Raw genomic sequence first — 40,582 nt, forward strand, 5'->3', positions numbered from 1 at the left:
AATCGTATGTTGAGCGCGTCGTGCCGCCGCGTCGGGGCTTGAAAGCCCCGCCTACGATCCTGCAGTCGCTGCGCGACGCGCCAGTCGCACCAGTGCCTGCCGTTCCCGACGGCCGTCGCGCAGCGACTGCATGCGTGTAGGCGGAGACTTCAGTCCCCGACCGCTCGCTTGACGGCGTTTCGGGAACACCGCCGGCGACTGACAAACAGGCCGCCCGATACGCCGCCCAACAGGCCGCCGCTACCGCCCCCCGATGGTCACGTCGTCCACGACGACGGTCGGCGCACCCACGTACCCGCCTGCGCCGCTGATCCAGCGCAGGTCCGAGCCGCATTCGCGGAGGTTCTCCAGCACCTGGAGCATCGGCGCTGCGAGTGTCACGCCGCTGACCGGCTCGGCAAGCTCGCCGTTGGAGATCCGCCGCCCAGACGCCCCGACCGAGTAGTCACCGCTGACGGGGTTGATGCCGCCGACATTCCTGGACGAGACGACGTACAGTCCCTCGTCCACGCCGGCGATCAGCTCCTCAGGTGAGCGCGTCCCCGGACTGAGGATCAGGTTGGTCCCGCCGACCTCCGGCAGGAACTTGAACTGCGAGCGCGTGCCGTTCCCCGTCGAGCCTGCGCCGGCCTGCCGCCCCGACTCGACGTTGTGCAGGAAGCCGCGCAGCACGCCCTGCTCGATCAGCGGCGTGCGCTGACTGGGAACGCCCTCACCGTCGAAGGGGAGGGTGGCGGGCGCACCGGAGACCGTCCCATCGTCCACGAAGGTGACCGTTGCCGCACCGATTCGCCGCCCGATCCACGGCTCGTCGCCGTTGCGCGCCGCGAAGAGGGAGCGCCCCTTGACCACGGCATCGCCGAAGAGCGCCTGTGAGACCCCACGCAGCAGGTCCGCGATGATGTCTGGCTCGAAGACAACGGTGGCGCGACGGGTGGTCAGCGGCGCGCCGCCCATCGGGGTGACGGCTCGCAGGGCCGCCCGCCGGCCGATCTCCTCCGGCACGAGGCCGCCGGGGCCACGGGCGACCACGCCAGCGTAGCCGCGTTCGGCGAGGCCGTCCTGGCGCGCGATGATGCTCAGCGAGATGTAGCAGGATGTGGCCGCCGTCGTCAGCGCGATCCCACGGCTGTTTGCGACGGCGATGCGCTCGACGGTCTGGCCGAAGCGCTCGATGTGCGGCGCGTCGATGCGGGTATCCGCCGCGAAGGCGGCCTGCTCCGTGCGGGTCAGGAGGCTGACGATCTCCTGGACCGACAGTTCGGGGACGGCTGGATCGAAGATGCCAAGGTCGGCCGCCGAGATCGGGGCCGGATCGGGGAGGACACGGGAGGGGTCGGGAGCGCTGGCACGGGCCAGCCAGACGGCCTGCTCCGCGAGGTCGGCCCGGCCGGCCGGGTCCAGGTCCGAGCCGCTTGCGAACCCGAGCGCGCCGTTGACCAGCACCCGCACGCCGACGCCGCGCGTCCCGGCCGTCGTCAGCGACTCGATGCTGCCGCCCCGCGCATCCACCACGCGGTTGGTCGCGGCCTCGAAGTACGCTTCGGCCTCGTCGGCGCCCGCCGCACGGGCACGCTCGACGATGTCCGCGCAGATGTCCAGTCCGTCAGTGGCCGAGAGTGGGGCGCTCATGCGCCGCCCCCCGCCGTCCCGCCGACGATCATCTCGCTGACTCGCAGCGTCGGCTGGCCGACGCCGACGGGCACGTGTTGTCCCTGTTTGCCACAGGTGCCCAGCCCCGGGTCGAGCGCGAAATCGTTGGCCACGGCGTCCACGCGCGCCAGCACCGAGAACGAGTCACCGGCCAGCGTCGCGCCGCGCACGGGCACGGTCAGGCGTCCGTTCTCTATCAGGTAGCCCTCGGTGACCGAGAACACGAACTGCCCGCTGGTGGTGTCCACCTGCCCGCCTCCCAGGCTGACCACGAAGAGGCCGCGCGGCGTGTCGGCCAGCACCTCTTCGGGCGTGCTCGGCCCGGGCTGCACGATCAGGTTGGTCATGCGCGGAATCGGCAGCTTCTGAAACGACTGCCGCCGTCCGTTTCCTGACGTGGGCAGGCCCAGCGCGCGGGCGTGTTTGCGGTCCGTCAGGTACCCTTCCAGCACGCCGTCCACCACGCACATCGTCCGCTGCCCGGCCACACCCTCGTCGTCCACGCGGTACGAGCCACGATGGTTGGGGATCGTCGCGTCGTCGATCAGGGTGACGATGGGGTTGGCGACCCGCTGGCCGAGCTTGCCGGCGTAGACCGAGCTGTTCCGCTCGATGTGGTCGGCCTCAAGTCCGTGGCCGACCGCCTCGTGAAAGAGGACGCCGCCCCAGCCGTTGCTGATCACGACCGGCATCGTGCCGGCCGGCGCGGGGATCGCGTCGAGCATGCGGATGGCCCCGTCCGCCGTCTCGCGCCCCAGGATCTCCGGGGCGTGGCGGTCGTACAACTCCAGGCCAAGCTGCCCACCGCGCGCCCGCCGCCCGACCTGCCGAACGCCGTTCCGCTCGGCGGTGACCGCCGTCATCATCTGCACGACCCGCCGCTCGTCCTCGGCCAGCGTGCCGTCTGAGCTGGCGATCAGCACCCGCTGCACCACGTCGGCGAATCGAACGGTGACCTGGACGACCTCGGGGCCGGCCTCGCGGGCGGCAGCATTGGCCCGTTCGAGCAGCGCCGCCCGCTCGTCGATGGTGGCCCACTCGGCTGGCCGGGCCGGCCGCGGGGCGTGTCCAGCTTCGACGGGGATCAGCCGGGAGACCTGGGCGCTGGGCGCAGGCGCGTGCGCCACATCACGGGCCGCGCGCGCCGCGGAGAGCAGCCCCGCCTCGTCCCACCCATCGGCGTAGGCGTAGCCCGTGACCCCGTTCGCGACGACGCGCACCCCGACCCCTCGCTCCTGGGTCAGTTGCAGCCGGTCGAGACGGTCGTCCTCCATCGTGAAGGTGGTCGCCCGCCGGTCCTCCGCGAACAGGTCCGCGAACTCGCCCCCCGTTGCCAGCGCTTCGGCCAGGACGCGCTCGATCAGCGCTGGATCGAGACTCAGGGTTGGGCGGTCGGTCACGGACGAACGCCCAGTCCGCCACGGGCGTACTTGTTCGACGGATCCCACATCATCCAGCCGTTCGCTCCCGCCGCCATCGCACCGGTCCGCTGGGCGTCGATCTCGGCCGTCCGATACGCGCGGCCCGTCTGCCAGGAGTAGTCGTCGAAGTATTGCAGCCAGGGCCGCACGACCGCGCCCTGCTCCAGCGTTCGCGCTCGCGCCCGCCGGACGCTCTCGAAGGCGACATCGTGCGGGCGCTGGATCACCTGCGGGTAGTTGATGAAGCCCGGCACGCCGGCCCTGAACGACGATGGGTAGAACGTCGGGCAGAGGTAGTCAACCAGGCTGGCGAGCGTCGTCAACTCGTGGCCGACGCCGTTGTCGCCGTCGTTCCAGGCGACGTACCCCATCACGGTGGCCGACACGAACGCGCCCGAGACGCGGACCTCGTCGTGCGCCCGCCGCAGGAAGTCGCTGACGGCGTCCACCCGATCCCGTGCAGTGTGCCAGGGCCGCGAATAGCGGGCCTGATTGGCGAGCATCCCGCCGCCGGCCTGCTCGACAGGGAAGCGCACGTCGTCAAACTGGACCTCGTCGAAGCCCTTGAGGGCCGCCTCGCGCGCAAGCTGGACGTTGTACTCCCAGACCTCGGGGCGGAACGGATCGACCCAGAAGCGGCCCTCGGCATCGGTCCAGGGCTTGTCGGTCAGTCGTTCCCGGACGGCCACGTCCACGCCGGCCGGCTCGCCGTTCTTCGCCAGCAGCTCGTCGCGGAACACGACGATCCGCGCGATGGTGTAGACGTTTCGCTGCTTCAGTTGCTGGAGCAGTTCGTCGATGTTCGGGACAGTGGTCTCGGCGTTCGCGCCGATGGCTTCCGCGAGCGGCACGCTGCTGCGGTACGACAACCGGCCACGGTCGCCCTTGACGTCGATGACGACGGCGTTGACCTCGGTCTTTTCGGTGAGCGCCAGTACGTTCTCGCGCAGGGCACGGTCGCCAACGCCGAAGTAGGTCAGATAGACGGCGCGCGCCGTGAACGGTTCGAGGCTGGCGACCACGAGCCGGCTCTGGCTGGCGTCAAGGTCGAGCCGCTTGAAGCCGGGCGCGAGCACCCGCAATGGACCCCGCGGCCGGCGCTCGAGCTCGAACCGGCCGTTTGTGTCGGTCGTCATGGCAAGGTCGCCGTCGGAGACGAACGCCCCTTGAATCGGGCGGCCGGTGGTGCCGTCGATGACCGCGCCAAGGATCCGTGGCTGCAGGTGAACGCGCAAGCTCGGCTCGCCACGGAAGGTGACCAGCGCGTCCCGGTAGTTGGGAGACGAGACGGTCACCTGAAGTGATTCACGGGCTGGCTCGATGCGGAACTGGCCCGTGGTGACCGAGTGCGCCCGTGCGCCAGCCGCCTGCACGATGACGTCGGCAACTGGTTCGTCGGTCTCGGCGTCGCGGGCGTCGATGGCGAACGCGCGCGGCGCCAGCTCGACGTCCACCTGTCGCCGCGCCAGGATGCTCGCCTGGGCCGACTGGTAGCCGTCAGCCTCGACCTGCAGGCGGTCGGTCGGGCTGACGCGATCCACGGCGAAGCGGCCGTCGGCGCCGGTCTGGGTCGCCGACCGCCCGACGCCGATGCGTGCGCCGGCAATCGGCTCGCCGGAGGCGGCGTCGCGGATCCGGCCAGCCAGCGGGGCCTTCGGCAGCAGCAGGTCGAGCGGCGCGAGGGCCAGGGCGAGGATCGCCAGGACGAGGGCGCCGATCCAGAGCGTCGAGCGCTCAGGCCGTGCGACAGAAGATGCGGCTTCACGGCGCAGGAACCGCCGGATGGGCACCAGCGGCTGCCGGGTGCGCCCGTGGGACACGCGATCTCGGATCAGCGGCTCAGGAGCGGACACACCGGGACTCAATCCCCATGCCGTCGCAAGAGACAACCCCGCTGGTCGTCACGTTCGGGCAGGTATTGGGCGATTGTAGTCCGGATCGCGAGTTGTGGCAACGGTATGGGTGTTTCGTCGCCTTCAGGAGACAGAAGAGGGATGAGCACCGGGCGCGCGCAGGGATCGCGGGGCGAAGCGGGCCGGCGAACGGGTCGGGCTGCCGTCTGGAGAGCGTGCCACGAAATGTCCTCGTCGGCCACCCCTCGACGTTTGAATGTGTGAAAGACCATGTGTATGGTGCGAATCCGCGCCAACATGGCCGTGCCTTCGCGAGGATTGTCAGCCTGATGCGTTCTCATTCCCTGATGCGGCGCGCCTTCTGGATGAGCGTGACAGCCTGCCTCCTGGCGCTCGTCACCACTGGCTGCGCCTTGCTGGACACCGGCCTGTCGTCGGCTGGCACGCTCACGCGCTCGGGCGATGGCGGCGCGCCGTACCTCGTCGTCACGGTCGGCGGCTCGCCGGCCACCACCCCGACGCTGACCGTCGCCGAGACGATCCCGGACTCGACGCCGTTGCCGACACGGGCGCTCCCGACGCCCGACCCGAACGCGACGGCCCGGCCAGTCGCTTCGCCGAGCCTGGCTCAGCGGACCGTCTCCAACGGCGCGCGTGCGTCGCGGCCGCCAGACAACCTGGTGCCGCAGGGCTCGCCAGCCGCCCGGGCTCCGTAGCCGCTGCCGACGCGCCGTCAGGCTCGCGCTCACCATCCTGGCGGCCGCGACCTGTCGGCCCTGTCACGACCGGCAGAAACGTCTCCCTTCGATTCGGGCAGATGCTAGAATCCGGTCACTGCCGGAGCCGGCGGACGCTCCAGCGCATTGGGGCGCGGAGGGTGACATGCCAGTGGTGACCATTGCGCGTCTGTTGGGGAGTCGGGGTGACGAGATCGGCCGGGCGCTGGCCGAGCGTCTGAACTACCGATACCTCGATCATCGCCTGCTGCTTGACTACGTGCGCGAGTTTGGCGAGGTCGAGGCCAATGCGCCCGAGATCGCCGAGACGCGCCCGTCCTTCTGGGAGCGTCTGAACGAGGAACGCCGCCGTCACGCCATCGTGGTGCGGTGTGGGGTCTACGGGTTCGCCAAGGACGACGATGCCGTCATCGTCGGGCTGGGCGGCAACTACCTGATGCGCGGCATGAGCCATGCGCTCCGGACCATCACGCTCGCGCCGACCAACGTGCGCGTGCAGCGCGTGATCGAGCGCCACGCCGGCAACCTGGACCCGAACACGGCGGCCGAGGTCGTGCGGCGGAGCGACCGCGAGCGCGGCGGGTTCATCCGCTACATGTACAACGCCGACTGGCTCGACGTGCACGCCTACGACATGGTGCTGAACACGGCCAACCTGGAGATCAACCAGGCGGTCGAGTTGCTCGCCTACTCGCTGGAGCGCGCCGAGATCACCCCGACGGCCTCCTCGCTCCAGGCCATCGACGACCTGGCGCTCGCCTCGCGGGTCGAAGCAGTGCTGATCTCGAACGCCGGCATCTGGATTCACGGGCTCAAGGCGACCGCCGAGCGGGGCGTGGTGACGATCTCCGGCGAGGTCATCACCGACGAGGACCGTGAGTACGCCGAGGAAGTGGCCGGCGGCGTCCAGGGCGTGCGCGCCATCGCCAACGACCTTCGGATCCAGCCGCCGCCGCTCACGGGCATGTAGGCGGCGTGTCCACCGAGCATCCCTGGGGGATCGTCGGCCACGAGCGGGCCGTCGATCTCCTGCGCCGGTCGATTCAGCACCGGCGCATCGGCCACGCCTACCTGATCAGCGGCCCGCTCGGCGTCGGGAAGCGGACGCTGGCCGTGCGGCTGGCCCAGGCGCTGAACTGCGAGCGTCTCGGCCCGGGCGTCGAGCACGGCCCGCTGTTCGCGGACGAGGCCGCCGCCGGCGATCCGCCCTGCGGCGCGTGCCGCCGCTGCCGCCTGATCGAGAGCGGCGGGCACCCCGAGGTTCGGGTTGTCGGCGTGCAGGCGCCACACCGCGTGATCCGGGTGGCGGACGTGGAGTCGATCCAGGCCGACGCGTCGTTGCGGGCCGCCGACGTCTACCGCAAGGTCTACATCCTGGAGCAGGCCGAGCTTCTGCACCCAGATGCTGCCAACCGCCTGCTCAAGACCATCGAGGAGCCGCCGCCGTCCGTCGTCATGGTCCTGACGACCGTCGATCCTGAGGCGACGCTCGAAACGATTGTGTCGCGCTGCCAGCACCTGCGCCTGAAGCCCCTCGAACGGGAGCGGCTGACCGGCTATCTCGCCCAGCAGAGCAACGTCGAGCCTGAGCGGGCCGAGCTGATCGCCGCGCTGGCCGACGGCTGCGTCGGGCGGGCGCTCGACCTTGCCGGGGACAGCCGGGCGCTCGAACGGCGCGCGAAGCACCTGGACGAGCTGACGGCGCTGCTCTCGGCGGACCGGGTGGGGCGGCTCCAGTTCTCGCGGACCCTCGGGGACCGCTGGTCGAAGGATCAGGACAGCGTGCGCGAGACGCTCCAGGTCTGGCTGCGCTGGTGGCGCGACGTGCTGCTGCTCCAGGGCGGGCTGGCCCATCGGATCGTGAACCTGGACCGGCGAGGGCAACTTGAGCGGCTGGCCAGGACGCTCGACGCCCGACAGGCCGGCGCAGCCGTGGAGAGCGTCCGCGACATCCTCCAGATGCTGGATCAGAACGTCAACGCACGGCTCGCACTCGACGTTGTGGCGCTCGATCTGCCGCGCACGGACCGGGTGGCCTGAGCGTGGCTGGCGAGCGCCCGGTCGGCGTCCGAGCCGTGACCGGCTGGCTACGGCATCGGTTGGTGTGGGCGTCGCCCAACGGGGTGACGCTCCGCCACGGCGACCGTGTCCTGGTCGAGGACGGCGCAACGTCCTGGTTGGCCGAGGTGGTCGTGATGCCCGACCAGATCGTCGAAGCGGTGTCGCTGGACGTGTTGCCCCGGGTGGCGCGGCAGGCCAGCCATGCCGACGGCTGGCCCACACCGCCGGAGCGGGCAGGGGCACGCCTGCTGGCGACGCTCGGGCCAGCAGGAGCAGGCCAGCCACTCTCAGGTTGACGGGTTCAGCGCACGACGCGCCCGACATGCAATCACCCTGAGAAGACAGTAGCTGGAGTTTTGACAGAAGCCCGAGGTCTGTGTAGACTTGCGCGTTGTCGAAGGGTGATTGCGTTCCATGCTCAACCGACTCACTGCCATGGCGCTGCTGGCGCTCCTGACTGGCGTGATGGTGCTCCAGCCTGCGACGTCCACGGTCCAGGCCAGCTTCACGCTGGTCGGGCTGGCGGACGGTGGCAAGCCGAGCGGCTCGTCGCTCTCGCCGGCCGGCAGCCTGACCATCGTCTCGGATGACAGCGGCGCGCCCGTCCGCTACACGATCAGCCTGGCCTGGGTCCGCGGCCGGCTGCCGGAGATCGCCCAGGACGACCTGCTGAGCGTCGAGGTGGAGGTGCTGCCGGACGGGACGCTCGTCGCGAGCAGCGTGACCAACCAGACCGACCGCCAGGGCACGGCCAACCAGGGCCGCTCGACCGGCTCGGTCCAGATACGCGAGCAGCCCCGCCAGCCTTCCACCACGGACAAGTCCAACGAAGGTCCCCCGACCTCCACGGGTACACCAACGCCCGCATCGACAAACGTTATCCGCATCCTCGATACAGCGGGCAACGTCGGCTGGTACACCTCGCTGCAGCTGAACGCCAGCGGCAAGCCGGTCGTGAGCTACTACGACGAGGGCAATGGCGACTTGAAGCTGCTCGTCTGCGGAGACGCCACCTGCTCGGCCGGCACGACGATCCGCACGCTTGACTCTGGCGGGGATGTCGGCCTGAACACCTCGCTGCAGTTGAACGCCAGCGGCCACCCGGTCGTGAGCTACGGGTCGGCCATCATCAACGACTTGAAGCTGATCGTCTGCGGAGACGCCACCTGCTCGGCCCCCACCATCCGTACCCTCGATACAGCGTTCGACGTCGGCCGGTACCCCTCGCTGCAGTTGAGCGCCAGTGGCCACCCGGTCGTGAGCTACTACGACGAGGGCAATGGCGACTTGAAGCTGCTCGTCTGCGGAGACGCCACCTGCTCGGCCTCCACCATCCGCACCCTTGATGTAGGGGGCATCGTCGGCCGGGACAACTCGCTGCAGCTGCACGCCAGCGGCAAGCTGGTCGTGAGCTACTACGACAGCACCAACGGCGACTTGAAGCTGATGGTCTGCGGAGACGCCACCTGCCTGGCCGGCACGACGATCCGCACCCTTGACACAGCGGGCAATGTCGGCCGGTACACCTCGCTGCAGCTGAACGCCAGCGGCTACCCGGTCGTGAGCTACTACGACAGCACCAACGGCGACTTGAAGCTGCTCGTCTGCGATGACGACACCTGCTCGGCCCCCACCATCCGCATCCTCGATACAGCGGGCAACGTCGGCTGGTACACTTCGCTGCAGCTGAACGTCAGCGGCAAGCCGGTCGTGAGCTACTACGACGAGGGCAATGGCGACTTGAAGCTGCTCGTCTGCGGAGACGCCACCTGCTCGGCCCCCACCATCCGCACGCTTGACTCTGGCGGGGATGTCGGCCAGTACACCTCGCTGCAGCTGAACGCCAGCGGCCACCCGGTCGTGAGCTACTACGACGTCACCAACGGCAACTTGAAGCTGATCGTCTGTGGTGACGCCACCTGCAGACCCTGACCTCTCTGCGGTGCGCTGAGGCTGCGCGGCCTCAGCGCGTGGGGGCATGTACGGGGCAGGCGGAGAGGGCGCTGCCGGGTCTGCTGATCCCGAGAGCGCCCGACGCCGCACCCGTATGGTCTCAGAATGGTCTCAGGCCGGCATGGGTTCAAGTGCGCGCCGCCCGGCCCAGCGCCAATGACCAGCCGAGCAGGACAAGCGCGATCAGCGCCAGGATCAGGCCGCCCGCGCGCAGCGGCGTGACCTCAAAGCCGGCGACCCGGGTCGGCAGGTCGGCGGTGGTCCCTGGCGCGATCGGCGCAAGTTCCGCGCCGGTGCCGGCCGGAGCTTGCGGCGGCGCGATCACGGCGACAGAGGTGGTGCGCGGCGGCATCGTGGCCTGGGCCGGCTGCTGGGTGGCCTGGAAGGGGGCCGTCGTGCCCAGGGGGCCGAGCGTGGGGGCGAGGGCAGGGGCCGGCTGGACGGCCGGCGCAGCCGCTGGCTTTGCGGCGGATCCTGGCTGTGCAGGCTGTGCAGCGGCCGCGGGCGCCGCCGCTGGCGCGGGAGGTGGCGCCGCCGCGGCCGGTCTCGCCGCGCTGGCCGCCGGCGCGGACCTTGCAGCTTCGGCCGGCTTCGCAGCCTCGGCCGGTCTGGCGGCGTCGGCGGGTCTCGCCTCGGCCGGCTTCGCGGCCTCGGCCACGGGCGGGTACTCGGCGCGGCCGGCTGTCGTGCCTGTGCGGGCCTCGGCGGCGTTTTCGGCTGCCGACCGTGCCGACGGCTGCCCCCCGACCATCGTCGTGGTGATCTGCATCGCGCCGGACGTCTCCTGGTACTGCTTGGCCGAGGTGCCTCCCAGCAGCAGGGCGTCCGCCGAGAAGAAGACTACGCACAGGACGGCGGCCAGCGCGCTCAGCGCCCGCGTGAACGGGATCAGCCGCTGGTATCGTGGCCTGGACGCCGCAAGGGGGACGGGGATGGTGAAGTTGCGGGGAGGAAGGTGCAGGGGTATCGCCCGCAGCAGCATCTGGACCGAGCGCAAGCCTTCAAGCTCGGACGAGCACCGGTGGCACCCATCGACGTGGTCCGTCAGGAACCAGCGGTCGCCGGGCTCAGCCCGGTCGTCGAGCAGTGCCGACAACTGCTCGGTCGACGCGTGCTCCGGACTCCCGATCTCACGCACGAGCCGCACTTCCCAGGTACATGCCAGTCTCCAACCGCTGCCCTACACCAACCCACTGGGGCGCTAGGGTAACGAACTCTCGCCGCGCTGTGCACGCTCGCCAGTGTCCTGCCAGCCCCCTGCAAGGAGAGTGCCCTGCATCACCGGGGCTGCCCGGCCCAGCGTGCGCGCCACGCGGCGCTGTTCGCATCTTACTGATCATGACGCTCAAGCTCGCTCGGAAGTTCCCCGCGTTCGGTCAGGAATTCGCGAAGGCGGGCGCGGGCGCGGCTCAGCCGTGACTTGACCGTCCCCAGCGCGATGCCTTCGATCTCGGCGGCCTCCTCGTAGCTCAGCCCCTGGACGTCGCACAGCACGACGATGGTTCGCTGATCGTCGGGCAGCAGCCGCAGCCCCTGCTCCACCATGCTGACCGTCTCCGATCCGAGGGCCGCCCGCTCCGGGCTGACCTGGCGGTCGGCGAAGATCGGGTTGTCGCCGCTCTCCTCGACGATCACGTCGAGCGAGGTGGAGGGCCGCCGCTGCCGACGCCGCAACAAGTCGTAGCAAGTGTTGACCGTGATGCGCAGCAGCCACGCCTTGAAGGAGCCGCCCCGGAAGTCGCCCAGGGCGCGGTAGGCCGCGACGAACGTCTCCTGGGCGGCATCGGCGGCGTCTTCGGGGTGGCCGATGGTCCGCAGCGCGACGTTGAAGACCGTCGTCTGGTGCAGCAGCACAAGCTCGTTGAAGGCGTGGGGATCGCCGCGTTGCGCGGCCTCCAGCGCTCGCGACTCGGCAATGCCACGGTCGGCGATGGAGGACAACAGCTCGCCTCGCGGTCCCGAATTCTGTGCGATTGGCAGTCGGCGCTGACGCAGGCCGACTGGCGGACGCACTCATCTCGCGGCGACCGCACTCGCGCCGACCAACTATACGACACCATCCGGGCGCGAGTCAGTCAATCCGGCGACACTTTGGCCCGGCCCCGGCGGACCGAAGCGCGTCCACGCATTGTCCTGACCGGGCACGGAATCTGCGTACCCTCGCCGATTGGAGGCCGGAGACGGCGCCCGGTGTCTCCCTCCGCGCGACGCATAGCTAGAGGAGGCAGCTCATGGCCGACGATAAGAGCCTTTCCACGATTCAGACCTACGCCAGCGACATGTACTCGCTGGAGGCGCATATCGAGCAGGCAATCGATGCCCAGGTTGAAAAGGTCAAGGATCACCCCAAGGCGGCGATGGCGGTCCGCCGGTTTCATGGCACGGTCCGCAACCAGCGCGATGCCATGAAGGCGCACCTCGACAGCATCGGCGGCAGCAGCACCGGCACGCTGAAGGGCGCTGTGACCAACCTCTTCGGGATGGCGGCCGGCGTCATCGACAAGGTTCGCCCGGAGGCCGCCTCCAAGATCCTGCGCGACGACTACACGGCCTTCAACCTGGCGGCGATGGGCTACCACATGCTGTACGGGACGGCCTTGATGCTGAACGACCAGAAGACGGCGGCCCTGGCCGAGCGGCACCACCGCGCCTACACCGACATGGTGCAGGACATCAATCAGATCATCCTGACGGTCGTGGCCGAGGAGCTTCGTCAGGATGGGCTGAAGCTGAACGAGAAGGCGATGGACAGCGCCACCGAGACGATGAATCAGGACTGGCGGTCCACCGCGCCGACCGGTTCGACCACGGGAGCCACGACGCGCGGCTCGCTGGACTAGTGGCTCGGCAGGCGTGAATCGCAGGGTCGCTCGGTGCCCATCGTCATCCCGACTGCGGCGAGAAACGACCTCCCGTCCGCCATCCCGACCACGGCGTGTCAGTGGCCCGGCCCCCGCGCCACTGACACGCTCACCCCGGCGGCCACGTCATCGGTCGGCCGCCGAAGACGTGCACGTGCAGGTGACCGACGGACATCTGCGCGTCCGGCCCGGTGTTGATCACCAGCCGAAAGCCGCTCTCGCCAACGCCGGCCTCCTTCGCCACCGCCTGTGCTGCTCGCAGCAGGTAGCCGATGTCGCCTTCGTGTCGCTCCTCCAGCTCGTTGACCGAGCCGACGTGGGTGTTCGGGATCATCAGGAGATGGACCGGCATCTTCGGGTCGATGTCCCAGAATGCCGTGATCCTGTCGTCCTGGTAGACCATCTTCGATGGGATGGTCCCGGCGACAATGCCGCAGAAGATGCAGTCGGGCATGGGAGGCTCCTTCCGAGCGCCGAAATGAACTAGCGTGAGCGGGCTGCAGCCGCGCTGCGATGCGCCGCGACGACCATGTCGGCAGTCGGGGCGAGCGTGCCGAAGATGCCGCCTTCGGCCAGTGCGCCCAGGCGGACCGGGGTGATCTGCCCGTCGTGCAGTGCTCCCGTCGTGTCGCGCGCGTAGACCTTCAAGTAATTGTCCGTCAGGCCGGTCCAGAGCGCCGGCTCACCGTCTCGGAGCGGTGCGGGCGCAAGCTCCTCCCACAGCACGGGCAGCGTCCGACCCAGGAACCGAGATCGATAGGCCGTGCGAAGCGTCGCGTCGAGCGCCCGGGCTTCGTCGCTGCGCTGCCGCTTGATGGCCGGCGGCACATCGTCCGGCAGGCGGGTGGCGGCTGTGCCCGGGCGCGGCGAGTAGCGAAAGACGTGCTGCTCCGCGAACGCCATCTCCCGCACGAAGGTGAGGCTGTCAGCGTGCTCGGCAGCCGTCTCACCAGGGAAGCCAACCATCAGGTCGGCCGTGATGGCGACGTCGGGCAGGACCGCCCGAACCCGCGCAACCAGCGCACGGAAGTCCGCCGTCCTGTACCGCCGGACCATCCGCTTGAGGACCGTGTCCGACCCGCTCTGAAGGGGCAGGTGCAGATGCCGGCACATCCGTGGGTCGCTCCAGAGATCGAGGAAGCCGGGCGGCCAGTCCTGCGGCTGGATCGACGAGATGCGGATGCGGGGCATCGGGGTCTCGGTCAGCACCCGCTCGACCAGCGTGGTCAGCGAGGGGCCGCTGCCCTGGTGGACCCGTCGTGTCGCGCGGTCCCAGTCCGAGCCGTACGCGCCGATCTGCACGCCCGTCAGCACCGCCTCGCGGTATCCCAGCCGGTAGAGCAGGTTGACCTCGTCGACGATGGCCTGAACCGGCCGGCTGCGCTGTGGGCCGCGCGCCAGCGGCACGATGCAGTACGTACAGTGGCTGTTGCAGCCGTCCTGCACCTTGACGAACGCCCGGCCCCGCCGCTCCAGGGCTGGCATGAGCGTCACCCAGCCGGGCCGCTCGGAGCGGTGCGTCCAGGTGTCTCCATCGGGCGCGGCGTCCCCTACGTCCGGCATGGACGGCACGAGACCCGCCGCCGCCAGCTCCCGGACGATGCCGTCCTTGCTCTCGTTGCCGACGACAAGGTCGACGCCGTCGATGCTGGCGACGGCCCCGGCGTCAACCGAGGCGTAGCACCCCGTGACCACGAGGTAGCCGTCAGGGTTGGCACGAGCAGCCTGCCGGATCGCCTTCCGGGAGCCCTTGTCGCCGTCCACCGTGACGCTGCAGGTGTTGACGATGGCGAGGTCGGCCGGCTCACCAGGATCGACCAGCTTGACGCCGACTCGGGCAAGGCTGACGCTCCACTGGCGCAGCTCGCCCTGGTTCACCTTGCACCCGACCGAGTGCAAGGCGGCTGTGCGCGCCGGCGGACGCGGGGTGGTCGGCTGGTCGGTCAGCATGCACGTATCCTACCAGTGGCCTGCCAGACGAGCGCCAGCGGCGACCGTCGCAGGCGTCTGCCGCGGCCAGTGTCAGGCAGTGGGTGGCCGCGGCGCGTCACGGCCGGCCTGGTCGTGGTTTGAGGTGGCGGTGACCCCAGCACCGATGCCGAGACCGAGCGTCTTGCTGGCGCTTCCGTTCGGCACGGCGATCTCGAGCAGGCCAGTGCTGCCGATCAGCGCAACAAGCTGGCCGGCCTCGGCCACTTGATAGTGCGGCGACAGACCTTCGACGATCTCGTCGCCGATGACGACGGACGGTCGGCGCGGCAGGTCGGCCAGCCCGAGCGTGGTGATCAGGTTCCCGAAGTGGTCGACGTGGACGACCGTCCCCTCGGCCTTGACGATCTGGCCGCCGGGCGCACGGGTCAGCTGCGGTGACGGGAACAGCAGCTCCACGATTGGCTCGGCTGGCGATCCGACTGTATCCAATGGGACGCCGCGCGCCAGGTGCGCCGCCACCGGCCCGAACAGGTCGCGGGCATGAAAGGTCGCGCTGAGGGGTGAGCGCCAGAACTCGGGGCTGTCCAGCTCGACGATCCGCAGCCGCTCGGCGCGCGATCGGTCGGACGACGGGCCGGCCAGATCCTGCAAGATCCAGGAGAGCAGCCCGTTGTCCGGAGCGACGAATGTCTGGTCTCGCACCTGCACGGCGATGGGCCGTCGGGCCGACCCGACGCCCGGATCGACCACGGCCATGACGACCGCGTCAGCAGGGAGATACTCGATGGCCGTCAGCAGCGCGAACGCGCCGGCCCGCACGTCCCGCGGCGGGATCTCGTGGGTGAGATCCACCAGCGTGGCGTCCGGCGCGATGCCGAGCATGACGGCTTTGACCACGCCGACGTAGGTGTCTCGTGTGCCGAAATCGGTCAGGAGGAAGATCGGTCGGGTCATGGCACATTCTCCATTGGAGCAGCATCGACCGCTGGTGTATCGCCGGGCGGCGGTTCGAGGTCGCCAGCCTCGTAGAGGGCCAGGGCGGCGAGGATCGGGCCGGCCGTCTCGGTGCGGAGGATGCGCGGCCCGAGCGAGACGGTCAGCGCGCCGAGACGGCGTGCCAGCTCGATCTCACTGCCTGAGAAGCCGCCCTCCGGCCCGACGAAGAGTGCCATGCTGACCTTCCCGTTTCGCAGCACCTCGCGCAGCCCTCGCTCGGACTCGCGCTCCCAGGCCACGACCACCGGACCGTGTGCTGCCGCCTCTGCCAGCGCGTCGGCGAGTTTCGCAGGCCGGCCAACCTCGGGCACGGTGCTGCGCTCGCACTGTTCGGCGGCCTCGGTCACGACGCGCCGCCAGCGCTCCAGCCGCTTGTCGTCCACGGCCTCGCCGCGCGGCACGATGCTCCGCTCACACCAGGTGGGCACGAAGCGCGCAACCCCGACCTCACTGCCCTTCTGGAGGACCGTCTCGAAGCGCTCGCGCGGGACCAGCGCCTGGTAGAGCGTGAGCGTCAGGCGCGGCTCGGGGCGGCCAGCCCGCACCGATTCGACCGTGCCGACCACCGTTGAGGAGCGGACCTCGGTCAGCCGCACGAGGTGCTCCTGGCCGTCACCTGCCAGCAGCACGACCTGCTGCCCAGACTTCAGGCGGAGCACGCGGCTGATCTGGTGGGCCTGCGAACCGGTCAGCACGACATCGACCCCAGGCCGGGCGTCGTGCAGGGCGTCTGGCTGGACGAAGAACCGGTGGAAGCCGCGCGTCATCGGTCCGAGCCGGTTGCCGGCTAGCTCGCTGCCGGTCGTCGAACGATCATGGCGATCCAGTCGCCCTCGCCGCGCGTCTCGACGTACTCCCACCCGGCTGCTTCGTAGGTAGCCCGCACATCATCTGCCGCGGTGGCCAGGATGCCCGAAAGCACCGCCTGACCGCCCGGCCTGATGGCGTCGCGCAGGCCCGCTGAGGCGTTCTTGAGGATGAACGTGCTGATGTTCGCGGCGATTGCGTCGAACGGGGCGCCCGGGACCGGCACACCCGGCTCGACGGTCCCCTTGCGGATCCGGATCTTCCGAGCCACCTTGTTCCGTCGGGCGTTCTCCTGCGCCACCTCGACGGCGATGGCGTCCACGTCAATCGCCTCGATCCTCTTCGCGCCCAGGAGGGCCGCCGCTATCGAGAGAATGGCCGAGCCGCACCCGAAGTCGAAGACGTTGTCGTCGGGCTGGACGAGGTCTTCGAGCGCCGCGAGGCACATCCGGGTCGTCGGATGCAGGCCGGTCCCGAACGCCATCCCCGGGTCGAGGCGGATCACCAGATCCTGCGGCTCGCGGGCGCGTCGTCGCCAGGACGGCACGATCACCAGTCGCTTCCCCACGCGATGCGGGAAGAAGAAGCGCTTCCAGGATGTCGCCCAGTCCTCTTCGGCGATCACCTTGACCTGGAGCGGCTCGACATGCCGGAGCCGCCCGAGGTGCCACGCCGCCTCTTCGAGCAGCCGTCGCTTCTCCTCGGCCTCTTCGTCCAGGGGGATGTACGTCTTGACGACCACGTTGCGATTCGGGTCGATCCAGCCGCCGTCCTGATCTGGCGATTGCAGCACCGGTTGATCGATGGCGACACCCCGTCCCCACCGCCCGAAGACCTCGGCAACGGCGTCCGCGGCCTCCGGCTCGGAGACGCTGCTCAACTCTAACCAGCTTTCAGGCATGGTGACTCCATGGCATGGAGGCCCTCACTCAACGGTGGGAATGGCCCTCACCCCCCGACCGCTGGAGCACAACCAGCTAGCCCAGTAGATCCTTGACCTTGTCGAAGAATCCCTTGTTTTCCTGCGGCGTGACCTTGCTGTCGAACGTCTCCGCGAGCTTCTTGAACAGGTCGCGCTGCTGCGCCGACAGCTCGGTCGGGATCGAGACCTTCAACCGCACCAGCAGGTCGCCGCGCGTCTGTTCGCGGAGATACGGCACACCTTTGCCCCGCACCCGGATCGTCCGCCCGTTCTGGGTGCCGGCCGGCACCTTGATCGGCACCGGTCCGTCGAGCGACTCGATCTCCAGCTCGTCGCCGAGCGCCGCCTGCGCGACGTTGATCGGCAGCTCGACCAGCAGCTCGTTGCCCTGGCGGTGGAAGTAGCGGTGGGGCTGGACGTGGATCAGCAGGTAGAGGTTGCCGGCCGGGCCGCCCGCTGGCCCCGGCTCACCCTCGCCGGCCAGCCGGATCTGCGAGTTGTCGTCGATGCCGGCCGGGATGCTCACCCGCAGCGTGCGCGTCGCCCGCACCACGCCCTGCCCACGGCACTCGACGCACGGATCCTGGATGATGTTGCCCTCGCCCCGGCAGCGGTCGCACATGCTGACGTTGACCATCTGCCCGAAGATCGACTGGTGGCTGCGCCGCAGCTCGCCCGTGCCGTTGCAGCGGGTACAGGTGACCGGTTGCTTGCCAGGCTCGATCTTCCTCCCGTCGCAGCGAGCGCAGGTCTCGTGCTTGGGGAAGGTGATGTCGCGCTCGACGCCGAAGACGGCCTCTTCCAGGGTCAGCGTGACGTCCGTGCGAAGATCCGCACCGCGCTGCACCCGATTGCGCCGCCCGCCGGCCGTGCCCGCGTTCGCCCCGAAGAAGCTCTCGAAGATGTCCTCGATGCCGAAGCCCGCGAAGCCGCTGAAGCCGTTGCCGTTGAAGCCGCGCTCGGCGGCCGCATGCCCGAAGCGGTCGTACAACTGACGCTTCTCGGCATCCGCGAGCGTCTCGTACGCTTCCTTGACTTCCTTGAACTGCTCGGCTGCCCCGGCGTCCTTGTTGCGGTCCGGGTGGAACTGGAGGGCGAGCCGCCGGTACGCCTTGCGGATCTCGTCCTCGGATGCGCTCCGGCCAACGCCGAGCACTTCGTAGTAGTCACGCTTGGTGGTGGCCATGGGCCTCCTCGGGAGCTTCTCGGCGCGGGCGGACGGGCGACGGTGCGCTGACGCGTCTCATCTCGTCGTGCTGCATCGACTGATTATGATGCCACAGGGGCGTCGTCGGTTCCCGATGTTTCGCCGCCTTCGGCAGGCTCACCATTCGGATCGGCAGGCTCACCATTCGGAGCGGATGCGGTGGCCGCCGCCGGCGGCCCGACCTTGACCATCGTGGGGCGCAACACGCGCTCCTGGAAGGTGTACCCGCGCTGCAGCTCCTGCACGACCACGAGCGTGTCGCTGCCCTCCGCGCCCTCGTCGCGCAGGACCGCCTCATGGTGGTACGGGTCGAACTCCTGGCCGAGCGCGTCGATCGGAGCCAGGCCGCGCGCCTGCATCAGCGCGAACAGCTTCTGCCCGATCATGTAGACGCCCTCGATCCAGGTGAACGTGCGGAAGTCGCTGGGCAGCACCTGGAACGCCCGCTCGAAGTCGTCGATGACGCGGAGCAGCTCCAGGGCCATCGCGCCCTCGGCCTGCTTGCTCAGGTCGGCTTTCTCCTGGTCGGTGCGCCGCTTCCAGTTCTGGAAGTCGGCGGCGGAGCGCTGCCAGTTCGAGTGGTAGCGGTCGGCCCGCTCGCGGGCGTCGGCCAGCTCCTGCTCGAGCTGGGCGATCTTCGCCTCAGCGGCGGCCAGGGCGTCCTGCGGGGCCGTGTCAGGCGCACCGCTGTCGGTCGTGTTCGGGTCAGTGGACATCGTCTAGTTCCTGTGATCCGGCCCGTTGTCCGGGTCGGTTGGTCGTGTCGCGGCGTCGGCTGCGGAGGCCGTGCGTCCGGTCGGCTTGTCGCCGTTGGAGATGGCGTCCGAGACCAGCAGGTCCAGCAGGTCGCCGATGAAGCCGACCATTGCCACGGCCCGCCAGTACGCCATACGAGTCGGCCCGAGCACGCACAGCACACCCTGCACGTCCGTGCCTGCGCCGTAGCGGGCCAGCACGGCGCTCGTCTCGCGCATCTCTTCCAGCGGATGCTCGGTGCCGATGATGACCTGCACACCGCTGCCGTGCAGCGCCTGCGACAGCAGCTGCCCGAGCATCTGGCTGCGCTCCAGCACCTGCACCAGCGGGACAGCTTTCTGGCTGTAGGTGAACTCGGGCTGGCTGAGGATGTGGCCGAGGCCCTCGTAGTACACGTCCTCGAACGCCAGCTCGTCGGCGTGCTCCAGGATGCGGGCGACGGCCACGGCAGCCTGCCGCTCGACCTGCCGATCCGGCGCATCCAGGGTCGCCGCGAGCAAGCTCACCTCGTCAGAAGCCTTGTCGTCGAGCAGGGCCGTCAGATAGTTGCCGACCCGGTCCAGGGCGTCGCGGTCGCAGGCCTGCTCCAGGTGCAGCACCTGCTGGCGTACGCCGCCGGAATGGAGCAGCACCGTCACCAGCGCCACGGTGTCCTGGACCCAGACCAGCGCCACCCGGCGCACCCGCGCCCGGGCGGAGGTCAATGGCGTGACCACGGCGGCCGACTGCACGGCGTTCGCCAGGACCGAGGATGCCAGATGCGCCCAGCGGTCCACGTCCGGCTCGACCTGGTGGAACTGGTGGCGGATCATCCGCTGCTCGCCGGCCGGCGGCCCCTCGTGCTCCATCAGGTGCTCGACGAAGAAGCGGTACCCCACGTCGGTCGGGACGCGGCCCGCCGAGGTGTGCGGATGGGAGATCAGCCCGAGCTCTTCGAGCTGCGACAGCTCATTGCGGACGGTGGCCGAGCTGACGGACGGCTCATAGCGCCGCACGATGACCTCGGACGAGACCGGCGTGGCCGACCGGACGTACTCCTCGACCACGTGCTTGAGCATGCGCCGCCGTCGGGTCGTGATCTCCACGCGTCCTGCTCCAAGTGAACACCTCGGCGAGCCGCTGCAGCAGCCGGCCGCTGTGGCAGGTTAGCACTCATCCGCTGAGAGTGCTAACGCTGACTGGTACTGTAGCTATAGCATCGGTTTCGGGAGCGTGTCAATACGGTCCGGGCCTGCCGCAGGGCGATTGCAGGTTGGGCGGGTCGTGCAGCGTGTCGGGGCTTGAAAGCCCCGCCTACCATCCTGCAGTCGCTTCGCGACGCTCCCGTCTCGCCCATCGACGGTGTTCCCGGCGTCCGTCGCGCAGCGACGGCATGACTGTAGGCGGGGGTTTCAACCCCCGACTGCGCGTCGCATGGCGTTGCGGGAACATCCCCGAACGTGCAATCGCCCTGGGGCCGCCCGAGCCGTGTTCGGGGGATGCGTGCTACCCTCCCGCTCAGCATGGTTGAGTTCAGGCGACGATTCGGCGCTGACGGCGTCCTGCGCGCGATAGGCGGGTTCACACCCGTGCCGGCGACGTGGCCCCGATGAGCGCGGCGCCGGTGCACGCTCCGTCGACACGGCCCGATCTGATGACGGTGCTCGCGCTGGTCGGCGCGACCGCCGGCTGGGGCGTCGGCTCGACGGCGACCCGTCTCGCCGTGGCCGAGCTGCCGCCACTGACGCTGACCTGCCTGCGGTTCGGCTCGGGGGCGCTGCTGCTGCTCGCGCTGCTGTGGTGGCGCGGGCAGACGCACGGACTGCCGGCCCGGCGCGCCTGGGGAGCGTTGCTGATCCTGGGCCTGCTGGGCGTGACGCTCTTCGGCGCGCTGATGACCGTGGGCCTCCAGTGGACCGGCGCGGCCGAGGGGACGCTGATCCAGGGCCTCAGCCCGCTGTTCACGCTGGCGTTCGCGTCGATCTTCGCGGGCGAGCGCGCGCGCCGCAACCAGGTGTTCGGGGCGTTGCTGGCGTTTTCGGGGCTGGCGACGATCCTCCTCAACGAGTTGGCGGCCTGGAGCGCCGGCGGTCAGCGACTGTTCGGGGATGTCATCCTGATCGGCTCGTCGCTCTGCTGGGCCGGCTACAACGTGGCCGTGCGGATGACGGCCGATCGGGTCAACCTGGGCGAGTCGAGCGCCTACGCGCTGCTGATCGGAACGGCCCTGCTGACGCCGTTTGCGCTGCTGGAGCCGCCGCGCACGCCGCTGCTCCAGATGTCGGCCTGGGGCTGGATCGGGCTGCTCTACCTGATGGTGGTATCGACCTGTCTGGCGTACATCTGGTGGAACGCTGGCATCCGGAAGATCGGCGCGGGGCGGGCGGCGATGTTCAGCTTCATTGCGCCGGTGGCCGCGATGGTCTCGGCCATTCCCGTGCTGGGCGAGTGGCCAGGGCCGTCGCAGCTGGTGGGCGGCGGCCTGATCCTGGCGGGACTGTACCTTGCCAATCGGCGGTAGCGTCCCTGACGGTCACGCCGGCGCGGTCACGCCGCCGTGCGCCCACTGACAGGCGCGCCCGTTCCCGCGGTACCATCCGCGCGGCGGTCTGACGGCCGCGACGGAGCCCGGGAGAGCTACCTGTGAACGTTGAACTGTTGCGGCGCTCGGCAAGGGCCGCCGCCGTCGCCCTTGGCGTTGCGATCCTGACCGGTATGAGCGTCGCGCCGCCGCTGGCGGGCGCGCAGGAACCCGCGCCTACCCCGAAGCCGGCGGCGACGAAGCCTGCGGAGAAGCCTGCCGCTGCCGCCAAGCCGGCCGCCTTCGACCCTACGCTGCCGACGCCGCCAGAGGTCACCGGTGGCGTCTTCCAGAACAGCCTCGCCAACGCCGACATCCTGCCGTCCGGCCGGTGCTTTGGTGGTCGGTCGCACGGGGAGGCGGTGGACGAGGGATTCAAGGTCACCGTTGGCGGGCGCTGCGTCGAGTCGGCGGAGACGGCTGAGCTGGCGCTGCCGGCGCGCGGCGTGAGCATCGGCGACGGCGACCTCGCCATGGACGTCAAGGCGGTAGCTGGCGCACAGCGGGCGCAGGTGACGGTCTACCTTCGCAATCAGCCCGGCAAACTGGCCGGCGTCACGGTCAATCTCGCCAGTGGCGAGGCGAAGGTCTTCACGCTGATCGACGGCAACATGAACGTCGTCGCGTCGCGGACGGATATCGGCGGGCTGGCGACGCCGACCGACTGGAACCGGCTCGGGCTGCGGGTGCGCGGCGGCGAGCTCTGGCTGCTCCTCAACGACGATCCGATCCTCTACGCCGCCGACGTGCTGACCGACGTGGGCGGCGCGGGTGTCCGGCTGCTCCGCGAGGGCAACCCCGACGACGAGGATGAGACGGCGGTCGTCTTCCGAGACCTGACGCTGTCAACGGTGGCCGGCGGCGGCGATGGCCGCGCCCCAGCCTACAACCAGCCGTAGCCTGGTGGTCTGTCAGTCGTGAACGACCGGGGTGGACCCATGCCGATGCTTCCCTCGTCATCCCGAGCGACGTGAGGCTGCTCCCGTCACCGTCATCCCGAGCGACGTGAGCTTGCGAACGCAGTCGAGGGATCTTCCCCATCGTGGTGGCGTAAGGAAGATCCCTTCGCTCGTTCCTCGCTTCGGTCGGGATGACAGAGTGGTGGTCGTGCCTCGCGTAGCTTGCCCTGAGCCTGCCGAATGGGGTCGGGATGACGACGGGCGCTGAGCGACCCGTGGGGCGACCCCCGCTCGACCTCTCACAGAATCGGGCGGGGGACAAGCCCCTGCGCCACGTCGGCGGCCTTGCGACGTTGTCAGCCCTCGGTCGGCGTCGTGATGATGATGTTGTCGAAGCTCACCACCGGCGGCGGGCCGAACGCGATCGCGCCGATGCCGATGCGCCCCTTGGCGATGGCGGTGTCCTTCAGGTCGAACACGTCCTCGCCGTTGACGTTGACGCGAATCTCGTCCTGGAAGCAGCGGACCACGACGCGGTTTACACCGCCGCTGGTGTCCACGGCGCTGGACTCCTGCCAGCCGGTGTTGCCGGTCGTCTCGCCGTTCACGATCTTCATCAGCAGGACTTTGCCGTCCTTGGCATCGACGGCCAGCGAGTAGGTGTTGTTGTTGTCCACGTGGCGGAAGAAGACACGGAAGCCAGCGTCCACCTGGTTGGCAACGCGGGCGTCCATGGTCATCGTGAAGTCGGTGACCTCGGGGCCGAAGCCCGTCCACCACGCCTGCGATGGATCCTCGGGCGTCCCAGGGATCTTCATCTTGATGGTGTAGCGGCCGCCTTCCTCGCTGTGCGTGGCGAACTCGGTGTCGCCTTCCGTCGCGGCCTTCGAGCCCTCGCGGAACTCGCTGGTGAACAGGATGTCCGGGATCTTGGAGCCAGGATAGGTCAGCGAGCGGAACAGGCGATAGGGCTGGCCCGGGCTGAAGCCGCCAGCCTTGGAGTGGACGAAGATGTAGTACGCACCCGGGATGTTGACCGTCGTGTCGATGACCTGGGCGCCGTTCGCACCGGGCGCGGATGTGGCGATCTCGTCGCCGTTCCAGTCGGCCAGGAACAACTCGTAGGCGGCGGGCATCTCTGGCATCTCGACGTGGACATCGGTGTTGAAGTCCAGCACTTCGATGCGGTAGGCGTCTACGTCCCTCGCGGACGAGATGTAGCCGGCCGCGTCTGAGCTGGGGCCGAGATAGCAGGCGTTCTGGAACGAGTCGTTCGGCTCGGGGCAAGGGTCACCTTGCGCGGCCGGTCCGAGGATCGGCGCGGTGCCGGCGGTCCAGCCGGCCGCCGAAGCCGGAACGCTGGTGAACGGAGAGAGCGCAGGCAGGATCGCGAGCGCGGTGGCAACCGTCGCTCGGGCCAGTCGAGACCACATGGGACGCCTCCTGACAGCAGTGTGCAACCACCCGAGCAGGCGAACTGTCCGTTGGGCGACAGTCCGCCTGTCGGATGTGAAACGGTCAAATCGAGAAACGGTTCGCGGGAGAGGACGAGGGCGATTGCATGTTCATTGGTGTACCCGAAGCATCATGGAACGGTCGGTCGGGGACTGAAGTCCCCGCCTACCGTCATTCAGTCGCTGCGCGACGGCCGTCAGGAACGGCCGGCACTGGTGCGACTGGAGCGTCGCGCAGCGACTGAATGACGGTAGGCGGGGCTTTCAAGCTCCGACGAGGCGGCACGACGACATCAACATGCAATCGCCCTGGGGAGAGGACACGAGGGCTCGCACGCGACCGAAATCGATGCTAGACCGGCGAGCCGGACGGACGGAACGGCTGCTGCGGCTGGGGTTGTGGCTGCGGTTGAGGCTGGTACGGCTGCGGCTGCGGTCGGGGCTGCTGCGGCTGGGGTTGTGGCTGTGGCCGTGGCGTCGGCGTGTAGGTCGCCAGCCGCTTCTGCGCCTCGCCGCCGTCCGGCAGCACGTCGAGCGCCCGCATCAGGATCGGGAATGCGCCGTCACGGTTGCCGGCCGTCAGCAGGTTGTCGGCCTTGCCGAGCAGCAGGGCGTACAGCTTCTGGCGCGTGTCCTTGAAGTTGGCGTCCAGCACCATATTCTCTTCCAGGGCCTTGATCCCCGCGTCATCGTCCTTGCCCCAGTTCGCTTCCATGATGGCGTAGTTCTTGGTGAGCACCACGCGCTTCTGGCCGTCGAGGGCTTCCTTGTCGTTCGGGGCGAGCTTCAGCGCCTCGGCGAACTGGGCATAGCTCTCGTCGAGCTTGTTCTGCTCGAGGAGCTGGCTCCCGTAGAGGATGTGGGTCTGCGCCAGCGTCTGATCCACCAGCGCCGCCGTGGCCTTGTCGTTCTTGACGACGGGATCGTCCCGAAGCGCGCGCAACTCGGCAATCGCCTTCGGGAGGTCGCCGCCGGCAACCGCACCCTGGGCCGCCGTCACCCGTGCCATCGCGTCAGGAGTGGGTGGCGGGGCCGGCGTGCTGGTGGCGGCCGGGGCCGTGGGCTTCTCGGCCGGCTTCTCCGTTGGCTTCGCGGCGGGCGCTGCGGTGGGCGCATCAGCGGGCTTGGCGGCAACAGCCTGGGCCGTCGTCGGCGTGAGCCCCGGCTGAGCCGCTGGCGCGGTCGTCGATGTCGCGCCGGCCGCCGGCTTCGCGGCGACGGCGGTGGGCGTTGCCGTGGTCGCGCTGGACCCGCCGATCAGCCCCGATTGCAGCAGCACGAAGCCGCCGACGACCACCAGCGCGAGCGCCGCGATGATCGGTCCGAGAATCACGAGCGGCGAGCGCTTCGGCGGCAGGCTGACAGTGCCGGCGACATGCATCGGGCCGGGCTGGTACGGCCCGCTGCGCGCGGAGATCGGCGGTGGCGTCAGGGTGCTGGTGCTGTTGCCTCGGGCTGGCCCGGCCCAGCCAGGAGCCGGCTGACCCTGCGGACCCCAGCCTCCCGGCTGGACGGCCGGCCCGCCAGGAGGCATCCCCTGACCCGGCGGCGTACCCTGCCCTGGCGGCATCCCGGGACCGCGCGGCTGCCGCGGCACCGGCGTGCCGGGCATCGGGATGGGTGTGCCGGGCGTCGGGCCTGCTGGCATCGGTGTCCGGCTTCGTCCGGCGTTGGGATCGAAGACGGTCTGCGCGCCCGTCGCGCCGAATGCCGGCCCGGGGTCTGGCCGTGGCGGCTGCACGGGCTGCGCCAGGGCCGCCTTCGCGGCGCTGACCAGCTCCTGGGCGCTGCCGTAGCGGTCGGCCGGATTCTTGGCCAGCGCCTTGACCACCACGTCGCTCAGGGTGCGCGGCAGATCGGGCCGGATCTGGTGGAGCGGCGGCGGCGGCTCGTGGACGTGCAGATAGAGCAGCGACGGTGTGCTGGCCGCGCTGAACGGCGGTCGGCCTCCGAGCGCTTCGTACATCAGGACGCCCATCGCGTAGATGTCGGAGCGCTTGTCGACCGGGTCGCCGCGCGCCTGCTCCGGCGACATGTACTCGGGAGTCCCGATCACCATGTGTGTCGCGGTGAGCTGGCTCGATTCGCCAGCGCGGGCGATGCCGAAGTCTGTCAGCGTCAGCACGTCGCCCGGCTCGACCATCACGTTGGCGGGCTTGATGTCGCGGTGCAGCACGCCGCGCGAGTGCGCGAAGTCGAGCGCGGCGGCGACCTGGTCGAGCATACGCATCGCTCGGTTCGGCTCCAGCGGACCCTCGCGCCGCAACAACTGCCCGAGGTTCTCGCCGTCGATGAAGCGCATGGCGATGTAGTAGACGCCGTCCGCCTCGCCCACGTCGTAGATCGTCACGACGTGGGCGTGGTGCAGGTTCGCCGCGATCCGCGCCTCTTGCTGAAACCGCTGGACGATGACCTCGTCGGCGGCCAACGATGGCTGCAGGATCTTGATGGCGACGAGCCGCCCGAGGCCCGCCTGCTCGGCCTTGAACACCGAGGCCATGCCGCCCCGGCCAAGCTGACTGAGAATCTTGTAGTGGCCGAGCTGTGTGCCGATCACGCCACGTCTCCAACCGCTGTGAAGCTCGTCCCCTGGCGCTGTGGCGAGCCCGGCTTCGGACCTACCAGATCGTTCCAAGACGTGAGGCGATCATACCAGTGGCGCGGGGGTCGTACAAGATGACGATGCGCCCCTGCTGGCGGTTCCTCGCAGGGATGTTCGGTTGGGAACACTCCGCCAACGCGCCAAACTCGCGAGCCGACAGGCTGACGGCCCGAACGCCCATAATGAGCAGCAGCCAGGACGAAAGGGGGTAGCGACGATGGATCTGGACCCGTCCATTCGGCTGACTGGTTTCAGTCACGGCGCTGGTTGAGCGTGCAAGCTCAGCCCGTCTGAGCTGGCGCAGGTTCTGCGTCACCTGCCCCCGGTGATCGACCCGAGCGTGCTGGTGGGTGCGGCCACCTCTGACGACGCTGCCGTATACCGCCTCGGCGACGATCTCGCGCTCGTTGCCACGCTCGACTTCATCACGCCCGTCGTCGAGGATCCTGAGGCGTTCGGCGCGGTCGCCGCTACCAACGCCATCAGCGATGTGTACGCGATGGGCGGGCGGCCGATCTTTGCCCTGAACGTGGTCAATTTCCCACGCGGCGCGCTGCCGCTGCACTACCTGGAGGCCATCCTGCGCGGCGGCTCGGCCAAGGCGACGGAGGCCGGCATCCCGATCCTCGGCGGGCACAGCGTGGACGATCCCGAGCTGAAGTACGGCATGGTCGTGCTTGGCACGGTCCACCCTGACCGGATCGTGCGGAACGCCGGCGCGCAGCTGGGTGACCAGCTAGTGTTGACGAAGCCGCTCGGCATTGGCGTCATCACCACGGCGATCAAGGCGCAAGTCGCCGACGACGAGATCGTCGCGCGGGCGCTGGAGGTCATGACGACTTTGAATCGCTCGGCCTCCGAAGCGATGCTGGCGGTCGGCGTGCATGGGGCAACGGACATCACCGGGTTCGGGCTGCTCGGGCACCTGGCTGAGATGGTGCGCGGCAGCGGCGCCGGAGCGCGAGTCTGGGCGCGGCAGGTGCCGTTCATCGAGGGGACACGCGCGCTTGCCGAGCGCGGCATCATGCCGGGCGGCAGCCGCCGCAATCTTGAGTCGGTCAGCCCGATGGTCGCGTTCGATCCGTCGCTCTCCGAGCTGGATCACCTGCTGCTGGCCGACGCGCAAACCTCTGGCGGGCTGCTGATCGCCGTTGCGCCGGATCGTCTGGAGGAGTTGCTCGGGCGACTGCGCGCCGCCGGGACGCTGGCGGCCAGCGTCGTCGGCGAGATCACGGATCAGGTCGGCCAGATCGAGGTGCTGGACCGCTGACGCCCCGACCCGGTAGCGGGCTGACGCCCGACGTGACGATTGTGACCGGATCGTGCAGCGGCCCGCGTTGGCCTGCGCCGGGGTCGTGGTCTATAGTTCGGCCCACCATGCCGTACTGCCCACGCACGGCCGGGCTGCGCCTCGAACGGCCCGGTGCACGGCTCGATTCACGGCGACGACCCCCGGCCGGCCCGTCCTCTCGGGACCGGGCGCGGCCCTGACGGACCATCGTGCCCAATCCCTTCGCTCTCATCGACCGCCTGGACTTCGACTTTGATCTGCCGTCGTTGCCGTCGCCGCTGGCACGCGCCGACCGCTGGTTCAACCGCCTGAGCGAGGTTCAGCGGATAGGCGCGGTCCTGGCAATTCTGCTGTTTCTGGCCGCTGCCGCCCTCTACTGCCTGGGCCTGGGCAGCACCGTGGTTCTGAATCGGGCCGAGGCGGCCCTGGCGGCCGAAGAGGCTGAGGCGGCCGAGACTGCCGCGCAGCAGCCCGTGGTCGTGGCGCCGACGCCCGTGCCCGTCGAGCCGACTGTTCCGCCACCGACGGCCCTGCCCACAAGCGTGCCGACGCGCGCCGCCGCCAGACCGACGCAGGTCGCCGACTTCCCGACGCCGATCCCGGCCCAGCTCTTGCCCACCATCCCGCTCCAGCCGCAGCCACAGCAGCGCGCTGTGGCCCCGGCCGAGCAGCCGGCCCGGCCGCGCCTGGTTGCGCCGCAGGAGCCGCCAACGCCCACCCCGCCGATCCGCGCTGCCGCGCCGACGGGCACGCGCGCACCGGCTGCCGTCGCCACGGCCGGTACGGGGATCGTTCGCGGTGTGACGCCGACCGCCGCGCCGCGCAACGTCTTCGCGACGCCAGCCATCGCTCCTACGGCCGCCCGTCCCGTCGCCACCACCGTACCGGCCGCCAAGCCCGCCGCCACCACGGCCCCAGCCGCCAAGCCGGGCAACACGCTCTTTCCGAATCCGACGCCGACGCCGCGCACCAGCACGACGCGGTAGCGATCTCTGCTTCCCTGCGGAGCTGAGACGACGCCGTGACGGCGATCCTGTAGCTGCATCCGAACATCTGTACTATGCTGGCCTCTGCCGCCTGACCGGCGGACGACGCGGAGAGGCAACAGCTATGACCATGACCAGCGAGCGCGTGATGCAGGCCGTCGCGCCGATCCCGGCCGGCTTCTCGACGATCACGCCATCTCTGGTGGTCGACGACGCGCCGGCTGCCATTGCCTTCTACGAGCGCGCCTTTGGGGCGGTCGAGATCGACCGTGCGCCTGGCACCGATGGCAAGATCATGCACGCGACCATTCAGATCGGCGACTCTCGCCTGATGCTGAACGACGAGTTCCCCGACTGGCAGATCTTCGGCCCGAAGAAGTTCGGCGGCTCGCCGCAGTCCATCCACCTGTACGTCGCGGATGCCGACGCCATGTGGGAGCGGGCCGTCGCGGCCGGCGCAACGCCGCGCATGCCCGTCGCCGACACGTTCTGGGGTGACCGCTACGGGCAGCTCGTCGATCCGTACGGGCATGTGTGGAGTATCGCCACCCATCAGCGCGACGTGACCGACGAGGAGATCCAGCAGGCGATGCAGGCGATGGCCGAGCAGGGGGGCTGTGGCGCTCCCGCCACCGAGTAGCCGCCGCTGAATCGTGCTCGGGTGGCCGCTGCAGGATGCCCTGGTGGCCACCTGAGCAACGCCCGCCCGGTCCGCCGCGCCACGACGGAATCGTCAGGGTTGCCGTCGGACACCGTGCTATACTCGGCTCATCGGACGCCGCCGTCGACCTGTGGTCTCAGGGCGTTCCGCCGCCGTCACCGCAAGGCGGTTGCGCGGCGCCAGCGTCCACGAGGTAGAGCAGGTGTATCCGAAGCATTTTGTCGGCATCGCCGATCTCGACCGTTCGCGACTGCACGCAGTCCTCGAACGGGCGGCTCGCTTGAAGCACGATCTGAAGGTCGGCCGACCGCATCCGCTGCTGCCGGGCAAAGTCGCGGCGCTGATCTTCCAGAAGCCATCGCTTCGGACACGCGTCTCCTTCGAGGTCGGGATGGGCCAGCTTGGCGGCCGAGGCCTTTACCTCTCGCCGGCCGAGGTCGGGCTGGGGCAGCGTGAATCCCCGGCCGACGTCGCGCGCGTATTGTCGAGGATGGTGCAGACAATCGTCGCTCGGACGTACAAGCACGACGACATCGTGGCGCTTGCCGAGAACGCGACGATCCCAGTCGTGAATGCGCTCTCCGATCTGGAGCATCCGTGCCAGGCGTTGGCCGATCTCCAGACGATGGCCGAGACGTTCGGCAAACTCCAGGGGCTGACGCTCGCCTACGTTGGCGACGGGAACAACGTCACACACTCGCTGATGCTGGCCGCGCCGCAGTTCGGCGTCAACGTGCGGATCGCGACGCCGCCGGTCTACCGGCCGTCCGCGGAGGTCACGCGACAGGCCGAGGCCCTGGCCGAAGAGGATGGCACCGAGATCTCGGTGATGGACGACCCGTACGCCGCCGTCCGAGGCGCGGACGTCATCTACACCGACACCTGGTACAGCATGGGCCAGGAAGAGGAGGCCGCCGAGCGCCGCCCCATCTTCCGAGAGTACCAGGTCAACGACGACCTGCTCCGCGCCGCTGGCCCGAACACGAAGGTGCTCCACTGCCTGCCGGCCCATCGCGGCGACGAGATCACCGACGCGGTCATCGATGGTCCGGCCTCACTGGTCTACGATCAGGCAGAGAACCGGCTGCACGCGCAGAAGGCGCTGCTGGTTGAGCTGCTTGGCGCGCCGCCGGGCGCTGAGGAGTAGCTCGCGGTGCAGGGACTCCTCGATGCCGTCGTCACAGCCGTTGCGCTGCTGGAGTGGCGCAGCGTCGTCGATATCCTTGTCGTCGGCCTGATCGTCTACTGGCTGCTGACGCTGATCCAGGGCACCACCGCGAACATGGTGGTGCGCGGCATCGTCACCTTGCTGATCGTCGTCACCATCCTGGCCTGGGCGCTGAATCTGACGATGCTGAACTGGCTGCTCAGGAACAGCATCCCGGCCCTGATCGTCGTGATCCCGATCCTCTTCCAACCCGAGCTGAGGCGGGCGCTCGAACAGCTTGGGCGGGCCGGCGGACTGCTGCCGCACTCGCCGACGCTCACCGTCTCGGCCCACGTCATCGACGTGGTGTCCATCGCGGCGCGCCGGCTCTCCGAGCGTCGCTGGGGCGCGCTGATCGTGCTGGAGCGCGACACCCGCCTCGGCGAGTACGTCAATACCGGCGTGCCGATTGATGGCACGCTCTCCGTCGAGTTGATGCTGAACGTCTTCTTCCCGAACTCGCCGCTCCACGATGGCGCCGTCATCGTGCAGGGCGAGCGGCTGGGCGCGGCCGGCTGTGTCCTGCCACTGGCCGAGGTGCATGCCAGCCCGATCCACTACGGGACGCGCCACCGGGCGGCTATCGGCATCTCGGAGGTGTCGGACGCGCTGGCGGTGGTCGTGTCGGAGGAGACGGGCCGTATCTCCATCGCCAACAACGGCCATCTCGTGAGCAACCTGGACGAGGAGAAGCTCCGGAAGGTGCTGGGCATCCTCTACCGACCGCCCGGCGGCGACCAGTTGCCCTGGCAGCGCGGTCGCAACGGCCCATCTTCGAACGGGCCATCGTCCCACGACCCAAAGGTTGACGGGCCGCAAGGCCGTGGCGGCCCACCGGTCGACGATCCCCGCGTGAAGGTCTAGCCATTGGCGACTGCCAGCGCGTCCCCGGCCTCGCGGTTGCGGCTGCGGCTCGACGTTGGTCGGGCGCTGATCGCGCTCGGGCTGGCCTGTGCGCTGTGGATCGTCGTGCAGAACGAACAGAACCCCGAGCGGACGGACATCCCGGCGCTGGCGATCCCCGTCGAGGTGGTCAGCGCGCCGAGTGGGCTGGTCGTCGTCAGTGAGCAGCCACAGATCCAGGTCCGCGTCCGTATGCCGAACGAGTCGTGGAGCCTGTTGCGGCCCGGCAGCTTCCGTGCGACCGCCGACGCCTCGAACGCCAGCCCCGGGGTCAACGAGATCCCGGTCCGTGTCGAGGCCCTCGAGCCCCGTGTGCGGCAAGTCGATCCGGTCCCGCCGCTGGTCAACGTCGTCGTCGAGGAGGTCACCGAGCGGATCATGCCGGTCCGGCTCAACATCCTCGGCAACGTGCCGTTTGGCTACGCCTACTCAACGCCGCGCATCGCCCCCGAGAACGTGACGGTATCCGGAGCGTCCAGCGCGGTGCAGCGGGTTGACGCGGTGTTGGTCGATATCCGTCTGGACGGCCTGACGGTCAGCCTGAACGCAACCTACGCGCCGCGCCCGCTCGACGCGCGCGGCGCGGAGGTGCGCGCCGTCCGGGTGAACCCCTCGACGGTCAACGTCGAGGTGCCGGTGGCGCAGCAGGTGGGCTACAAGGAAGTCGGCGTGCGGCCGGTGGTGCGGGGCCGGGTGGCGGCCGGCTACCTGCTCCAGCCCATCGAGGTCGAGCCGTCGACGGTCACGGTGGTCGGGTCCCCGGCGGCGCTCGCCAACGTCAGTTTCGTGGATACCGAGCCGGTCGACGTCTCGAACCTGTCGAACAGCGTCGTGCGCCGCGTTCAGGTGGTCCCGCCGACCGGCCTGACGCTCTTGCAGCCACAGCCGGTCTCCCTGACGATCCGCGTGACCTCGCTGACGGTCTCACAGACGCTGCGCGTGGTCCCGAGCATTCAGGGGTTGGGCGCAGGGCTCGAGATCGCTGGCGACATCCCGCCCATCGATGTGACGATCAATGGTCCGGCCCCGACGCTTCAGCAGTTGACGCCACGCGATTTCCGGGTCGCCCTGGAGCTGAACGGCCTGGGGGTAGGACGACACGAGCTTGAGCCACGCGTGGCTGTGCCGCAGGGCTTCACGCTGGAGCGGGTCGAGCCGGCCCGCGCAACGATCGCGATCCGCGCTGCCCCCACGCCGATCCCCTCTCCGACGCCCATCCTCGCGCCGACGCCCGTCGCCGAGGCGCAGCCGGCCGCCCCGACGACACCGTAGCGGAGGACGTGCCGCTCAGGCTGGCGGCGTTGCCCATTCCAGTGAGGCGTACTCCTCGGGCAGCAGTGCGAAGACGTGGAGATCGGCCGGCTCGCCGTCCGGGGCCGGCAGCGCCCGCCGCAGCGTCCCTTCGAGCACGAAGCCGAGGCGTTCGGCCACCCGACGGCTGCGGGTGTTGCGGGTGTCCATCCTGATCTCGACCCGGTTCGCGTCCAGCTCGTCGAAGGCGAAGCGGGTCAGCAACTGAACGGTCTCGCGGACGTATCCGTTGCCCTCAGCGTCCTGTCGCACCCAGTAGCCGATCTCGAACAGTCGGAACGGCCAGTTCAGGCGGTGAATGCCGCTGCCCCCGACGACGTGCCGCGTCTTGCGATCCACAATCGCCATCGCCAGGTCTTCGCGCAGCAACCAGCGAGCGTGTGCGCGGCGCGTGTAGTCGATGGCATCATCAGGGTTGCGGTAGGCATCGACCCAGGGCATCCACGGCCCGAGGTGGTCCCGCGAGTTGTCGATGGCGTCCCAGAGCATGCGGCTGTCGGCGTCCGTCCACGGACGCACGATCACGCGCTCACCTACAAGCTGCTCGGGCAGATCCACCAGTATTGGCGGCAAGTCGTCCATCGGCTGTCCTCGTGCGCGCGGCCTGAATTCGGCTCGGCAAGTGGCCGCTCTTGTTCGATCATGCCATGCCACACGGGCGCTCAGGAATCATCTTGCCGACAGATTCCCGGTTCGGAATATGCCGTCCGGCCCGAACGTTGGACCGGGTAGAACATCCAGGAGCGGCGCGCTGGGCCGATCCAGCCGACCGATCTCCCCGAGAGGACCGATCATGAAGGACTTCGCGAAGCTGGTGACCTATGCTCGCGAGGAGCTGGGCGCCGTCCACGAGTACGAGCGGTACCGCCCGAATCACTTCACCCTGCGCCGTATTGCTGAGCTGCTCCCGAGCGCCCACGTCGAGATCGTCGGGGCGTCCTGGTGCAAGGACTGCAAGCGCGAGGTTCCGCGCTTCGCCGCGATCGCCGAGCGGCTGCACGGCTGGACTGTCGAGCTGCTGGGCGACGACCGGGCGACGCGTGAGCGACTGGCGATCGAGCGCATCCCGACGTTCATCGTGCGGGCCGCCGCCGGCGGCAAGGAGCTGGGACGGATCGTCGAGTCGCCGGCCGGCGCGTCGCTCGAAGACGATCTGCTGGCCATCGCGGAGGCCCACCCCAGCCAGATTCTGGCCTGACGCTGAGACGGAGGCCCTCACCCGGGGGTGAGGGCCTTCCAGGATCTGGGGAGTGAGGGCCTTTCCTACGCCGACCGGCGCACCGGGCGTCGCTCAGAGGTCGCCGCGGCGCTCTGGTGGCCGTCGAGCCGGAAGCCGGCCACCAGCTCCCGCAGCTCGGCGGCTGACTCCGCGAGCTTCTGGGACTGCATGCTGCCGACTTGAATCTGCGTCGCCATCTCTTCGGCGGTCGCCGAGACTTCCTCGGCCGCCGCGCTGCTCTCCTCCGAGACGGCCGCGATGGACTCCACCGACGCATTGACCTCGTGGCTCTGGCCGACCATCAGGTTGGCCGCTGAGAGGCAGGCCTCAGCGCCGTCGTTGACCCGCACAATCGCTTCAGCCGCGGACCGTGAGCTGGCGTCCAGCGCCTCGGCGGCCGACGAGATGTCGGCGATGTGCGACGAGCTTGAGGCAACTACCCGCTCGATCTGTGAGAAGGCCAGCCGCGCCTGATCGACGCGCTCGACGCCGGCGTCGATGGTCCCCTCGCCGGAGGCCATCGCCTGGACGGCCTGCCGCGTGCCTTGCTGGATCTCGTGGACGAACGTACCGATGGCCTGCGTCTCGCGGCGCGACCGCTCGGCCAGCTTGCGGACCTCGTCCGCGACGATGGCGAAACCGCGTCCTTGCTCGCCCGCGCGGGCCGCTTCGATGGCGGCGTTCAGGGCGAGGAGATTGGTCTGCTCGGCGATGTCTTCAATGGTCTCCACAACCGTCTCGATGCGCTCGCCGAGCTGCCCGAGCAGCTCGACGTGGTGAGCCGTCTGATCGTGTACGGCACGGATGTTCGCCATCGCCTGCGCGATCTCGCGGACGGCCTCGCCGCCGTGGCCCAGGGACACCACCGTCTGCTGGCTGTCCTCGCTGATGCTGTGGGCCATGTCGCCCACGCGGTGGGCATGCTCGGCGATCTGCACGGTGGCCGCAGTCACCGTATGGATCGCCTGCGCCTGGGCCGAGGTGGCGTCGTTCACGCTCTCGACGGTGTCCGACAGTCCGTTGAGGGCGGCGCTGGCCGTCTGGGTGGAGCGGCTCGTCTCGACGCTGCCCTCGGCGATGTTCTGCATGGCCACGGCGACTTGATGGATCGCGTGGCTGGACTGCTCGGATGCGTCGCCCAGGTGGTGGCTGGCCGTCGCCACCTCTTCTGCCGTGCGGCGGATCTCGGCGATGATGCCGGTCAGGTCGTGGCGGGCCTGCTCGAAGCTCTCCATCGTCTCGGACATGCGGTCGTGCAGGCTGTTCGCCGTGGCCGCCATCTGGCCCAGCTCGTCGCGCGATGTGGCCGCCAGCCGCGCCAGGGTCGGCTGGTCCCGCTCGGTCAGGTCACCCGTGGCGAGCCGGTGGAGCGCCCCGGCCAGCCAGCTCGCACTCTGGTCGGCCAGCTCGGTGAGCTGCCTCTGCACGTCGTGGACGGCGTTGCGGACATTGGAGCCAATAGTGTGGACGAACGCCAGGGTGACGGCCAGCAGCACGAGCCCGATCACCGCCAACTGCACCAGGCTCGACAAGGCGTCGCGCTCGAGGCTCGCGGCGTGGTTCAGGAGGTCGGTCGCCAGTCCGTCTTCAACCACCTTGAACAGGTCGATGCGGGCCGTGCTGGCAGCAAACCAGCGCTGCGGATCGACGCCCCCCAACGACGGCTCGAACGCCCGCGACATCGCCTGCGTCCGCAGCTTCGCGACTTCGTCCACGTCCGGACCGACGACCTTCGCCGCCAGCAACTGGCGGTGCGCCGGCGTGGCATAGGTCTGGTAGAGCTTCAGGTAGAGGTTGTGGCTGGTCGAGACCGCCACGGCGCGCTCGAGGAATCCGTCCAGAAAGCGATCCGCCGCGAAGGCGTTGTTGAGGGTGGCGCGCTCGATGCCGGCCTGCTCCTTGGCCCGCATGAAACTGGTGAACGCCAGCAATTGCTGAGCGATCTCCGGTTCGGTGATGCCCTCCGCGCCGTTCGAGAGCGTCGCCAGCATCTGCTCGATCAGGTTGGTGTAGTAGTTCAGCGCATCGCCCGCCGGGATGTTCATGCCGTCCACGGCGGCTCGGTGGGCCTTGAGGCCATCGATCTGCGTCAGCGACTGGCGAAGCCCCTCGTCAAAGCGCTGGTTGCTCTTGGCGATGGCGGTGATGGCGGGCGCGCTTCGGAACTCCCCGATGCGCTGATCGACGGTCGCGCGCTGCGCGGCCAGCTCGGCGCGGAAGTTGGCGCCCTTGCTGCCCAGGAAGCCGCTGGTCATGCCACGCTCGCGCTGCAGCTCGTGGACGACGGGACTCACACTGACCGCGAACTGCGCGACCTGCTGGACAGATCGCATCTCCTGCACAAGCTGGACGCGCGCGACCAGGGCTACGATCAACAGGCCGATGAATCCGAGCAGCGGGGCCGCGACCATCAGCGAGAGTTTGGTGCGGATGCCACGATTGGCGAGCAGGCGCATATCGAATACTCCCAGCGAAAAGCGATCGACCAGCGTGGGAGCGCGCTGGGACATATGTCTCAGCGCGTTCCCCACAGCAGAGACCTGGGCCGACCGCCGAATCGTCGGCCCGAGACGCGCATTGGGAGGCTGATCGACCGCCACCGAATCGGCCGCTCGCAATCGTGCTCTGAAGAGTCCGAACGATGGCCCCGCAAGTGGCGTGATGGCTCTTGCCCGTGCGAACGGAAATCTGACGCTACCCTGACAGGAGAAGCGAATCCGTGCGCGGTGGCGCTGCGAACGGCACGAAAACGGGTTGGGCATCGCCGATGCCCAACCCGTGCTGGATCTTGCTCCGCGGAGTGGCCGTCTACTGCCTGGGCAGCAGTTCCGCGACCTCGGCTAGCGACTGGTCGAGGATGTCGCACATCTCGTCGATGTCGGCGGGCGTCGAGACCAGCGGCGGCGAGAACGCCACGTAGTCGGTCGCCGTGCGGAAGATCAGACCGCGCTCGCGGGCCGCACGCTCGATCATCTTCCCCGGCTTCACATCCGGAGTGTACGGGCGGCGCGTGTCACGGTCCGCCACGATCTCGACGCCCTGGAGCAGGCCGGCCCCGCGCACCTCGCCGATCATCGGGTAGGTGGCGCGCATCGCCTCCAGACGCTCGCGCATCCGCAGGCCCATCTGGCGGGCGTGCTCCACGAGGTTCTCTTCCTTGATCTGGCGGATCGCCGCCAGTCCGGCCGCACAGGCGACCGGGTTGCCGCCGAACGTGTGGCCGTGGTGAAACTCGACGCGGTCCTCAAGCTTGCCCAGGAACTCGCGGTTGACCTTCTCCTGAATCAGCACGGCGGCCAGCGGCGCGTAGCCACTGGACATCCCCTTGCCGCAGGCGATCAGGTCCGGCACCACGCCGTAGTAGTCGGCCCCGAAGTTGGTTCCCAGCCGACCGAAGCCGGTGATGATCTCGTCGAAGATCAGCAGGATGTCGTAGCGGTCGCAGTACTCGCGGAGCATCTTGAAGAAGGACGGCGGCGGTACGACGAAGCCGGCCGACGAGATCGAGATCGGCTCCATGATGATGGCAGCCACCGTCTCGGGATCCTCGGCGAGGATCGTCCGTTCGACGATGTCCGCGCAGACGGTGCCGCAGTTCTCCGGTCCGGGGTAGCCGTACGGGCAGCGGAAGCAGTACGGCGGGTGGACGTGGAGCATGTGGCCGAGCAGCGGCTCGAAGACCGACTTGCGCTCCCAGCCGCCGCCGGCCGAGAGCGCGCCCATCGTCGCGCCGTGGTAGGCGCCGTACTTGGCGACGATCTTGTACTTGCGGGCGTTCCCACGGTTGACGTGGTACTGGCGGGCCAGCTTCATCGCGGCCTCGGTGGCCTCGGAGCCACCCGAGACGAACTTGACGGCGCTGACTCCCGGCGGCGCGAACTCGATCAGCTCCTTTGCCAGCTCGATGGCCTGCGGGTTGGTGCCGTGCAGCGGCGGCGCGAACGCAATCGATTTGAGTTGCTCGGTGACGGCGTCGATGATCCGCTGGTTGCCGTGCCCCAGACTGACGGTGAAGACGCCGGCCAGCCCGTCGATGTACTCGCGGCCGTCCGTGGAGCGTAAGCGAATACCGCTCGCCTCCTGAATGACGAAGGGGTCTTTGGCGAACTCCTCCATCTGCATGAAGTCGAGCACGAGATTCATCACGTCGGAGCGGGCGGGAGTGTCGACCATCGGCATACCGTCCTTGGAAGGATGACTGACGGAGCGCCCGAACAGGCGCGTCCGCACGTCATTGTCAGATGTCGACAGAGTGTACGACGCCCCCTGGCCGGGCGCAACGGAGCGGCTATCCCTTGACCGCGCCCGCCGTCAGGCCGGCCGCGTACTGATCCACGAAGAACGAGTAGATCAACGCGACCGGGATCGAGCCGCACAGCGCGCCCGCCATCAGCGGTCCCCAGAAGTAGAAGTCGGCGCGGGTGAGCTGTACCAGCACACCCGTCGGGATGGTCCGCTCCTGGCTCGACGTAATCAACGTCAGCGCGTAGATGAACTCGTTCCAGGAGAGCGTGAAACAGAAGATCCCCGCCGACACGATCCCCGGCGCGGCCAGCGGGAAGGCGATGCGGATCATCGCCATGATGCGGCTGGCCCCGTCGATGCGGGCGCACTCCTCCAGCTCACCGGGGATCGTCTTGAAGTAGCCCGACATCAGCCAGGTCGTGAACGGCAGCAGGAAGGTCGGGTAGACCACCACCAGCCCGACGATGGTGTCGAGCAGGTTGAGCACCTTCATCACCTGGACCATCGGGATGAAGAGCAGGGTGGTCGGCACGAGGTAGGTCGTGAAGACGCCGAGGCTGATGGTGTCCGCGCCCCGGAAGCGGAGCCGCGCCAGGGCGTAGCCGGCCGGCACCCCGAAGAAGATCGAGATGACGGTGGAGGCAATCGACACGAACATCGTGTTCCAGGCCCAGACGATGAAGTCCGTCTTGAACCAGAGGTACTCGAAGTGCTCCGTCGTCGGCTCGAACACCAGCAACGGGCTGATCGCGCCGTTGTACAGCTCGGAGTTCGGCTTCATCGCCGTGATCAGCATCCAGTAGAACGGCGCAAGCAGGAAGACCAGCACCAGCAGCAGCGGCAGGTACAGCGCCACGAGGCGGTCGACGATGCGCGTGCCCGCCATGCGGCCGGCGCCGTGACCGGGGACGGAACTGGCTACGGTGCTCATGCGCCGCCACTCCTTCGTAGCTGTCGAAGCTGAAAGACGACCAGCAGCAACAGCAACGGCAGCATCGTCAGGGAGATCGCCACGCCTTCGCTGATCTTGCCGCCCTGCATGCCGACCTGGAAGCTGAGCGTCGCCAGCACGTGGGTGCTGTTGACCGGCCCGCCGCGCGTCAGGGCGTAGACCGCCTGGAAGTCGGAGAAGGTCCAGATGATGGACAGCACCAGGGTGATGGTGAGAATCGGGAGGATCAAGGGGAACGTCACGAAGCGGAACCGCTGCCAGCGGCCGGCCCCGTCGATGGCACTCGCCTCGTACAACTCGGCGGGAATGGTCTGAAGACCCGCCAGCAGCGTGATGCCGAAGAACGGGATGGCGCGCCAGGCGTTGATCAGCGCCACGCAGAAGAGCGCCAGATCGGGGTTCGTGAGCCAGGGCAGGCCGGTCCGCATCAGGCCACTGTTGACCAGGATCCAGTTGATGACGCTGAAGTTCGGGGTGAACATCCACTGCCAGGCCATGCCCGAGAGGACCGTCGGCACGATCCACGGCAGCAGGATGGCCGCTCGCACCAGCTTGCGGCCGGGGAACTGCTCGTTGATCAGCAGCGCCACGCCGAAGCCGATGACCACCTTCATCACGGTGGCAGCCGCCGTGAAAACGATCGTGTTTCGGAGCGTCTGGCGGTAGAGGTTGCTGTCCCAAAGGCCCACGATGGTTTGCAGGCCGACGAACTTGCCGTCCGCGCCGATGGTCTTGTCCATGAAGCTGAGCTGGACGGCATACAGCAGCGGGTACGCGACCAGCCCGACCAGGATGATGATGACCGGAGCGACCAGCACGTAGCCGAGGGTCGATTCTCGGTCGAGCGCGGCGGACAGGGCCGCCAGCGGACCGCCGGATGCGGAGTTCGCAACGACGCTCCCGCCGCCAGCAGGCCCGCCAAGGTTGGCGCGGACCGACTGCATGGGATCCTCCTGGTAGGCAGTAGGCAGTAGGCAGTAGGCAGTAGGCAGTAGGCAGTAGGCAGTAGTACTACAACGACGTGCATTATGGTGAAGTAAGGGTGAGTGCGAGGAGATTACGCTGCCGTCTGCGGGCGTGAGATCGTGTGGCGGCGGCGTTGCGCGCCTGGGTCATGGCAAGCCACTCCAGCA

Annotated in this window: 35 protein-coding genes; 15 read left to right on the forward strand and 20 right to left on the reverse strand. The window is 69.0% G+C overall.

The genetic code is table 11. From position 1 onward, the window contains the following. Positions 1-240: 240 nt before the first annotated feature. From IT306_08000 to IT306_08010, 3 genes are read right to left on the reverse strand one after another with little or no spacing between them, the layout of a single operon-like run. On the reverse strand, positions 241-1,632 hold the full coding sequence (locus tag IT306_08000; GenBank protein ID MCC7368349.1) for a TldD/PmbA family protein: 1,392 nt from the start codon (positions 1,630-1,632) through the stop codon (positions 241-243). Beyond that, the gene (locus tag IT306_08005) at positions 1,629-3,053 is read right to left on the reverse strand and encodes a TldD/PmbA family protein (GenBank protein ID MCC7368350.1); all 1,425 of its coding nucleotides are present in this window, start codon (positions 3,051-3,053) and stop codon (positions 1,629-1,631) included. The genes IT306_08000 and IT306_08005 overlap by 4 nt, the downstream gene beginning before the upstream one ends. Continuing rightward, a complete protein-coding gene (locus IT306_08010; protein ID MCC7368351.1) occupies positions 3,050-4,927 on the reverse strand; it encodes a carboxypeptidase regulatory-like domain-containing protein in 1,878 nt (625 codons plus the stop codon). Before IT306_08010 ends, IT306_08005 begins: the two co-directional genes overlap by 4 nt. 329 nt (positions 4,928-5,256) lie before the next feature. Here IT306_08010 and IT306_08015 point away from each other — a divergent pair, with 329 nt between their 5' ends. From IT306_08015 to IT306_08035, 5 genes are all read left to right on the forward strand, one after another. After that, complete coding sequence (locus IT306_08015) at positions 5,257-5,643, forward strand: hypothetical protein (protein ID MCC7368352.1); 387 nt, start codon at positions 5,257-5,259, stop codon at positions 5,641-5,643. A 166-nt stretch (positions 5,644-5,809) separates the two neighbouring features. Then, the gene (locus IT306_08020) at positions 5,810-6,634 is read left to right on the forward strand and encodes a cytidylate kinase family protein (GenBank protein MCC7368353.1); all 825 of its coding nucleotides are present in this window, start codon (positions 5,810-5,812) and stop codon (positions 6,632-6,634) included. Positions 6,635-6,639: 5 nt separating this feature from the next. Continuing rightward, a complete protein-coding gene (locus tag IT306_08025; protein MCC7368354.1) occupies positions 6,640-7,704 on the forward strand; it encodes a DNA polymerase III subunit in 1,065 nt (354 codons plus the stop codon). Between the two features lie 2 nt (positions 7,705-7,706). Then, entirely contained in the window at positions 7,707-8,021 is a 315-nt protein-coding gene (locus tag IT306_08030) for a hypothetical protein (GenBank protein ID MCC7368355.1), read from the forward strand. Between the two features lie 118 nt (positions 8,022-8,139). Further along, positions 8,140-9,657: a hypothetical protein gene (locus tag IT306_08035; protein MCC7368356.1), complete on the forward strand. Its 1,518-nt coding sequence runs from the start codon at positions 8,140-8,142 to the stop codon at positions 9,655-9,657. Between the two features lie 148 nt (positions 9,658-9,805). Here IT306_08035 and IT306_08040 read toward each other — a convergent pair whose 3' ends face one another. Together IT306_08040 and IT306_08045 are read right to left on the reverse strand one after the other, a co-directional pair. Then, positions 9,806-10,816 carry a hypothetical protein gene (locus IT306_08040; GenBank protein MCC7368357.1) on the reverse strand — a complete coding sequence of 337 codons (1,011 nt, stop codon included), beginning with the start codon at positions 10,814-10,816 and terminating at the stop codon, positions 9,806-9,808. Between the two features lie 191 nt (positions 10,817-11,007). After that, entirely contained in the window at positions 11,008-11,595 is a 588-nt protein-coding gene (locus IT306_08045; GenBank protein MCC7368358.1) for a sigma-70 family RNA polymerase sigma factor, read from the reverse strand. Positions 11,596-11,909: 314 nt separating this feature from the next. Between IT306_08045 and IT306_08050 the strand changes: the two genes are divergently transcribed. Further along, positions 11,910-12,518, forward strand: coding sequence for a DUF892 family protein (locus IT306_08050; GenBank protein ID MCC7368359.1), 609 nt, complete (start codon positions 11,910-11,912; stop codon positions 12,516-12,518). A gap of 130 nt (positions 12,519-12,648) precedes the next feature. On the opposite strand, the gene IT306_08055 is transcribed toward IT306_08050, so the two are convergent. The 8 genes from IT306_08055 to hrcA all read right to left on the reverse strand — a co-directional run bounded on the left by IT306_08055 (position 12,649) and on the right by hrcA (position 20,244). Beyond that, the gene (locus IT306_08055; protein ID MCC7368360.1) at positions 12,649-12,993 is read right to left on the reverse strand and encodes a histidine triad nucleotide-binding protein; all 345 of its coding nucleotides are present in this window, start codon (positions 12,991-12,993) and stop codon (positions 12,649-12,651) included. A gap of 29 nt (positions 12,994-13,022) precedes the next feature. Beyond that, a complete protein-coding gene (gene mtaB / locus IT306_08060) occupies positions 13,023-14,489 on the reverse strand; it encodes a tRNA (N(6)-L-threonylcarbamoyladenosine(37)-C(2))-methylthiotransferase MtaB (GenBank protein ID MCC7368361.1) in 1,467 nt (488 codons plus the stop codon). A 72-nt stretch (positions 14,490-14,561) separates the two neighbouring features. Next, positions 14,562-15,425 carry an SAM-dependent chlorinase/fluorinase gene (locus IT306_08065; GenBank protein MCC7368362.1) on the reverse strand — a complete coding sequence of 288 codons (864 nt, stop codon included), beginning with the start codon at positions 15,423-15,425 and terminating at the stop codon, positions 14,562-14,564. After that, positions 15,422-16,234, reverse strand: coding sequence for a 16S rRNA (uracil(1498)-N(3))-methyltransferase (locus tag IT306_08070; GenBank protein ID MCC7368363.1), 813 nt, complete (start codon positions 16,232-16,234; stop codon positions 15,422-15,424). The genes IT306_08065 and IT306_08070 overlap by 4 nt, the downstream gene beginning before the upstream one ends. A 20-nt stretch (positions 16,235-16,254) precedes the next feature. Then, positions 16,255-17,175: a 50S ribosomal protein L11 methyltransferase gene (prmA, locus tag IT306_08075; GenBank protein MCC7368364.1), complete on the reverse strand. Its 921-nt coding sequence runs from the start codon at positions 17,173-17,175 to the stop codon at positions 16,255-16,257. Positions 17,176-17,251: 76 nt separating this feature from the next. Further along, positions 17,252-18,382: a molecular chaperone DnaJ gene (gene dnaJ, locus IT306_08080; GenBank protein ID MCC7368365.1), complete on the reverse strand. Its 1,131-nt coding sequence runs from the start codon at positions 18,380-18,382 to the stop codon at positions 17,252-17,254. A gap of 83 nt (positions 18,383-18,465) precedes the next feature. Beyond that, entirely contained in the window at positions 18,466-19,119 is a 654-nt protein-coding gene (locus tag IT306_08085) for a nucleotide exchange factor GrpE (protein MCC7368366.1), read from the reverse strand. A gap of 3 nt (positions 19,120-19,122) precedes the next feature. Then, positions 19,123-20,244 carry a heat-inducible transcription repressor HrcA gene (gene hrcA, locus IT306_08090; GenBank protein MCC7368367.1) on the reverse strand — a complete coding sequence of 374 codons (1,122 nt, stop codon included), beginning with the start codon at positions 20,242-20,244 and terminating at the stop codon, positions 19,123-19,125. Positions 20,245-20,762: 518 nt separating this feature from the next. Here hrcA and IT306_08095 point away from each other — a divergent pair. Together IT306_08095 and IT306_08100 are read left to right on the forward strand one after the other, a co-directional pair. Beyond that, on the forward strand, positions 20,763-21,659 hold the full coding sequence (locus IT306_08095; GenBank protein ID MCC7368368.1) for a DMT family transporter: 897 nt from the start codon (positions 20,763-20,765) through the stop codon (positions 21,657-21,659). A gap of 122 nt (positions 21,660-21,781) precedes the next feature. Next, entirely contained in the window at positions 21,782-22,618 is an 837-nt protein-coding gene (locus tag IT306_08100; GenBank protein MCC7368369.1) for a hypothetical protein, read from the forward strand. A 356-nt stretch (positions 22,619-22,974) separates the two neighbouring features. Here IT306_08100 and IT306_08105 read toward each other — a convergent pair whose 3' ends face one another. Further along, positions 22,975-24,051: a hypothetical protein gene (locus IT306_08105; protein ID MCC7368370.1), complete on the reverse strand. Its 1,077-nt coding sequence runs from the start codon at positions 24,049-24,051 to the stop codon at positions 22,975-22,977. Positions 24,052-24,424: 373 nt separating this feature from the next. Then, the gene (locus IT306_08110) at positions 24,425-26,629 is read right to left on the reverse strand and encodes a protein kinase (protein ID MCC7368371.1); all 2,205 of its coding nucleotides are present in this window, start codon (positions 26,627-26,629) and stop codon (positions 24,425-24,427) included. A gap of 262 nt (positions 26,630-26,891) precedes the next feature. Between IT306_08110 and selD the strand changes: the two genes are divergently transcribed. The 6 genes from selD (at position 26,892) to IT306_08140 (ending at position 32,994) form a co-directional block, all read left to right on the forward strand. Continuing rightward, entirely contained in the window at positions 26,892-27,944 is a 1,053-nt protein-coding gene (gene selD, locus IT306_08115) for a selenide, water dikinase SelD (protein MCC7368372.1), read from the forward strand. Between the two features lie 230 nt (positions 27,945-28,174). Further along, positions 28,175-28,951, forward strand: a complete 777-nt coding sequence (locus IT306_08120; protein MCC7368373.1) for a hypothetical protein — start codon at positions 28,175-28,177, stop codon at positions 28,949-28,951. 148 nt (positions 28,952-29,099) lie between these two features. Then, positions 29,100-29,591 carry a VOC family protein gene (locus IT306_08125; protein MCC7368374.1) on the forward strand — a complete coding sequence of 164 codons (492 nt, stop codon included), beginning with the start codon at positions 29,100-29,102 and terminating at the stop codon, positions 29,589-29,591. 223 nt (positions 29,592-29,814) lie between these two features. Further along, positions 29,815-30,759, forward strand: coding sequence for an ornithine carbamoyltransferase (argF, locus tag IT306_08130; GenBank protein ID MCC7368375.1), 945 nt, complete (start codon positions 29,815-29,817; stop codon positions 30,757-30,759). A 45-nt stretch (positions 30,760-30,804) separates the two neighbouring features. Further along, positions 30,805-31,683, forward strand: a complete 879-nt coding sequence (locus IT306_08135; GenBank protein MCC7368376.1) for a TIGR00159 family protein — start codon at positions 30,805-30,807, stop codon at positions 31,681-31,683. A gap of 3 nt (positions 31,684-31,686) precedes the next feature. Next, positions 31,687-32,994, forward strand: coding sequence for a hypothetical protein (locus IT306_08140; protein ID MCC7368377.1), 1,308 nt, complete (start codon positions 31,687-31,689; stop codon positions 32,992-32,994). 15 nt (positions 32,995-33,009) lie between these two features. On the opposite strand, the gene IT306_08145 is transcribed toward IT306_08140, so the two are convergent. Continuing rightward, entirely contained in the window at positions 33,010-33,615 is a 606-nt protein-coding gene (locus IT306_08145; GenBank protein MCC7368378.1) for a GNAT family N-acetyltransferase, read from the reverse strand. Between the two features lie 211 nt (positions 33,616-33,826). Here IT306_08145 and IT306_08150 point away from each other — a divergent pair, with 211 nt between their 5' ends. After that, on the forward strand, positions 33,827-34,231 hold the full coding sequence (locus IT306_08150; protein MCC7368379.1) for a thioredoxin family protein: 405 nt from the start codon (positions 33,827-33,829) through the stop codon (positions 34,229-34,231). 65 nt (positions 34,232-34,296) lie between these two features. On the opposite strand, the gene IT306_08155 is transcribed toward IT306_08150, so the two are convergent. From IT306_08155 to IT306_08170, 4 genes are all read right to left on the reverse strand, one after another. Further along, a complete protein-coding gene (locus tag IT306_08155; protein ID MCC7368380.1) occupies positions 34,297-36,852 on the reverse strand; it encodes a nitrate- and nitrite sensing domain-containing protein in 2,556 nt (851 codons plus the stop codon). Between the two features lie 208 nt (positions 36,853-37,060). Then, positions 37,061-38,425 carry an aspartate aminotransferase family protein gene (locus tag IT306_08160; protein ID MCC7368381.1) on the reverse strand — a complete coding sequence of 455 codons (1,365 nt, stop codon included), beginning with the start codon at positions 38,423-38,425 and terminating at the stop codon, positions 37,061-37,063. 115 nt (positions 38,426-38,540) lie between these two features. Next, on the reverse strand, positions 38,541-39,383 hold the full coding sequence (locus IT306_08165) for a carbohydrate ABC transporter permease (protein MCC7368382.1): 843 nt from the start codon (positions 39,381-39,383) through the stop codon (positions 38,541-38,543). A 41-nt stretch (positions 39,384-39,424) separates the two neighbouring features. Further along, positions 39,425-40,393 (reverse strand): sugar ABC transporter permease, encoded by a 969-nt coding sequence (locus IT306_08170; GenBank protein MCC7368383.1) that lies wholly within the window; start codon positions 40,391-40,393, stop codon positions 39,425-39,427. Between the last annotated feature and the right edge of the window lie 189 nt (positions 40,394-40,582).

The sequence above is a fragment of the Chloroflexota bacterium genome, assembly GCA_020850535.1.
Taxonomy (GTDB): Bacteria; Chloroflexota; UBA6077; order UBA6077; family JACCZL01; genus JADZEM01.

What these genes read in the sequence shown, in the direction of transcription:
- IT306_08070 (MCC7368363.1), bottom strand. Translation starts at nt 16,234, where the DNA reads ATGACGCGCGGCTTCCACCGGTTCTTCGTCCAGCCAGACGCCCTGCAC.
- dnaJ (MCC7368365.1), bottom strand. Translation starts at nt 18,382, where the DNA reads ATGGCCACCACCAAGCGTGACTACTACGAAGTGCTCGGCGTTGGCCGG.
- IT306_08035 (MCC7368356.1), top strand. Translation starts at nt 8,140, where the DNA reads ATGCTCAACCGACTCACTGCCATGGCGCTGCTGGCGCTCCTGACTGGC.
- IT306_08065 (MCC7368362.1), bottom strand. Translation starts at nt 15,425, where the DNA reads ATGACCCGACCGATCTTCCTCCTGACCGATTTCGGCACACGAGACACC.
- IT306_08085 (MCC7368366.1), bottom strand. Translation starts at nt 19,119, where the DNA reads ATGTCCACTGACCCGAACACGACCGACAGCGGTGCGCCTGACACGGCC.
- IT306_08000 (MCC7368349.1), bottom strand. Translation starts at nt 1,632, where the DNA reads ATGAGCGCCCCACTCTCGGCCACTGACGGACTGGACATCTGCGCGGAC.
- mtaB (MCC7368361.1), bottom strand. Translation starts at nt 14,489, where the DNA reads ATGCTGACCGACCAGCCGACCACCCCGCGTCCGCCGGCGCGCACAGCC.
- IT306_08145 (MCC7368378.1), bottom strand. Translation starts at nt 33,615, where the DNA reads ATGGACGACTTGCCGCCAATACTGGTGGATCTGCCCGAGCAGCTTGTA.
- IT306_08105 (MCC7368370.1), bottom strand. Translation starts at nt 24,051, where the DNA reads ATGTGGTCTCGACTGGCCCGAGCGACGGTTGCCACCGCGCTCGCGATC.
- IT306_08165 (MCC7368382.1), bottom strand. Translation starts at nt 39,383, where the DNA reads ATGGCGGGCACGCGCATCGTCGACCGCCTCGTGGCGCTGTACCTGCCG.
- IT306_08050 (MCC7368359.1), top strand. Translation starts at nt 11,910, where the DNA reads ATGGCCGACGATAAGAGCCTTTCCACGATTCAGACCTACGCCAGCGAC.
- IT306_08015 (MCC7368352.1), top strand. Translation starts at nt 5,257, where the DNA reads ATGCGTTCTCATTCCCTGATGCGGCGCGCCTTCTGGATGAGCGTGACA.
- IT306_08125 (MCC7368374.1), top strand. Translation starts at nt 29,100, where the DNA reads ATGCAGGCCGTCGCGCCGATCCCGGCCGGCTTCTCGACGATCACGCCA.
- IT306_08150 (MCC7368379.1), top strand. Translation starts at nt 33,827, where the DNA reads ATGAAGGACTTCGCGAAGCTGGTGACCTATGCTCGCGAGGAGCTGGGC.
- IT306_08170 (MCC7368383.1), bottom strand. Translation starts at nt 40,393, where the DNA reads ATGCAGTCGGTCCGCGCCAACCTTGGCGGGCCTGCTGGCGGCGGGAGC.
- IT306_08160 (MCC7368381.1), bottom strand. Translation starts at nt 38,425, where the DNA reads ATGGTCGACACTCCCGCCCGCTCCGACGTGATGAATCTCGTGCTCGAC.
- IT306_08020 (MCC7368353.1), top strand. Translation starts at nt 5,810, where the DNA reads ATGCCAGTGGTGACCATTGCGCGTCTGTTGGGGAGTCGGGGTGACGAG.
- prmA (MCC7368364.1), bottom strand. Translation starts at nt 17,175, where the DNA reads ATGCCTGAAAGCTGGTTAGAGTTGAGCAGCGTCTCCGAGCCGGAGGCC.
- IT306_08055 (MCC7368360.1), bottom strand. Translation starts at nt 12,993, where the DNA reads ATGCCCGACTGCATCTTCTGCGGCATTGTCGCCGGGACCATCCCATCG.